Below are 57,671 nucleotides of genomic sequence, written 5' to 3'. Positions count from 1 at the left end.
TTAAATTCCCCTTCACCGGTCGCTTTAGCAGTAATACCACGCAATGTCGTAAAGGCAGTCCAGGCATTACCGTCTTCGTTACCGTGCGCACGACCCGTTACGTTGCCATAAGTTACCCGTAAGGTGCTGTTGGCGTCCGGGTAAACGGCTTTGCCCTGAGACTGCATAAAGGCAATTTTGGCGCGCATATAGCTGGCATAGGCTTGCTGGATTTTACCAGCCAGCTCTTCCTGCTCAGCTTCGCGTTTCAGATCCGCTTTATACAGCGTGACTGCTGCTTTGATAAAGGCATCCTGTTTGCCAGCAAAGTCTTGCGGGCTGGCACTTAACAATGCCAACCGCTCGGCCTGGTCGGTCAGCTTAGTATTGGCATACCAGCTATCGATCAGCGCCACTAAGGCGGCTTCTGTCATATTATCCTGAATGCCCATCGCTTTATCGAAATCAGCATTACGCTGCTTTTTCGGCTGAGCAACATATTTTTTCAGGTTATGCAGGTCCATCGCTTTTTCAACCCGCACGTCAAAGGTGCGGTCCATGCCAGCCATAAAGGCCTGGAAGCGAGGTAAGTCACGTTGCTGGAAACCGGCTTTACGCTCAGCATCTGGCTTGGTGCTCTCGTTGGCCAGCCGGTACAGACTGCGGGCTGTGCCCAGCAAACGCGGTGCTGCATTGGCCAGTAAGAAGTTACTGCGACCTTCTGATTGCTGTTGCTCTAACAGCTTCTCGATCGCGGCTAAATCTTTGGCATAGGCCTGCTTGTTAGCTCGGTCGCTGTTAACCCAGTCTTTTAACGCCTGATGCTCGGCCTGTTTGCGCTGTAAAAAGTCACTTTCGGCATAGCTATCCAGCATACCCTGACGATTTTTCAGCACGTTATTTAATCCGGCGACGCGGCTGGCATATTTCAGCGCCGCATCGCGATCGTTAGCCGTTTCACGGCCAATAATCTCTAGCAGCTCGCCCAGATATTGCACCGTAGTGGGGTAGCTCCAATCGAAGGTATCGGCAACTTCTGACGGTAAACGATGGCGGTTGGTGCGACCGGGGTAGCCCAGCGCCATCACAAAATCACCCTCTTTTAAGCCGTCTTTCGCCAGTTTCAGGTGGAAATCCGGCGTATAAGGTACGTTATCTTTGTGGAAGTCGGCAGACTTACCATCCGGGCTGACATAGGCGCGCAGGAAGCTATAATCGCCGGTGTGGCGTGGCCACATCCAGTTGTCGGTGTCGCCACCGAATTTGCCAACGCCTTCAGCCGGCGCATGCACCAGACGCACATCTTTAATTTCCAGCTGTTTAATCAGGTAGTATTCCAGCGAGCCATAAAACGCGGCTACGGTACAACGGTGACCGGCATCCTGTTCACAGTCGGCAACGATGGCTTTCTGATTCGCTTCAATGGCATCGAGCCGCTTTTTACCGGTTAATTTCGCGGTTTTCGCATCGATAACGCGCTCCGTCACCTTATCTACGGCCTTGGTGACAAAGATCCGGCTACCCGGTGCTGCCGGCACTTCTTCAGCCAGCGTTTTGGCTAAAAAGCCGTTTTTCAGCAGGTCGTTTTCAGCCGTTGAGTTGTGCGCAATGCTGTTATAAACACAGTGGTGGTTAGTGGCAACCAGACCCTGTGGTGAAACAAAAGACGCTGAACAGCCGCCCAGGCTGACAATAGCCGCCATTGGGAATTCGGTGAGTTTGGTCAGGTTAGCCGGATCCAGTTCAAGACCAGCCGCTTTTAATTCCGAGGCAATTTCTGGCAATTGTTGTGGCATCCACATGCCTTCATCAGCCAACGCAAAACCGCTGGTCAAAGCCAGCACGAGCAGGGATTTTTTCATAGGAACTCTTATCAGGATATTGTTATTAGTACGCCAAACAGGCTGTCGCTATAGTCGGTTGGTGCTGTGACCTTGTCAAGGGGCGGACAAACCCTGTTACACTTCTTCCCGGCCAACGCCGGAGTTTATGGGGTGAATGGCGTGGTTGCCAGCGCTGAATCGGGGAGGTTAATGGCGTCACTCCAGCACACCTGAGTACCAGCTAGCTGTTTTGCCTGATACATCGCCTGGTCGGCGCGTTTCAGTAATTCGTCTGCGGTATCAGTCGCACCATGGTAAAGCGAGAGCCCTATGCTGCAATGACAATTGAAGACAGGTTGCTCCGGCGTTTCTAACATAAAGGGTTGAGCCAGCGCGCGGCGAATTTTCTCCAACAGTAGTTCCACTTGCTGTCTGGCCATTGTGGCATCTGGTTCAAGATCAACCAATAGCATAATAAATTCATCGCCGCCCAGGCGCGCGACGGTATCCGTTTGTCGTACCAGCTGCTGTAAACGTGAAGCAAAGGCAGTTAAAAGCGCATCGCCGGTTTTATGGCCGTACACATCATTAACCGGCTTAAAATTATCTAAATCTAAAAATAGCAGGGCGCCAAAGCGGTTGCTGCGGCGGCTGGAAGCCAGCGCTTGTTGCAGGCGTTCATCGAGCAAGCGGCGGTTCGCCAAACCGGTCAGTTCATCATAAAACGCCATGTGACGGATTTTCTCTGCAGAGTTAAAGCGACTAATGGCCAACTCAGCCAGATTACTGAAAACCTGCATTTTTTCAGTAAAGGTCTGATCGGGTTTAGCAGGTTGGCGCTGGTAAATACCAAAGGTGCCCAACACCCGTTGCCCGGCATCTTTAATTGGAATCGACCAACAGGAGCGAATGCTTGCCAAATCGACCAGTTCACGATAAGCCTGCCAGTTGGGGTGGGTGTACAGATCTTCGGCAATTAAAATCTCACCGCTATGCGCTGCAGCACCGCAGGAACCAGCCATCGGGCCGAGTTTTAAACCATCAACTGCTCTGTTATAAGCTTCAGGTAAGGACGGCGCTGCACCATGTTGTAGCCGGCCGGTTTTCTCATCCAACAACAACACCGAGCAAATTAACCCCGGATATTGTTGTTCAATCTGTAGTACCAACTGCTCCAGAATATAGGGTAGGGGCGCGCTCTGACTAATTAAACTGAGGATCTGATTCTGCATCTGCAGCTCAAGAGTGCGGCGTTTGACTTCCTGTTCAACCCGCTCCAATAGTTGCTGGCTTTGCGAATGGTTATAACTGAGTTCAGCTATCTGCTCTGCCATAGTACTGATTAAATCCAGCATGGGCTTAACTTTCTGTGCCGGAATAATCGGTATTCTAGCTATCGCATCCAGATAATCAGCCTGATCAAAGTCATTTTCTGCTGCCTGCTGCCGGAAATACGCCAAATCCGGTGGTTCCTGAAAAAACTGTCCGATAAACACATTCGCCAGATGGCGGCCGTTAATACGAATTGGCGCCGCACAGTCGGTTAAACCATTATGACAGCGGTAGACGGCTTGCTGTTGTTGTTGCAACAGCTGATTTGCTAATACTGTGTCACTTTGCAGACAATTATGCAGGGTGCCTGGTTGTTGGCGATGAAAATTTAAACAAGCATGTTGCCATTCGGAGGAGGCTAAGACTTTGCCCTGTAAATCGATCAGCGCTATGGTGACACCGAGTGCCTGTTGAAAGTTAGCAAAAATCGTATTCAGACGGGGTAAATCGAGCGAGCATGCAAAAGGATAGGAGGCCACAGTGTCTTCACCGGTGCTGAGATTCCACTTCGCAATCAGCGGCGCCGGAACAGCCTGATCTGATGCCTTGGGAGATTCAGAGTGTGACATGTTTTGCTGTGAACTACAGCCTCCGTTAATGACGGCGCTTAGCCTCAAAGCAGTCAGAGACAACCTCTGCGCCAGTTGAACTTTAGGTATAGCACAAAATCATTAGGGCGCCAGTACAGAACCGCGCCCTAACGCCAGTCTTTCTGGCTTGTTGACTTTGTTGCAGACAGTGCTGTGTCTAACGATGCCGTTGCTTTAAAATCGTAATCACATCGGCCAGCTCCAGCTGTTGGCTGCGTAGCAGTACCAGCAGATGGAACAGCAGATCAGCGGCTTCATTTTTCAGCTCTTCGCGATCACCAGCCATCGCTGCCAAAGCCGACTCGACGCCTTCTTCACCGACTTTCTGCGCGATACGTTTGACGCCTTTGGCAAATAAACTGGCGGTATAGCTGCTTTTCGGATCGGCGCCTTCGCGCGCTTTGATGACTTGCTCTAAGTCATATAAAAACGCCAGCTGTGGGCTATTAGCATCATTATCGTGCCAGCAGGTTTCGGTGCCAATGTGGCAGGTTGGCCCTTGCGGCAGGGCCAGTACTAACAGGCTGTCACTGTCACAATCGCTGTCGATGCTGACCAGCTGCAGGGTGTGACCCGAGCTTTCGCCTTTGGTCCACAGTCGCTGCTTGCTGCGGCTAAAGAAGGTGACATTGCCGCTTTGCAGCGTATGCTGCAGCGCATCCTGATTCATATAGCCTTGCATTAGCACCTTGCCGGAGATGGCATGTTGCACTATCGCCGGTAACAGTTGACTATCGGGCCAGCTAAGCTGGTTGATTTGCTCAGGATTCATTTACTTGTCTCGTATAGTTTGCTTATTGCTGAGCTCATAAATAGCTATTTATGAGCTCAGCATAAATGAGTGCTAACTCGCTTTTAAAGGAGCGAAGGCTACATCCAAAGTATCAAGCGACGAGACCTGACTGCTAAGCAGAGCGTCTTTGGCATGGATGCCAAAGAGGAGCCTACAGGGATGTATTCACGGCGTCTCTGCGTGTAGTCAGGTCTCAAAGCCACACAAATGCTCTGCACTCCGTTACCCGCTAAGACTCCGTACATTATGCTCGGGTTTTGCTGCTTCGTTCAAACGCTCAAGGCCGAATACTAATCCCATCCGCAATTAACTTCGCTTTTAGCTCGCTGATCTGAATAATGCCTTTATGAAACACACTGGCCGCCAGGGCGCCATCGACATCTGCGGTGCTAAACACCTCGGTAAAATGCTGCATAGTACCGGCGCCACCACTGGCAATCAGCGGTACCCGGCAGATATCGCGGATACTTTTTAGCTGTGCTAAATCATAACCTTGGCGCACGCCGTCCTGGTTCATACAGTTCAGCACAATTTCACCGGCACCTAAACGCTGTACCTCGGCGACCCAATCACGGGTTAGCCACTGGGTTTTTTGGGTGCGGCTCTCATCACCAGTAAACTGATACACCTGATACTGGCCCGAGGCGACATCAAAAAAACTGTCGATACCGACCACCACGCATTGCTGGCCAAAGGTCGCATTCAGCTCGGCAATCAGCTGTGGGTTGGCCAGGGCCGGGCTATTAATCGACACCTTATCGGCGCCCATTTCCAGAATTTTGCCGGCATCGGCAACCGACTTAATACCGCCTGCGACGCAAAACGGGATATCAATGACCTCGGCTATGCGCCGGACCCAGCTTTTATCGACCACCCGGCCATCACTGGAGGCGGTAATATCATAAAACACCAGCTCATCGGCACCGGCTTCGGCATAGCGCTGCGCCAGCGGCACGATATCGCCGATAATTTCATGGTTACGAAATTGTACGCCTTTGACCACCTTGCCATCGCGTACATCTAAACAGGGAATTAACCGTTTTGCCAGCATGCGATCGCCTCCTGCAGTGTAAATTTACCTTCCAACAGCGAGCGGCCTAAAATCACGCCGGCCACACCCGAACCAATCAGCGCCTGAATATCACTAAGCGCGCCAATACCGCCGGATGCCTGCCACGCCAGTTGCGGGTACTTGCTGCACAGCTCACGATATAAGGCGACATTAGAGCCGCTCAGGGTGCCGTCTTTACTGATGTCAGTGCATAGCACATGTTTAGCGCCGGCTGCGATATAGCCATCTAATACCTGTTCCAGGGTGACACCGGATGCTTCAATCCAGCCATGGCTGGGCAGGGTTTTTTCGCCTTTGGCATTAATGGCGACATCCAGCGCCAGTACGATCCGTTCACCGCCGTAAGTTTTGATCCAGCTTTGCACCAGTGCCGGTTCGCGAATGGCTAAGCTACCAATCACGACGCGGCTGGCACCGGCGGCCAGTAAGTCTTTTACGTCCTGCTCAGTACGCACACCGCCGCCGACCTGAATTTGCAGCGGCGACTGGGTCATCAATTCAGTTAACAAGCCAAGCTGGCGTTTGCTGGCATCTTTGGCACCGGATAAATCCACCACATGTAACAGCGGCGAGCCGGCTGCGGCGTAGCTGTCGCGCAGGCTAATGGGGCTAAACTCGTACTCGGTGGTTTTATCATAAGCGCCCTGATACAGGCGGACGACTTTGCCGTCGATTAAATCTATGGCCGGAATAATCACAGCTGCCACTCCAAAAAGTTTTGTAATAAACGCGCCCCAACTTTGCCCGAGCGCTCGGGGTGAAACTGGGCACCGGCGACATTGTCTTTACCAATTACCGCAGCAAAGTCAGAGCCATAATGACACTGCGCTAAGCTGTATTGGCTGGGTACCACCGCAAAGCTGTGTACAAAATACAGATAATCTTGCGCAGTAAAGCCCTTTAACAGCGGATGCTGGCTAATGCTATGCAAGGTATTCCAGCCCATATGCGGTAAGCGTAAACCGGCGGCGTTAAGCGGTGCCACTTCGCCGGGAATTAAACCCAAACAAGCCACATCGCCTTCCATACTATGGGCGGTCAGCAGTTGCATGCCCAGACAAATGCCCAGTACCGGCTGTTGTAAGCCTTGTAAGGTGCTGATTAAGTCACGCTCAGCCAGATTATGCATCGCCGCTTTAGCGGTACCGACGCCGGGTAAAATCACCCGCTCAGCCTGTTTGATAAGCTTTGCGTCAGCACTGATCACCGGCTCCACGCCAAGGCGTTTTACCGCAAAATACACCGAGCTGATATTGGCACAGCCAGTGTCGACAATAACCAGCTCAGCCATTACAGCACTCCTTTTGAGCTTGGCAGTGCTTCACCGCTAACGGTAATGGCCTGGCGCAGGGCGCGGCCAAAGGCTTTAAATAAGCCTTCCACCATATGGTGCTTATTGCCCGGCGTAATGCTCAGGTGTAGCGACATCGCCATCGCATCGCTCAGTGAGCGGAAAAAGTGCGGTACCATCTCAAGGTTCAAACCACCGACACTGCCTTCGCCCAGTTCGGCGTTAAAGACAAACAGCGGCCGGCCGGATAAATCCATTACGCATTCTGCCCGGCACTCGTCCATTGGCAGCACAAAGCCAAAACGGTTAATGCCACGCTTATTGCCCAGCGCCTGCTTTAATGCCTGACCCAGCGCCAGGGCGGTATCTTCCACGCTGTGATGATCGTCAATATGCAAATCGCCTTTTACCGCAACCTGCAACGAAAAGCCGCCATGAGTGGCAATTTGCTCCAGCATATGGTCAAAAAAGCCCACGCCGGTGTTAAAGCTGTTGTTGCCGCTGTTATCCAAATCAACCTTAACCTTGATATCGGTTTCGCGCGTTACCCGGCTTACCTCAGCTTTGCGGCCACGGCCTAAAATCTGTTTGGTAATGTCGGCCCAGCCCAAAGACTCACGGTTATATTGAAAAGACGGTAGCCCCATATTTTCGGCCAGCTGCACATCAGTTAGCCTATCGCCAATCACATAGGAATTGGTAAAGTCGATTTTGCCTTGCTGCAGATAGTCTTTTACCAGGCCAAGTTTCGGCTTGCGGCAGCTGCAGTTATCGCTGTCAAAGTGCGGGCAAATCAGCACATCGTCAAACTGGATCCCTTGCGAGGTTAATAGCTGCATCATTTTATTGTGCGGCGCGTCGAAGGTGTCGCGCGGAAAGCTGCTGGTACCCAGACCATCCTGATTGGTCACCATCACCAGTCGGTAACCGGCCGCTTGCAATTTTAACAAGGCCGGCACTAAACCTGGCTCATAAGCCAGTTTTTCCAGACTATCCAGTTGCTTGTCAATTGGCGGCTCTTCCACCATGGTGCCATCGCGGTCGATAAATAAAATAGGTTGGCCACTCATGCGCTTACTCTCTTATTCGCTGAAAAATAGTTAAGCATTGCCTGCTTAAGGCGCTGCATCTCATCCGGGTTGCCAATCGATACCCGCACCACCTGGCTTAAACCCAGCTGCGAGGATTGATTGCGGATCAGGATATCCTCGTTAATTAATGCGGCGACGCAGGCCGCGGCATCGGCTACCTGCAACAGCACATAGTTGGCATTGCTGGGCCAGACTTTTTGTACCCCCTCTAAGCCTTGGGCAAACTGGCAAAACTCCTGGCGCAGCTGATTAATGGTCGCCACGCTTTGCTGCATTTGAGCAATACCCGCCGGTGCTAAAGCCTGAGCGGCGATTTGCGCAACCGGCTCGGCGATAGGATAAGGCGCGATCAGCTTTTTCAGGGCATTAATTACCTCAGGGGCGGCCAGGGTAAAGCCACAGCGTAACCCGGCCAGGCCAAAGGCTTTGGACAGGGTACGCAGTATCACCAAATGCGGATAACGGCTTAAGAGTGGCACCACTGAAGCACTGGGCGCAAATTCAATATAGGCTTCATCGACGACAACCAGCGCCTTACCTTGGAACTGTTCCAGTACAGCGATAATTTGCTCGCGCGGGATCAGATCGCCGGTCGGGTTATTCGGGCTACAGATAAATACCAGCTTAGGCGTGGTGGCAAAGATACCGGCCAGATCCAGCTGCTCGTTATTCACCAGCAATACCTTGTTGACGGCGGTCTGGTTACTCTCGGCACTAATCGCATACATGCCATAAGTGGGTGGACAAATGGTAATGCTATCTTGTTTTGGTTCACAAAAGCTGCGGATCAGCAGCTCAATGCCCTCATCGGCACCCCGGCTGACCAGGACCTGCTCTGGCGCGACACCGGCATAGGGGGCATAGGCATCAATGACGGCTTTGGGCTGACAGGACGGATAACGGTTAAAAGTGCCATCCAGCTGATAGGCCGGTGCCAGAGCATTTTCATTGGCATTAAGCCAAACTGCACCGCCACTCATGCTGCTGCGGGCTGAGGCATAAGGCACTAAGTCCTGTACCAGTTGCCGGGCCAGATCGCTGACGCTGTTATTTTTGCTGTCTTTGGTGTTAGTGCTATTGATCGTATTTGTTGTGCTCATCATGCTGCTCTGCCTCAATTCTTGTCTTGTGCTGCGCTTTCTAAAGCCGCTAAGCGCAGCCGTACGGCGTTGGCATGCGCTTCTAAGCTCTCTGCCTCGGCCAGCGTAACAATCGCCGGGCCAATATTGCGCATGCCGGTTGCCGACAAGCGCTGCACTGTGTAGCGGCGGAAAAAATCACTCAGCGACAAGCTCGACACGGTACGGCTATAGCCATAGGTTGGCAGCACATGGTTGGTGCCGCTGGCATAGTCACCGGCCGACTCCGGCGTCCACTGACCGACAAAGATACTGGCGGCGCTGGTAAATTGCGCGGTTAAGGCTTCGGCATTGGCCGTTTGCACAATTAAGTGCTCCGGCGCATAGGCATTGGTCACGGCCACTGCCGTGGCCTGATCCGGCGTTAAAATAGCGCGGCTGTGCGCCAGTGCCTTGGCGGCAATCTCTTTACGTGGTAAGGCCGCCAGCTGTGCTGAGAGCTGCAACTCAACCTGATCGATCAGGCTCTGGCTATCGCTAACTAAAATGACCTGTGAATCCGGGCCATGTTCGGCTTGCGATAACAAGTCGGCGGCAATAAAGGCCGGATTTGCCAGCGCATCGGCCAGCACCAGCACTTCAGACGGGCCGGCAGGCATATCAATCATTGCACCACGCGGATCCTGACTTACCTGCTGCTTGGCTTCTGTCACATAACGATTGCCGGGGCCATAGATTTTATCTACTTTGGCAATCGTCTCAGTGCCATAGGCCAGCGCGGCGATCGCCTGGGCGCCGCCAATAGTATAGATCTCGGTAATACCACAGAGGTTAGCGGCATAGATAATTTCTGGTGCGATATCCGTCGCGGCCGGTTTGCCCGGCGGAGTGACCAGCACCGCACGCGGGCAAGCCGCTAATTGTGCCGGTACACCAAGCATCAGTACCGTGGAAGGTAACGGCGCGCTGCCGCCAGGAATATAGAGGCCAACACTTTGGATCGGCTGATTCTTTAGCTCACAAATCACGCCAGCGCTGGTTTCAACTTCGATGTCGCGCGGCAGCTGGGCGGCGTGAAACTTGCGGATATTGTCGTAGGCCAGTTCAATCGCAGCTTTGCGCTCCTGACTCAGCAGACTTAACAGCCGTTGTTGCTCATCGAGACTGAGCTTAATCGGGTTATTATCCAGTTTGTCAAAGCTGGCACTGTACGCCCGTAAGGCCGCATCACCTTCGCTTTGTACCTTGGCAATAATCTCGCGCACCTGGGGTGCCAGGGTTGCGGCATCCGGCAGCGCCGGGCGTGCTAATGCCTGTTGCTGTGCAGAAGAGTCTAACGTGGCCCAATCGATACGCTGCATGATGTTACTCCATCATCTTCTCAATCGGCAGCACCAGAATAGAGCTGGCGCCAAGCGCTTTTAACTGCTCCATGGTTTCCCAGAACAGGGTTTCGCTACTGACCACGTGAATGGCGACCACATCGTTATTCCCCGCCAGCGGTAACAGTGTTGGGTTTTCGGCGCCAGGTAACAGTGCAATCACTTCATCTAAGCGGGAGCGTGGTGCGTGCAGCATAATGTACTTGCTTTCATTTGCCTGCATCACGCCCTGAATGCGTGGCATCAGTTTTCTAATCAGTTTTAGCTGACCGGCATCTGTCAGACCTTTGCGCTGAATCAATACCGCTTTGCTGCGGTAAATCACTTCGGCCTCTTTTAAACCATTGGCTTCCAGCGTGGCGCCGGTAGAGACCAGGTCACAGATCGCATCGGCCAGGCCAGCACGCGGTGCCACTTCTACTGAGCCGGTGAGCATCACGATGCGGGCATTGACGCCTTGTTGTTTTAAAAAGCGTGCCAGTAAGCGCGGGTAAGTAGTGGCAATCGTTTTGCCATCGAGGCTTTGTACACCCTGGTAGTTTTCCTCTTGCGGTACCGCAATTGATAAGCGGCAGCCGCCGAAATCCAGTCGCGCCAGCACCTCATAGTCGAAGTTTTCCTGATCTAACTGGCGCTGTAGTGATACTTCTTCCAGCACGTTTTCGCCGATAATGCCCAGATCACAGACGCCATCCATCACTAAACCCGGAATATCGTCATCCCGTACCCGCAGAATATCAATCGGCATATTTTCGACATGGGCAATTAGGCGCTGTTCACGTAGGTTAATTTTTAAGCCACAGCTACTAAGCAGGGCTTGCGAGTCCACGGACAGCCGCCCGGATTTTTGCATCGCGATACGTAAACGTTTACTTTCAATGGCCGGACTCATACGTCACTCCTGATAGTCGAAAAATAAAAAACCTGAAAACAAAAAACCCCGTGGCACTGGCCTGCGGGGTTTGATATGACAGTATCCACCGGAGGCCTTAGCAATAGCCCTCCGCCTAAGCCGGAAGGCTAGGTGCTATGATGATGGTGCAGTGATACAGTGAACAGTGTCATGGGTTAATCCTGTACGTTAGATGCTATACAAGTTACTCCTGGCAAGCCTTGGTTGCAACTATTATTTTCAGTGGTAAATACGGCAATGTCTTTTAATTTGTTTATTAATCAGTGCTTTGTGTTTTTTTCGGCTTGTTTCGCATTAAAGTTTATCAGTGTTTAAAGTTCAAGACTGGCAACTAATTGCCTGTTTTGTGGTCAAGTTGTATAGGCAATATTGCTGATTAAAGTTTAGGCTAATGCAGCCGATAACAGTATGGTATTGCAACTTAACGCTTTGCGGCGGCCACGTTTTCAACACAGGCAGGAGGAATGATGGACGTTTTTATGCCCTTTATTCAACGCACCCCGGGAACCCCTGTCGAACAGGATCCACGGCAGGTGCTGCCTGTGTTTAAAGAAGCCCGGCTGGAGCCGCTAAAACGCAATGAGCAAAAGTTTTTAATTCTGCGCCGCTTTGCCAAAAAAGCGCCGTCAGATGACTATCCGCCAGCACCCTACACCACGCCAGAGGAAGAGCAGCACGTCGATAAAGATGGCCATGTGGATATTTTTATCTGATTTTTGGCGCTGACAAGGCATAATAGCCGGCAATTGCTTTGTATTTTGCTTCTTTCTTCGTCTGGTTGAAGCCTTATTACTATTCTGGAGCTGCTGTGCTGCGTTTTTGTGATGCCGTTACCCGAGGTACTGATGTCGGCTAAGGTCAAACATGCCTTTGCCGAACAGGGCACCCTGGCAAAACAGATCCCGGGCTTTAAGCCGCGTGCGGCGCAGCTGGAGATGGCACAGGCCGTAGCAGAAAGTATCTCGGCCAATGGTGTTTTGGTGGTGGAAGCGGGTACCGGTACCGGTAAAACTTACGCCTATCTGGTGCCGGCACTGCTGTCTGGTAAAAAGGTGATTTTATCAACCGGCACCAAAAACCTGCAGGAGCAGCTGTACTTTCGCGATCTGCCAACGGTATTACAGGCGCTGGCCCTGCCGGTAAAGACTGCGCTGTTAAAAGGGCGGTCAAATTATTTATGTCTGTTTCGCTTAGAGCAGCATTATCAACATATCCCTAGTGCTGATCCTGAGCTGATTAATGACCTAAGCCTGATCAAAAAATGGGCCGCGGAAACGCAAAGCGGTGATATCGGTGAGCTCAGTTATATCGCCGAAGACTCGCGGGCGCTGCCTTATGTCACCAGTACCACCGATAACTGCCTGGGTAAAGACTGCCCGGTGTATGAAGACTGCCATCTGCTAAAGGCGCGCAAAGAGGCGCAAGCGGCTGATCTGGTGGTCGTCAATCATCATTTATTTTTTGCCGATCTGGCGCTGAAAGATACCGGCTTTGGTGAGCTGTTACCTGACATGGAAGTGGTGATCTTCGACGAAGCGCATCAGATCCCGGATATCGCCAGCGATTATTTTGGTGAGCATTTCTCCAGCCGGGTGTTGCTGGATCTGTGTAAAGACTTAGAGCAAATCGGCAAAACTGAACTGAAAGATCTGATCCAGCTAAGTAAAGCCGCCGATAAACTCTCCAGCCTGACCCGCGACTGGCGGTTGCAGTTTGCTGCCGATCCGGCGCGTGGCAACTGGCGGCAGGCCTATCAGCAAACTAGCATGCAAACGGCAGTGATCCGTATTAATGATGCGCTGGAGATGCTGTATCAGATTGTAAAAAGCAGTCTTGGACGCTGTCAGGCGCTGGATAACTGCTATGAGCGGCTGGCGCAGCTGAAAAGTCAGTTACCGAAGTTGCTGCAAACCGAACAAAGCGGCGTCAGTCTGTGGTTTGAAACCAGCCGCTTGCACGTGACGCTGCATTTAACGCCGCTGAGTATTGCCGATAAATTTCAAAAACTGGTATTTGCCGCTGAACGCAGCTGGATCTTCACCTCGGCCACGTTGTCAGTAGATGAGGGCTTTGCCCATTATCAACAGCAAATGGGCCTTAATGGTGCCCGTACACTGTTGCTGGAAAGCCCTTTTGACTATGCGCAGCAGGCACTGCTCTGTGTGCCACGGTTTTTACCCGAGCCCCATGAGCCGGCGATGGCGCATGCTTTGCTCAGTTTAGCTGTTCAGCTGATCCAGGCGAATAATGGCCGCTGTTTCTTTCTGTTTACCAGCCATCGAATGTTGCAGTGGATGGCGGGCGCCTTGCCGGAGCAGATCCGCCAGCCGGTGCTGGTGCAGGGCAGCACCGGTAAACGTTTGCTATTAGAGCAGTTTGTGCAGCTGGAAAATGCGGTGTTATTGGGTACCGGCAGTTTCTGGGAAGGGGTGGATGTCCGGGGCGATACCTTAAGCTGTGTCATTATCGATAAGCTGCCCTTCGCTTCGCCGGACGATCCCTTGCTGCAGGCACGCAGTGAAGACTGTACAATGCGCGGCAAAGATCCGTTCGCCGAGGTCCAGTTACCCCAGGCGGTGATTACGTTAAAGCAGGGCGTCGGGCGGCTAATTCGCGATGTCAGCGACCGCGGTGTGCTGGTGATCTGTGATAACCGGCTGGTGACTAAGCCCTATGGCGCTACGTTTTTAAAGAGCCTGCCACCGATGCGCCGCAGCCGCGATCTGGCTGAGGCCTGTCAGTTTTTACATGCTATGCAACAGGATAAATGATGAAGTTTTTAGCCCTGGATACCTCTACCGAAGCCTGCTCAGTCGCTTTAGCTCTGGATGGCCAGATCTTAGCGCTGGATGAAGTTTGCCCGCAGCAACACAGCAAACGCATTTTACCGATGGTACAGCAGCTGTTAGCTGATGCTGGCATCAGCCTTCATCAGTTAGACGGTATTATCTTTGGTCGTGGCCCCGGCAGTTTTACCGGTGTCAGGATTGGCGTGTCCGTCGCCCAGGGCCTGGCTTTTGGCGCAGATTTGCCGGTATTTGGGGTGTCAACCCTGGCTGCGATGGCACAGGCGGCGGCAGTACAGCAAAACGCCACAGAGGTGATTGCCGCTATTGATGCCAGAATGGCGGAAGTGTATATCGCCGCTTTCACTTTAGATGAAGCAGGTTTAATGCAAGCGATAACGCCGGAAATCGCGGCTAAGCCGGCCGCTTTACCTGAGGTTTTGACCTCACTGTCTTTTACCTCACGGGTGTTGGGGGTGGGTACCGGTTGGCAAACTTATTCGCAGGCACTACAGCAGCTGGCGCCAGCGCTGATTGCTGATTCGATTCTGTACCCGTCAGCGCAGTTTATGCTGCCTTTTGCCAGCCGAGCCTGGCAGCAACAGTTATTTGTCAGCGCCGAGCAGGCCGAGCCGGTCTACGTACGCGATGAAGTCACCTGGCAAAAACTTCCCGGCCGCTAACTTATCCACACGTCTCCGGTACCGGACGGACCTCCGAGGTCCTACCGGTACCACGTGAGCAACAATAGTGCTGTGGATAAATATTAGTGGTAACTTTCGCGGTTCCTTGTCTATAATTAGCGCAATTCTTCTAGTTAGCGGCTTATATGAGCATTAACGCCAGCAATAATATCAATGCCAGCAGTTTGCTAAACCCGGCGACGAATCGTCCGCAACCGGTGCGGCAAACTACGCCTGAGCGCCAAGCTGCAGAGGCGCAAAGCACGCAGCAAGCGGCAGGGATCCGCGTGGAGCGGGCAGTGATTGAGCGTTTGGATAATGAACGTGAGGCTGAGCGCAATCGGCAAAACTTTCGCGATAGCAGCGAACCCCGGAATGAACGGGCGATAGCCGCTTACCAAAGCCTGCAAAATGAACAGCGTCGCAGTGAAGTACAAGCGATGCTGGGTGTTGATCTCTACGCCTAACTTTTGTCTTCTGGCTAATTTTTGAAATAGCCATCAATATCCATTTCTTGATGTGGTACGCCGATTACATCAATACAACGGCCACTAATCTGAAATTAGCTGGTCGACGCTAAAGTCCTCAACAAACTGTCCCTCTCTGGCTTGCAAGGCACCCTGAGCTAAATGTGCACGTAAGGCTTCAAGTTTTGCCTTACGTTCTTCAAGCGTTCTCAATGCATCACGCACCACTTCACTGGCCGAACCGTAGCGACCGGTTGCAATTTCCTTCCTGATAAAGGTTTCCCAATGCTCGCCCAAACTCAAACTTGTCGTTGCCATATAAGGCCTCTCGTATTCATAAATGATAATAATGAATATAATCTTGAAGTGTATAAATGACAAGCAGCCTGACTATTTTCAATTGTTTTGCGTTAAAGCCCCACTGAACTGTTCGCTATACTTTACGTATAAGCTCCAACTGCAATGGAGTATTTATGACCTCAACGATTTTAATTACCGGTGCCAGCTCTGGCATTGGCCGCGAAACCGCACTGCATTATGCCCGTAATGGCTGGACGGTATATGCGGTGGCGCGCTCTGCGGATAAGTTAGCAGAACTTTCAGCCGAGGTGCCGCAGCGTATTGTGCCGGTAAGTTTGGATCTGACCGATAGCGCAGCCTTAACCAGCTGGTTTGCCAAGCTGCCGGCTGAGTTGCGTTTCGATGTGGTGCTGCTTAACGCCGGTAACTGCGAATATGTAGAGGCGACTAACCTTGATATCAGCGCTTTTGAGCGGACTTTTGAGCTCAATGTGCTGGCTGTGGTGCGGGCGGTAAAAGAGGCACTGCCACGGCTTAGCGCCGGCAGTACATTAGCCATCGTCAGTTCGATGGCGCATTTCTTCCCGTTTACCCGGGCTGAAGCCTATGGCGCCAGCAAAGCCGCTATTAGCTATTTCGCCGATAGCTTAAGGGTAGATTTGCATGATACCGGAATTAAGGTTTGCTTGATTGAACCGGGCTTTATCGATACGCCACTTACCCAAAAAAATGACTTTGCGATGCCGTTTTTAATGCCGGTCGCTCAGGCTGCAGAGCGCATCTACTCCGGTATAGCTGCGGGCAAACCGCGGCTACGTTTCCCGAGACGTTTAAGCCTGATGCTGAAGCTTTTAAGTGCTTTGCCTTACGGCCTGCGGATTAAATTGGCGAACCGGATGAAACAACAATGAGTGCCGCCGTGTCTAAGCTTAACTGGCGGGCCATTATCGGCTTTGAGTTGTGCTGGTTTTTGCTGGTGTATTTCCAGCAACTGGCGTTTTGGCCGGTACTGGCGTATTTGCTTTATGGTTTGTGGCGTCTTGTTGGCACGCGGCGACGGCTGGCTGTTGTGATTATTGCGCTACTGGGTATCGCGATTGACTCAGCATTGATCCAGCTGGATATTTTAAGTTTTGCCCTGCGCGACAGCTTGCCACTGTGGTTCTGGTTGCTGTGGGGTGTTTTTGCACTGGCAGTGGTGGAGTTGTTAGCCGATTTTCTACAAAAGCCCTGGTTAGCTTTTGTATTGGGCGCTACGGGCGGGCCTTTGTCTTATATCGGCGGTGCAGCCCTGAGTGGCGGAGTGCTCAGTTTCCCGGCGGGTTACGTGTCTTATGGCGTATTAGCACTGATTTGGGGCGGTCTGGCCGTCCTTTATGGTCAAAGCAGGAGGTTTTATGTTTAGAGTATCAGCATTTGCATTATTGCTGGGACTGGCAATGCCGGCTGCGGCCTTACCGGATCTCACTACAGTAGGCGAGGGTAGCTATCGCTACTTATTCTGGCAGCTGTACGATGCGAGGCTGGCGACGGCCGATGGCCGTTTTGTCGATTACCAGCAAAGTACCCCCTTATTACTGGAGCTCACCTATAAGCGCAAAATCAGCCGCGATCAGTTTATTAAAGCCACCGTTGATGAGTGGAAGAAGCTAGGCCAAAGTAGTGCCGAGCAACAGCAAAAGTGGGCAGAACAGTTAAAAAGTCTATGGCAGGATGTCGACAAAGGCGACCGTTTGGCAGCGGTATTGCTGGCAGATAACGGCGTTGAGTTCTATATGAATGGAGAGAGTACCGGCGTATTGGCAGATCCAGAATTTGGGCCGGCATTTTTTAATATCTGGTTGCACCAAAATACCAGTGCGCCCGAATTACGGGCGCAGCTGATTGCCAGCGAGTAAGACTTACTCGCTGGCTTTAGGGGTTTGATTGGTACTGATATAGCGGATCAGTTGTTTGGCGATATCGGTATTATCCATAAAGCCGCGGAAAGCCCCGCTGTATTTACCATAGGCCATTACCGGCACATCGGCGCCGGTGTGGCCGCCGGTAGTCCAGCCGGTATAGGAATATTGGGCTACCAGTCTGACCGCTACGTCACGTAGATCTTTTTGCTCCTTACCACGAGCGGCAAGCAACTGCTGTTGTTCTTCATCGGTAATATTAATACCGGTCAAGGCTTGCCAACGTGCCAGCGCTGCCTGTTCGCTGTCTGCAGCATTCATTTCGTCAGCAATTCGCCGGCCTGTCGCTTTAACACCACGTACCACCTCGGGTAACCACAGATATTTGCCATCCGCACCTAAGGACATACCGCCGGTTTCATGATCGGCCGTAATCACCAGCAAGGTATCCGGGTTGGCATCCACATAGGCTTTTGCTACGGCAATGGCTTTCGCAAAGTCATGCATTTCGGCCATAGCACAGGCGATATCATTATCATGCCCACACCAGTCAATCTGGCTGCCCTCAACCATTAGCACAAAGCCTTTCTCGGCCGGACTTAACAGCTGCAGGGCTTTTTCGGTTAAGGTCGCCAGCTGTGCGGGTTGCTCGCTGTTTAACGCTGCAGGTAAGCCAATTTTATCGAGCAGTGCCAGAGCTGGCTTAGTGGTCAGCTGGTTCAGATCCTGCCAACTACCGGCGTACTGATAGCCTTGCTGCTTAAATTCAGTAACCAGATTACGGTCGTCACGAATAAAGTACGAAGTACCGCCACCTAAAATTACATCAGCCACCGGCTGGCCATTAATCCGGTAATCCAGATACATATCAGCAATAGCGTCGTAATTGCGACGATGCACATTATGGGATACAAAGGCAGCCGGCGTAGCATGGTTAACCTGAGAGCTGGCGACAATACCATTGGCTTTACCCAAGCGCTTGGCCAGCTGCATCATGGTGCCAATCGGAATATGTTGCCGGTTGACCGAAATAGCGCCATTAAAGCTTTTTACGCCGGTGGCCAACGCCGTAGCACCAGCCGCAGAGTCGGTAACCAGGGTGTCATCGTCAGGATAGGTACTGGAGGCGCCAACCAGTAGTTGATCAAAAATCGTCTGTTGCACTGGTCGCTCACCCTGATTCAGGTAATAACGATAGGCAGTCAGATAGGCTGGTCCCATACCATCGCCAATCATATAGATAATGTTTTTTGGCGCTGCCAATACAGGTGTCGTGGCTAAAGCCAGTGCGGAGAGAAAAACAACCTTACGCATCAGTAACCCTTGTTGAATTGTCACGCCGCACAGTGTACGGCATCTGCCAATCGCCACCAAGCTAACTGCGACAGAGTGGCAAAAATCTGTGTTTTGCTGGACTTTTAGGCAAAGGCAACGCTATCTTAAGATAATTGCTGTGTACCAGTAACACAGCCGCTGATGCAACAGGTAATAACTATGAAAAGAACAATAACAAGCATAGTGGCCGCCCTCTGTTTGCTCTCACCCGCGGCGACGGTGGTCGCAACGGATGCTGAACAATGGCGGGAGCGCTTAACCGAGTTGGCTGAAGATCCCGCGCGCGGCGCGGCAAATCTGCAGCGGAACCAATATCGTCATCCGGTTGAAACTCTGCTATTTTTTGGCATCGAGCCGCAGATGTCGGTATTAGAGCTTTGGCCGGTTCGCGGCTGGTACACCGAAATTATTGCGCCCTTCGTGAAAGATCAAGGGCGTTTAACCGTCGCCCATTTCCGGCAGGATGCGGCGAGTAATCAGGATGCGAAAAGCCAATTTTGGGCCAGGCTAAGTAGCCGTCTGGAACAGCGGATCCTGGAACAACACGCGCATTTTGGTGAGGTTGGCCGGGTCGCATTAGATCCGCCAAATTTTATCCCGGCTTTAGCTCCCGACCAGTTTGATATGATTCTGAGCTTTCGCAACGCTCATATTTGGGACCAGCGTGGACATTTATTGGCAACGATGCAAAGCCTGTATCAGGTGTTAAAGCCTGGTGGTACCCTTGGTATGGTAGAACATCGGGCAGCGCGGGTTAGCGAAATCACCAGCTATGCGGTTGAAGGTTATACTGATGAGGCTTATTTGATTCAGGTTGCAGAGCAGGTGGGATTTCAACTGGTCGCCAGCAGTGAGATTAATGCGAATCCACGCGATAGCAAAGATTATCCTAAAGGTGTGTATGCGTTGCCACCGACGCTGGCGATGGGGCTTACCGATCGTGATTATTATCTGGCTATAGGCGAGAGTGATCGGATGACGTTAAAGTTTACCAAGCCTGCCAGAGCTACAGCAGACTAATTGTCTGATTTCGCTATTTGTGGGATGATTAGAGTTAGAGTAAATACTCAGAGTGGGTGAGCAGGTCAAAACTTGGTCTGATAACCTGCCGTAAACGTAAAATTATAAAAAACCCGTCAGACACTTAGAAAAGTGCGCAGGGTTAAGTATAACAACTATTTTTAAGGAGTAGACGGTGGATAGAGTCTGGTTAAAGCGTTACCCTGCAGGCGTGCCGGCACAAATCGATCCTGATCATTATTCTTCATTATTAGATATTTTCGAGCAAAGCATTGCCAAATTTGCCGATAAAATCGCCTTTGTCAATATGGGTAAAAGCATTACCTACCGGCAGTTGGATCAGCAAAGTCAGGCATTCGCGGCCTATTTGCAACACGAGCTGGGGCTGAAAAAAGGCGATGCCGTTGCCATTATGATGCCGAATTTACTGCAATACCCGGTTGCGCTGATGGGCGTGTTACGGGCCGGTTGTAGCGTAGTCAATGTGAACCCGCTCTATACCCCGCGCGAATTACAACACCAGTTAACCGATTCTAAAGCCCGCGCTATTATTATCGTTGAAAACTTTGCCCACACCCTGATGGCAGTTGAGAAAAATATTCAGGTTGAGCACGTTATTCTGACCAAGATGGGCGATATGTTAGGTGCGGTAAAAGGCACACTTGTTAACCTGGTGGTTAAGCATCTGAAAAAGCTGATCCCGGCTTATCAGTTACGCCGTTTTGTGACTTATAAAGACGTGCTACAGCGTGGCGCCGGCTTAAGCTGGCAAAAACCGCAGATGACTGGCGATGATATTGCCTTTTTACAATATACCGGTGGTACGACCGGGGTTTCCAAAGGCGCGATGCTGACGCATCGCAATATGGTCGCGAATCTGGAACAGGCCAGTGGCTTTCTGGACAAATTTCTCGATGAAGGCAAAGAAAATGTGGTTACTGCCTTACCGCTGTATCATATCTTTGCGCTTACCGCGAATTTCTTTGTGTTTTTCAAACACGGTGGTACTAATCTGCTGATTACCAATCCACGCGATATGCCCAACTTTGTAAAAGAGCTGGCCAAATTTCCGTTTACGGCGATCACCGGCGTTAACACCCTGTTTAATGGTCTGTTGAATACCCCTGGCTTTGCAGAACTGGACTTCAGTCGGTTAAAACTGTCTCTGGGTGGCGGTATGGCGGTGCAGCGCCCGGTGGCGGAGCGCTGGAAAAAAGTGACTAAAACCAGGCTGTTGGAAGGTTACGGTTTAACCGAATGCTGTCCGCTGGTGACGTTAAGCCCGTTCGATCTGGATGACTTTAACGGCAGTATCGGTTTACCGGCACCTTCAACCGATATCCGCTTAGTGGATGAAAACGGTAATGATGTCGCAGTCGGTGAAGCGGGTGAAATGATAGTGCAAGGGCCTCAGGTAATGCTGGGATACCTGAACCGGCCGGAAGAAACGGCGAAGACCATTAAAGATGGCTGGTTATATACCGGTGATATCGCCACTATGGACGCCGATGGCTTCTTTTATATTGTCGACCGCAAGAAAGATATGATTCTGGTATCGGGCTTTAATGTGTTCCCGAACGAGATTGAAGAAGTGGTCGCGATGAACGAAAAAGTGCTGGAAGTTGCCGCTGTTGGTGTACCTAATGAAGTAACTGGAGAGGTGGTGAAGGTCTTTGTGGTGAAAAAAGACCAAAGCCTGACCGAGCAGGAAGTGATTGCACACTGTAAGCAACATTTAACCGGCTACAAGGTGCCAAAGCTGGTAGAATTCCGCTCAGAATTGCCCAAAACTAACGTAGGAAAGATCCTACGCCGCGAGCTGCGCGGTTAATAAAAAGCCGGCGATTGCCGGCTTTTTACTTTGAGAGATAAGCATGTCTTTAGTTACCACCAATCAGGCGCTGGCCGATTTTTGCCGCCAGGCTATCGAACAGCCACTACTTGCCCTGGATACCGAGTTTATCCGGCAAAGCACCCTCTACCCAAAATTGGGGCTTATTCAGCTGTATGACGGCAGCCGGCTGGCGTTAGTTGATCCGCTAACTATTACCGACTGGCAGCCGTTACAGGCTTTACTGGCGGCAACAGGCGTGACCAAAATTCTGCATTCTTGCACGGAAGATCTCGAAGCCCTGGCTACCATTGGTATTACGAACATCGCACCATTATTTGATACTCAGCTGGCAGCCGAAATTCTGGGTTGGGGCGGTAGTATGGGTTATGCCAGACTGGTTGAGCAATTAACCGGCGAAGTGCTGGACAAAAGCGAATCGCGCACCGATTGGCTTGCCAGACCACTGGCGCAAAAGCAACTTGATTACGCTGCTAACGACGTTAAGTTTTTACTGCCAGTGTATCAGCGACTTCTGGCCGAATTATCCAACAGCACAAAATTAGCCCTGCTATTAGCCGAGGGACAAACCCTGATGGCGCGGCGGCAACAACAATTGCCGGCTGAATTTAAATATCTGGAGATTAAGAATAGCAGTCAGCTAAATAGCCGGGAATTGGCGATTTTACGTGAGCTGGTAAGCTGGCGCTATCAGTATGCCAGCAGCAAAGATCTGGCCTTGGGCTTGGTGGTAAAAGACGCACAGCTTTTTGAACTGGCGAAGCGCAAACCGGCAACAGCAGAGAGTTTGTTAAACATCCCCGGTATGCCGGTGCGGGAGCTGCGACGACACGCTAAATTGCTGGTTGAGTTAATTAACCATGCTAAAACATTAAATCCGGAGCATTGTCCGCAAAAGTTCTATCATAATGAGAAATTTGCCGGTGAAAAGGTTGTATTGGCTGAAATCGGACAAGCGGTAAAGGATGCCGCTGCCGCAGCAGATATACCGGCATCATTTCTGGCAACCCGTCGTCAGTTGCACGAATATTTTAACTGGTGTTGGCGGGTGAGTGATCAGGAGCGTAACCAGCTGCCGGTACCTGAATTTTTAACCGGATGGCGCGGCGCAGTATTAGCGCCTTTCTTAACACTTCCTGCACACATCGATAATTAAGCTGAAATTTAACGTTAATAAAGTCGAGATGGATCAGTAGAATTTTTGCAATAATAATGTCGGTTTTTTGCACCTGTAGTAGTTGATCTTTGCTCTTTACCGCGGCGTAAGTTTTCGAGCAACTATCAACTGAAGGGTAAGAACAATGAAAAAAATCGTCTCACTTTCAGTCGCCGCAGCGGTAATGGCGACGCTCAGTGCGTGCAATAGCAGCAGTGATCCAGTAGTCGTACCTCCGCCGCCACCACCACCACCACCGGTAGTGGTCGATGCGACCTTAAGAGTGATTCACGCGTCCTCAGATGCACCCAACGTTAATGTCTTAGTAGGTGGCGAGCCGGTAATCGAAAATCTGGCCTTTGGTCAAAGCTCTGAGAACTTTGACCTGGCGCCTGCAACTTACAACGTGGCGGTAGAAGCCTTACTGCCGGGCGATGCAACTGCCACAGTTATCGGGCCAGTAGATTTGGCGCTGGCAGAGGCGACCAACTACAAGGTCTTTGCGGTAGGTTCTGTCGCACAGGATACGTTGGAGCCGCTAGTGGTGACATCAGATGTGGCAGATTTAGCCGCAGGTAACATCCGGTTACAAGTGGTGCATGCGGCATCTGCGGCACCAGCAGTTGATATTCACGTCACTGCGCCAGATGCGGCACTGGGAGCACCGCTGGATACACTTGATTTTAAAGAGTTTACCGGAGCCATCGATGTTGCCGCCGGTAACTACCGTGTACGCATTACATTACCGGGTCAGGATATGGTAGTGTTTGACTCTGGTCCTCTGGAGTTAGCTGCTGGCACCGACTTAGTGGTGGCAGCGATTAATAACCGCTTCTCTGGCGATTCACCGGTTTCCTTACTGGCGGTAACGCCAACGGGTGAAAGTCTGGACATTCTGGATGCAAATACCACAGCCTCAGTGCGGGTGGTGCACAATGTGTCAGATGCGCCAGCGGTAGATGTCATAGCTAACGATGCCATCAAATTGGTCGAAGCCTTGTCCTTCCCGGACTTCACGGGCTATCTGGGTGTCGCGCCCGATACCTACAATGTGAAAGTCGCCGCTAACGCTAACAACGATGTGGTGGTGATTGACGCTGATTTACCGTTAGAAGCCGGAGCATTTTACAGCGTGTTGGCAGTAGGTTCCTTGACTGAAAACACCATTGAGCCCCTGGTACTAGCAGACATGCCACGCCGTATCGCCACTGAAGCTCAAGTGCGTATTGTACACGGCTCGACGTTGGCAGGTCCGGTAGATATCTATGTTACCGCAACCAACGATATCTCAACAGCGACACCCGCTTTCGCGGCTGTGCCATTCAAAGCCGATACCGGCTACGTGTCTCTGGCCGCAGGTGACTATGTGGTAACTGTTACACCGGCAGGCTCAAAAACAGCGGCAATTGGCCCGGTAGCACTTAGCCTCGAGGCTAACAAGATTTACACCGCTATCGCGCGCGATGGTGAGGGGTTAACTGCAGATGTTGGGCTGATTCTGATGGACGATTTTGTTCAGGAATAAACAGCAACGCAACGTATTGTGCAATACATGACAACAGCCGGCACTCGCCGGCTGTTTTTTTTCGACCCAAGATGCCGAGTCCGCGTATAATTGCCGCCTTAATTATTGGAGTCGGTATGGCGTTAACGCGTGAACAAAAATTAGGCGGCCTTTTTGCAGCCAGTGCTTATACATTATGGGGCATAGCGCCACTATATTTTAAACAGATTGACGTTATCCCGGCACCGGAGATCTTGCTGCACCGAATCGTCTGGTCTTTTTTGTTGTTGTTTATCGTATTGTTACTGTTAAAACAGGGGCGCGAGACGCTGGCAGTGCTGGCAAAACCTAAACTGCTGGCTGGCTTTTGTTGTGTGCCGTGTTGCTGGGGGGTAACTGGGGGCTATTTATATGGGCGGTAAATAATAATCATATGCTGGATGCCAGCCTGGGTTATTACATTAATCCGCTGCTGAATGTGCTGCTGGGCATGCTGTTTCTCGGAGAGCGGCTGCGAAAGTTACAGTGGTTAGCGGTTGGCTTGGCTTCGGTAGGTGTACTGTGGCAGATAGTCGGTTACGGCGCTGTACCCTGGATAGCACTGGCACTGGCAAGCTCGTTTGCGGTTTATGGGCTATTGCGTAAAAAGCTGGCCGTAGATGCGATAAAAGGGCTCTTTATCGAATCCTTGTTACTATTACCTTTAGCGCTATGGTACTGGTGGTCTTATGCTGCCAGCCCTGCGGCGAATTTATTCGAAAACAGTGTAGGCCTGAACCTTTATTTGATGGCTGCCGGTCTGGTTACTACGGTTCCTTTGCTGTGTTTTATTGCTGCGGCCCGGCGCCTGAAGTTATCAACAATGGGCTTTTTCCAGTATATCGGGCCGACCATGATGTTTATTTTCGGTGTTTGGTTATATCAGGAACCTTTTGCATTAGAGCGGCTGTTTACCTTCGGTCTGATCTGGCTGGCGTTATTTTGTTACAGTATCGATGCTTGGCGGGCTAATCGCCGGCGTAAGGTATAAAAAAGCCGGATATTATCCGGCTTTGTCTGTTACGCAGCTAGTGTTATTCGCCGACTTTGGCATCAGAGTTAATTACGATACCATGCCGGTCGATAGCAAATGACATGCCCATCTGCATATTGGTTTTTAACATCGACTCCAACTCAGCGGGCAGCGGTTGTCCGGAAAGTTCTGACATCTTCGCCATGGCGCTGAAAAACTGCTGATAGTCCATACCAAAACTAAATAAACCATTTTTACTCAGTGGCTCTTTGGCAATGGTGGCCGCCTGCGTTTTCGCTTTCTCGCCAACATAGAGTAACAGGTGCTTATCGGTAGCTTGTAAACGCACGTCTAAACCCAGCATGGCGACGGGCGGGAATAGCTCTGCAACGGATACCTCTTCACCGGCTGCCGGTAAGGTGATCCCCGCCAGCGGTGGTAGCGTGGCCTGGGCATTGGTCAGCAGAGCTTGTGGATTATCTGCAGATAAGGTTAGCAGTGCATCGGCCTGATTTGGCTGGCCGGTTGCCGGATCCAGACTAAAATCATTAATAGTTACCGATAAACCCTGTAAGCCATTGGCGGCCATACCGGCCATCGCCAACATCATTAGTGGGTTCTGGGCTTTCATCTGCTGTTGCACTGCCACCAGAGGTTCACAGCTTACGCTAAGATCGGTCATGCCAGCCCAGAGCTTGCTCACTGCAGGCGTTAACTGGCTAATTTCGGCGCCTAACCCCATATAAAACATGCTGTCCGGTAAACCACCGTTTAAGCTGGCGGGGATAAAACCTTGCAGGCCTTGTAAGCCTTCCAGTGCAATCTGGCTGGTGGTGGGGAATAACATCTTCGACCGCATATGCAGTTTGCCAGGCGCTTGCTCAACCAGTTCAGCATCCATTACCAGACCAGGCCAGGTTTTACTTAACATCGCCATATCAGCTTGACAGGCCGGGGTGTGCCACACTTGCAGCGCTTCCGGTAAGCCTTCGCTAAAGGTCAGCTGTAAATCGCGTGCCAGCTGGTTACCATCAGTAGTGGTCAGCGCCTGAGCCAATTGTTCGGTGCTCAGATAACCGATACCGTCAGCTTTCAGCTGATATTGCTTTACCATCGCCTGTAACTTACCGCTATTGAGCAGGTTACTGGCGGGTTGCTGTAATGCCAGACTCTCGGCACGGTGGCTCTCTGACAGCGCGCTATGATGTAAGGCTATGGTACCCCAACCGCGTTCTACGCTAACCAGCAACTGCGCACCAGCGAGCTGCTCATCTAAACTATAACTGCGGAAATTGTGGCCATTCAGATTCTGTTGCTCAGAAGCCAGACCACTGTTAGTTGCAGCTTGTTCAAACATCGCCCAAAAGGCCGCTTCGTCCGCCAGTTCAAAGCGGATCACCGGAGCAGCACCGACCATATAGGTCAGAGAGCGGGTTTGCGCGGCGATACCTGTTTTCTGGACAAAGCTTTCTGGCTCACTCAACGCTTGTAAGTAGTTTTGCAGCAAGGCAATACCAAATTTGCCGGCACTAGATGATTCAGCGGCCAACTGGCTATAGACCTCGTTCATTTCCGGATTCAGATACATCTCCGGCGATAATCCCAGACTTTTCAGATAGGACACGATATCCAGTGGGGTCAGTTGTGCAGACATCAGCACCGTATCGGCAGGGATATAAGCCAGCTCTGGAAAATCCAGTTGCGTAGCTGATGAGGGTTTTAAAAAGTAATACCCGGCGACACCGGCTGCAACCACGGCGGCTGCAATTAACGTTTTTTTCATTGTCTGCTCCTTTGACAGATAAGATAAGAAAAGCGCTACTTAGCGCTTTTCATCAGGGAAGGTGATATTAAGTTCCAGTACCGATAACTCATCACCACGTTGCTCCAGTGATACTGCAACCTGGTCGGCCGGAATATCAACATACTTGCGAATCACTTCTAAAATATCGCGTTCCAGCTGCGGCAGGTAGTCAGGGCCGCTGCGGCGCTTGCGCTCATGGGCAACAATAATTTGCAGGCGCTCTTTGGCTGTGCTGGCGGTATTTTTTTTAGTTGAACGAAAATAATCCAGTAACGACATTAGTTAGCCTCCAAACAACCTTTTAATAAATCCTTTTCTCTCCACCGTCAGAAAACGGAACGGCACGGTTTCACCCAGTAAGCGTTTCACCGTATCCAGATAAGCCTGACCGGCATCACTCTCTTCATCCAGGATCACTGGTTGGCCAGAGTTAGATGCATTCAGTACGGCCTGGGATTCCGGGATCACGCCAACCAGTTCGATGGCCAGGATTTCTTTCACATCTTCAACACTGAGCATCTCGCCTTTGAGCACCCGCTCCGGGTTATAGCGCGTGAGCAGTAAATGCTCTTTAATGCCATCCAGACCCTGTTCAGCCCGGCGTGATTTGCTCGATAACATACCCAGAATGCGATCGGAATCGCGTACTGATGACACTTCCGGATTGGTTACTACTACGGCTTCGTCGGCAAAGTACAATGCCATCATGGCACCCGACTCAATACCCGCCGGAGAGTCACAGATAATAAAATCAAAGTCGGCAGACAGTTCATTTAATACCCGCTCCACGCCTTCTTTGGTTAGCGCATCTTTGTCGCGGGTTTGCGACGCCGGCAGAATAAACAGATTCTCGACCCGTTTATCTTTAATCAGCGTTTGTTTCAGATTGGCTTCGCCATTGATCACATTGACAAAGTCGTAAACTACGCGCCGCTCGCAGCCCATAATTAAATCTAAATTCCGTAAACCGATATCAAAATCGACAATCACGGTTTTTTTACCGGCTAATGCCAGGCCTGTACCGATAGCGGCACTGGAGGTGGTTTTACCGACACCACCCTTGCCAGAGGTAACCACAATAATTTTTGCCATAGTGACTTTCCTTACACTAATTCTGAAATGACTAAACTTTCGCCCTGCCAGCGAATGCAGGCCGGTTTACCCCAAAACTCACCTTGCAGGCTATGACTAAGCCAGTAGTTGCCGGCGATTGAGACCAATTCGGCCTGCATGTTGTAACAATAAATTCGCTTGCTGCTGTCGCCGCTGGCGCCGGCAATCGCCTTACCCCGCAGCGAACCATAAATATGAATATTGCCATCGGCAATCACTTCGGCTCCGGCGCCAACTGCACCCTTGATAATTAAATCGGCACCCTTGGCGTAGATTTGTTGGCCGGAGCGGACATTCTGTTCCACAATCTTGCTGTCCATCGGCTGTGGTTGCACCACGACTTGCGTCGGCTTTACCGCAGCCGCTGGCGCTGTCTGCGCTGATGGTTCGGTGGCTTTGGCTGCCGAGGCTTTTCCGGCCTGCAACACCGCCAGGCCCGCTTGTTGGGCTGCAGTCTTTTGCTCTGCATTGGCGCCAGTAACACCTACCAGCACCAGTTTTAACTCAGTAAATAACTGTTTCAACGCCACAAAATCGGGCCTGCTATCATTATCCTGCAGGTTAATGACGATGGGAGCCTGGTAAAAGAATGCTGGTGCCTGAGCCAATTTGGCCGTTAACAGGGATTGCAGACTGCTGATACTAAGATCGGAGCAATGTAACACGGACAAAGGGAATAAACTGCCCTTTAATTCTAAGGAGTGTTCAGACATAAAAGTTCAGCGCTTTTACTATTATTATTAAGCCGCTTGCGCGGGATCTTTGGAATCTGGCGCTGGCTAAAATTAACCAACCTCAGCCCCATAATTTCTGCGCTGCCATTCACGGTGGTCGATGCGCATAACCTGCGGTTCATGTTATAGTCTTGCTATCTGTTAGGCAAGTTGGCGAAGTAGTTTTATTCTATGTTATCTGCTGTATATCGTAGCCCGCGAAAAGAGGGCACCTACCTGTATGTTGAAAAGCGGGATGATTTTAGCAAAGTTCCGCCGGCCTTATTGCAAACCTTTGGCCAACCGTTACTCATTACGGTACTGAATTTAGCCAAACGGGAACATTTGGCTCAGGCTGATATCGAAAAGGTAAAAGCCGCCTTGCTGGAACAGGGCTACTATTTACAATTGCCACCACCGGTTGAAGATTTGCTGGCGACGCATAAAGCGGCGCTGCAGCAAGCTGAAGTCAACAAGGAATAAGTATGAAGATAAAGTTGTTACACCGTCTGTTTTTGGGTAGCGCCTTGCTGCTCAGCTCACAGCTATTCAGCCCATTGGTGTTGGCTAATGACAGTCCGGCAACTAAACCCGATTTTGCCAGCTATACCAGCGCACTGAAACAAGAGGCACTCAGTCGCGGTTACGACGCCAGTTTACTTGACGCTGTGTTCAGTAGTCTGCAGTTCCATGAGCGGGTTGTCAGTGCTGATCGCAGTCAACCGGAAGTGGTTGAAACACTCGATACCTATCTGCCAAAGCGGGTCAGCGAAACGCGGATCCGGATGGCGCGGGAGCGTTATCAGCAATATCAGCCACAATTGGAAGAAATCGGCAAACGCTATGGCGTGCAACCGCGCTTTATTGTGGCGTTATGGGGATTGGAGAGCAGTTTTGGCCGCTTCCAGGGCAACTATTCTATTCCTTCTGCGCTGGCAACCTTAGCCTACGAAGGTCGGCGCGAAACCTTTTTCCGCACCGAGTTTTTCCACGCGCTGGATATTCTGGCGCAGGGCCATATCGATTTAGATAATATGAAAGGCTCCTGGGCCGGTGCCATGGGACAAAGTCAGTTTATGCCAAGCTCTTTTCTGTCTTATGCCCAGGACGGTGATGGTGACGGTAAGAAAGATATCTGGACTAATGAGCTGGATGTGTTTGCCTCTATTGCCAACTATCTCAAGCAGCAAGGCTGGGATTACAGCAAAACCTGGGGGCGCGAAGTGAAGTTGCCGGCCGGTTTTGATACCGGACATGCCATTCAGCGTGGCAGTCTGGCGCGTAATGAATGGCTGGGCCGCTGGAATGCCTCGGCGCGCAGTATGGCAGACTGGCATCAACTTGGCGTACGCCGTTTAAATGGTGAAGTGTTGCCACAGCGTGATATCTCTGCCGCCCTGGTGTTGCCTGACGGCCCGACCGGCCGGGCTTTCCTGGCTTACGATAACTATAAAAGCCTGATGCACTGGAACCGCTCTTACTATTTCGTCACCAGTGTTGGTTATCTGGCTGATCTTATTGTTGCGGAGCAAACTTAATGTACCAGCATCAGGATTGGCGAGGTCAACCTATCAGCTTACCATTGGGTAAAGTGGTGTGTATTGGTCAGAACTATCAGGACCATATTGCCGAAATGCAAAGTAAAACCGCGCCGGAAGCCCTGTTTTTTATCAAACCTGCGACTGCGCTGGTGCCGCTGGCGCCAGCTTTTCGTATTCCGGCAGGACGCGGTGAAGTTCACAATGAGCTGGAGTTGGCAGTATTAATTGCCAAGCCACTGAAAAACGCCAGCTTTGCTGAAGTGAATGAGGCGATTTGGGGTTATGGCCTGGCGCTGGATTTGACCTTACGTGAGGTGCAGGCCAAACTAAAGCAACTTGGCCGGCCGTGGGAAATTGCCAAAGGGTTTGACGGTGCTTGCCCGATGTCGCCGTTGATTCCAAAAGCGCAGGTACAACACCCGCAGCAACTGGATTTTAGTCTGCAGGTTAACAGTGAGCTGCGCCAGCAAGGGAACAGCGCCAATATGATCCGCGGTATTACCCAGCTGATTAGCGAAATGAGCCAACATTTTACTCTGCTACCCGGCGATCTGGTACTCACCGGCACGCCGGCAGGGGTAGGGCCCTTGCAGGCCGGTGATACCCTGACCCTGACGCTGGCTGATTTACTGAAAATTGCTAGCCGGGTAGAGGTTTAAATGAGCCTGAGTGAACGCTTCTGGGAGCAAAAAAGCTTAAGCGAAATGAATGACGCTGAGTGGGAAGCTTTATGTGATGGCTGCGCTAAATGTTGTCTGAATAAATTTATTCATGACGACGAGGAAGAAGGTCCGACCGCTGAGCTTAAACCTGATGAAGAGGTGGTGTTTACTAATATCGCCTGCCGCTATCTGAATAGCCATAAATGCGAATGTACCCAATACAGTCTTCGTACTGTGTTGGTGCCGGATTGCATTAAGCTGACCAAAGACAATCTGAAAGACATCTTCTTTATGCCCAACAGCTGTGCCTATCGGCGCTTACATGAAGGGCGCGGTTTGCCATCCTGGCACCCCTTGCTCAACGGTGGTAAGAAGAGCCTGATGCATAAAAAGCAAATGTCAGTACGTAACAAAACCATCTCAGAGGATATGGTGAATCTGGATGATTTTGAAGACTATATCGTCAGTTGGCCGTTAAATGATCTGGATTAAATGATGAGCGTGGAACAATCGATCATTGCCGACAGTGAGATCCTGAAACAACTCAGCGGTTATATGAGCCCAATGATGGTACAGCTAGGTTTATCGCTGCTGGCGGTACTGGCTTATATCATCGTCAGCCGCCGGCTGGTGCCATTGATCTATGGCTTGCTGGCAGGCGGCCGGATGCGGCCGGAGATGAATAAAAGAGCCATTGTCGTTTTTCATATCCTGCTAATGCTGCTGTTGCTGGTGGTGCTAAGCATTATCTGGGGCGTGGATATCCGTGGCTTGCTGGTGCTGGCATCGTCAATTATTGCGGTAGCCGGTGTCGCCTTATTTGCGTCCTGGTCGCTAATCAGCAACGTGACCGCTTTCTTTATTCTACTGGGGCAGAAAGACTTTGCCGAAGGCAGCAAGGTGCGGATTATTGATGGTAATAATGCGCTGGAGGGTGATATTGCCGAGATCCATTTGTTTAATACGGTGCTGCGTACGAAAGAGCAGGAGCGGGTGATTTACCCGAATAACCTGATTGTGTCACGCCCGGTAGTGATTATCAGCGCGGCACAAGCACCGGTGCGTAAGACTATTGATGTGGTAGCCAAAGCAGAGCGTTGGCGTAAAAAAAATCTGCAAAGTCAGCCCGTTAATCGAATTAGCAAGTGACAGGGTGCGACAAAATGGGTAGATTTGTCGCTATAACTCTAAGCAGAATACAGCAGCCGGATGCGCTTAAAACAGATCAAACTGGCAGGTTTTAAATCCTTTGTTGACCCCACTACAGTGCCGTTTCCGCAAGCGATGACGGCCATAGTGGGGCCAAACGGCTGTGGCAAATCCAATGTCATTGATGCGGTGCGCTGGGTGCTGGGCGAAAGCTCGGCGAAAAACCTGCGCGGTGATGCAATGACCGACGTGATTTTTAACGGCTCGGCGCAGCGCAAACCGGTGTCGCAGGCCTCCGTCGAGCTGGTGTTTGAAAATACTCAGGGCCGGCTGGCCGGCAATCTGGCGGATCGCAGTGAAATTGCGATTAAGCGCGTCGTGACCCGCGATGCCCAGTCGCTGTATTTCTTAAATGGCAGCAAGTGCCGCCGCCGCGATATTACCGATATTTTCCTTGGCACTGGCCTGGGGCCCCGCAGCTATGCCATTATTGAGCAGGGCATGATCTCGCGCCTGATTGAATCTAAACCGCAGGAGCTGAGGGTCTTTATTGAAGAGGCCGCCGGCATTTCCCGCTACAAAGAGCGGCGGCGCGAAACCGAAAACCGCATTAAACATACCCGGGATAATCTGGATCGCCTGACCGACGTGCGCGAAGAGCTGGGTAAAAATATCGATAAACTCAAGCGGCAGGCAGCTACCGCACAGCGCTATAAAGAGCTGAAAGCGCAGGAACGCACACTGCGTGCCCAGCTGACAACGATTAAATGGCTGGGTTTTAATGACACGCTAAACAAGCTGGAACAGCAGCTGCGCGAGCAGGAAACCGAGCTGCAGAAATATCAGGCGGCGCAGGCGGGCGATGAGCGGGTGCTGACCGAATTACGTGAACAAGCCAATACTGCACGGCAACAGCAGGAGCAGTGTCAGCAGCAGTATTATCAGTTGGGTAACAGGATCAGTGCGCTGGAGCAGCAAATTGTCGGCCAGCGTCAGCAACAACAGTTACTTAGTCAGCAGATCCAGCAAAAGCAGCTGAGTCTGGCCGGTTTTCATGAGCAACAGCAGCAGGAGCAGCTGCAACGCGCCGAGCTTGAAGCGCAGTTGGAAGAGCTGATACCGGAACTGCTAGTGTTGACTGAGCAGCAGGAAGAGTTACAGGCTCAATTGCTGGAAGCGACGGAGCAGGCAGCCGAGGCACAGCTTAACTGGCAAGACTGGCAACAACAGCATTATCAGCGCCGCGAGCAACTGCAGCAGTGGCGGCTGCAACTGCAACATTGGGCGCAGCAACAACATCAGTTGGCCGCACAGCAACACAAGTTGACTGAGCAGCTGGCCCGGCTGGAGCCTGAGCAGGCAGAACAAGAGCTGGCGTTGGCAGAAGCCGGGCATCAGGAGCTGGCAGAGCAAGTCGCGGCGTTGCAGCTTGAACAGGCTGAGCTGACTAACACGTTGGCGCAGCAGCAACAGCTGAGCGCGCAGGCAACCCAACAACGTCAACAGTGGCAAAACCAACAGCAAGTGTTGAGAATAGAGCAACAACGTCTTAGCCACAGTCAACAGCAACCCAGCAGCAGCGGACCTTTACTGGCAGAGCAGCTGCAAATTGCCGACGGCTGGGCGCTGGCTGTTACGCTGGCACTGGGCGCACTACAACAGGCTGAGCTGGCTGCTCATGATGAGGGCAAAGCGCTGTATGTCACCGCAGCGGCTGGCGACAACGCGGCGCCGGCTAATACCCTGGCCAGCGTGGTGCGCTCAGGGATGTATCCGGATTATTTCCGGCAGATTTTATTGGCGGCGGATGAAGCGCAGGCGCTAACGATGCTGGCACAGCTTAAGCCCGGACAATCGGTGATCTGTGCACAGGGTAAATGGTTCGGTGCTAACTGGGGCCAGCAAAGCCAGGCGTCGCTGACCGATAGCCGTTTGTTACGCCAAGAGCGGTTACAACAATTAGGGCAGGAGTTAGCTGAGGTTGAGCAGGAGCTTGCAGCCGCTGCGGCAGCCGAGCAACAACAGCTTGAATTGCAACAACAGGCACAGCAGCAACTTAGCCAGCTTAATGCAGCGCTCAGCAGCCAGCAACAAACCTTGCAGCAACAGCATACGGTGGCGCAATTAAAACAGCAGGCGCTGCAGCAAGTAAAGCAACAGAGCACAGAGCTGCAGCAGCAGCTGGCAGAATTACAGTTACAGCAACAGGAGCTGGCGGCAAGTGCAGAACACACTGAACTGCAGCTTGCTGAAGCGGAGCAAGAGTATCAGCAGGCGTTAACGCGGGAACAGCAGTTACAGCAACGGCAGCAACAGGCGAGGGCACAGGAAGAGGCGCTGCGCCAGCAATTGCAACAACAGCAAGGTCAGCAAAGCCAGCTGCAAATGCAGCAACGGCTCTGTCAGCAGCAATTGCAAAGTGTCGAATTGAGTTTAAGCCGCGCAGCCTTGCAACAACAGCAATGGCTGGAACAACTGGCCGAATTGCAGCTACAGCTGAACGAGCAACAGGATCCGGCATTGCAACTGCAAGAGGAATTACAGGCAACCTTGCTGCAGCGCAGCGACGCTGAACAGGCGCTAACCAGTGCCAATCAGCAGCTAGCCACTATCCAACAACAGATCCGTGAGCTGGAGCAGGGACAAAGCGGCATTACCCAGCGTTTAAGCAGCCAGCAAAAAGCGCTGGAAAACCTGCGGCTGGATGCGGAAGGCTACCGGATCCGCGCCAATAATATGCTGGAGTTGTTGCGTGAGCAGCAGGTGAATATGAAACAGGTACTGGCTGAACTGCCGGCCGGTGCTGATGAAGCACAGTGGCAGCAACAGCTGGATAAGACTGTCGAAGCAGTCAGCCGGCTTGGCGCGATAAATCTTGCAGCGATTGAAGAGTATGAGCAACAGGCCGAGCGCAAAGCCTATCTGGATGCCCAGCATCAGGATCTGACTTCGGCGCTGGAGACGCTGGAAACCGCGATCCGCAAAATCGATCGTGAAACGCGACAACGTTTTAAAGACACCTTTGATCAGGTAAACGATGGCTTAAAACAACTGTTCCCGAAAGTCTTCGGCGGTGGCAGTGCCTACCTTGATTTGACTGATGAAGATTTACTGGAAACCGGGGTCAGTATTATGGCGAGGCCGCCGGGTAAAAAAAACAGTACAATTCATTTATTATCGGGTGGTGAAAAAGCCTTAACCGCTTTATCATTAGTGTTTTCAATATTTAGACTAAACCCGGCGCCGTTTTGTATGTTGGATGAGGTTGATGCTCCGTTAGATGATGCTAACGTAGGGCGCTTCTGTAATCTGGTGCGGGAAATGTCGGATACCGTACAATTTATTTATATCAGCCACAATAAAATTGCTATGGAAATGGCTGCGCAATTGATGGGGGTGACGATGCAGGAGCCCGGCGTGTCACGCGTGGTCGCAGTAGATGTGGATGATGCTGTCAAACTGGCAGTAGCCTAAAGAAAAGGTATAACAAATGGCTGACGAGTTGCGTTTGGTATTAATTATTATCGGTGCCCTGGTATTGGGGGCGTTGTTTTTACACGGCTTATGGACGGTGCGCAAAAACAGTAACAAGGTGCAGCATCGCTATCATCCGGAAGAAAATGCGAAAGATGACAGTCCGGGCGAGGGCTTCGATGAGTATGGTATTGGTCAGGTGCGGGTCGTTAAGGGCGCGGGTAAAGGTCAGACGGAACAACGCAGCAAGTTAGTGCCGCCCAGAACGGCGACCAAACCTACCAGCCGGCCCATTGATGTAAAACGACCAGCCGAGCAAACTGACCTGTTTGCTGAGCCGAAAGAGCCGGTACTGAATTTCTCGGCATTGGATGAAAACAGTATTCCTGAGCAGGAAGAGCTGCTGCCGGAAGACGCCGACTATGGTTATGATGACGTTGTTGAAGATGAGCCAGCGCAAGAAACGGATGCAGCACCTTCAGAAGTGCTGATCCTGTATGTGCTGGTGCCTGAGCAGCAACATATTGGTGGGCAGGAACTGTTGTCAGTACTGACCATGCTGGGCTTTAAATACGGCGACATGGATATTTTCCACCGCCATCAGGACAGTGCTGGTACCGGTGAGGTGCTGTTTAGTCTGGCGAATATGTTTAACCCCGGCACCTTTGATATTGAACGCATGGATGAGCTGAGCACTCGGGGCTTGAGCTTGTTTATGACCTTACCCGGACCGGGCGAGCCGCTGCAAAACTTTAACCTGATGAATAACGCAGCGAAAAAACTGGCAGAAGAGTTCGGTGGTCAGGTGTTAGATGGTCAGCGCAGTGTACTGACGGTGCAAACCGTGCGGCATTATGTGGAGCGGATCCGCGAGTTTCAGCGGCAACAACTGATCCGCGGTTGATTGCCAGGCTTTAATCTAACGGCAGGATTATCCTGCCGTTTTTGTGAGTTTGCAAATGATGTCTCCTGAACAGCAAATCGCTCAGCTGCGCCGGCAGCTGGAACACTATAACTATCAATACTATGTGTTAGACGCCCCCAGTGTGCCGGATGCCGAATACGATCGGCTGTACCGTGAGCTGCAACAACTGGAACAGCAGCATCCCAGTCTGATCAGCAGCGATTCACCGACGCAGCGGGTCGGTGGCGCACCTTTAGCAAAATTCTCCCAGGTTAGTCATCAGGTACCGATGTTATCGCTGGATAATGCCTTTGATGACAGCGATTTTCTCGCCTTTGTAAAACGGATGCAGGATCGGCTGGACTTTGCTGGCGACTTTAGCTTTTGCGCTGAGCCTAAGTTAGACGGCCTGGCGGTCAGTATCCGTTACGAACAGGGTGTGTTAGTGCAGGCGGCAACCCGCGGCGATGGCAGCACCGGCGAAGATATTACTGCCAATATCCGCACCATCCGGGCGATCCCGCTGCGTTTAACCGGCGAGGTGCCGCCGGTACTGGAAGTGCGCGGCGAAGTCTTTATGCCGCTCTCTGGCTTTGAGCGGCTGAACAATGATGCCAAGGCACGCGGTGAAAAAGTCTTTGCCAACCCGCGTAACGCCGCTGCGGGCAGTTTACGGCAGTTGGATCCGGCCGTTACCGCGAAAAGACCGCTGATGTTTTATGCCTATGCGGTCGGTCAACTGGATGATCCGAAGGCGCTATTAAATAACCGCTGCCATTATCAGCGGCTGCAACAGCTAAAAGACTGGGGCCTGCCGGTTTGCCCGGAGATCCGTCTGGTTGAAGGTACCGCAGCAGCGCTTAGCTACTATCAGCAGATCCTGGCCAAACGCGCGGCACTGTCTTATGAAATTGATGGTGTGGTGATTAAAGTCAGTAACCTAGCGCAGCAACAGGCGCTGGGCTTTGTCGCCCGCGCGCCGCGCTGGGCCATTGCCTTTAAATTTCCGGCGCAGGAAATGCTAACCACCTTACTGGACGTGGATTTTCAGGTCGGTCGTACCGGCGCTATCACTCCGGTCGCACGGCTGGAGCCGGTTAATGTCGGCGGCGTAATGGTCAGTAATGCCACGCTGCACAATCAGGACGAAATAAACCGGCTGGGCGTAGAAATTGGCGATAAAGTGATAGTGCGCCGCGCCGGTGATGTGATCCCTCAAATTGTTGCCGTCGTTACCGAGCAGCGCCCGGCACAGACGAAGCCGGTAATCTTCCCCGAGGCCTGCCCGGTCTGTGGTTCAGCGGTGGAGCGGGTGAGTGGTGAGGCGGTGGCCCGCTGCAGTGGCGGTTTATATTGCGCGGCACAGCTGAAAGAATCGCTAAAACATTTTGTCTCGCGCAAGGCGCTGGATATTGAAGGTCTGGGCGATAAGCTGGTTGAGCAGTTAGTAGAGCAGCAACTGGTGAAAACACCGGATGCGATCTTTGAGCTGGATATGCCGTCTTTAGTTGGCCTGGAGCGGATGGGCGAGAAGTCGGCATTAAAGCTGTTAAATGCCATTAAAGCCGCGAAAAGTACCACCTTGCCGCGCTTTATTTATGCCTTAGGGATCCGGGAAGTGGGCGAGGCGACGGCGCTGAATCTGGCCAATCATTTTGCCAGCCTGGATGCGCTGATGGCCGCCAGTATCGAGCAACTGTTAGCGGTTAGCGATGTTGGCACTGTCGTTGCTGAGCATCTGTATCATTTTTTCCGCGAGCCGCATAACCAACAGGTGGTCAGCGCCTTACTGGCGCAAGGCCTGCATTGGCCAACGATAGCGCTGCAACAGGTCACTGAGCAGCCGTTAAGCGGCCAGACTATCGTATTAACCGGTACTTTGAGCAGCATGGGCCGTGACGAAGCCAAGGCGTTATTACAGCGGCTGGGCGCCAAAGTCTCCGGTTCGGTGTCAGCGAAAACCCATGCCGTGATTGCCGGTGAAAATGCCGGTTCGAAGCTGGCGAAAGCCAGTGAATTACAGGTACCGGTCTGGGATGAGCAACAGATGTTGGATTTGTTTAAGCAGTATGGAGTCAGCCCGGATGCCTGATTGGTTAGTGAGCTTATTACTGGACTGGGGCGTCTTGTTTCGCCCCTATGTGCGCGATAAAAAAAATAAGCGGCAAGCATGAAAGACTGGCCTCTGCTGGACAAATACGGCCTGATACCGATACCGCAGCGTTTCTATTGGTTATTAGTATTGTTGTTACGGCCCTATTTAAGCTGGGTGATGGTACTGACCTTACCGCCGCAACAAAAAGACTTACTAAAACTGTTCTATCCGCAACAGCAAGACTTTTTGATCGCCTGTATCATCGCCTTGCCGGTATTGCTGGTGGTGGTGGCACTGAGTCAACGCAGCGATAAACGCAGCGCCGCCTGGCGTCCGATCTGGCGTGTTAGCCGTTGGTTACTCTTGGTTAGCTGCATGGCCGATTTGGCTTACAGCCTCTATGAGCTGCCCGCCGATGTGATTCTGGATGCGCCCTGGCGATTGGTTTCGGTGATCGGTTTGGGGCTGGGGGTATTCTGGTTAATCCGCTCGAAAACCTTGCCCCAGATTTTTAGCGAGTGGCCAGAGCCGGTGGTGAAGTAAAGTGCCTTTGCAAGTGAAAGCGTGTTGGCCAGAAACTTATTGCAGGACTGGCTTACAACAATAGCCTCAGCCGTTCATTTGTAACGGCTGTTGCTTGCTTTTTAGCTGCTCATAACGACGTTGCTGTTCCGGTTTCAGGCTGGCGGCTGCAATAACCTGTTCACATTGCTGCTGCAGTTGCAATTTCTCTTGTACCCCACACAAAGGCCGGGGGCTGGTTAACAGCGTTTGCAGCAGGTTTAAGGCGATACCGGCATTTTTCGGCATCACTTTATGTGCCAGGTTAAAGGCTTCGAAGGCTTGTTCCCAGTGGCCACGCTGATACAGTTGCACTGCACTGTTATTGAGCTCACGCGGTCCTTGCTTCATTTGTACCCGTTCGGCTCGTTCCTGCTGCAGATAAGCGGTCAGCACCGGATCAGCCTGCTGCTGTTTACAATAGTCACTAATTTGCTGAAACAGTTGCTCGGCGGCATCTGCTAAGCCGAGTTCATGCAAGGCTTTTGCTTTATCCAGCGCATCTTCCAGAGAGCTAATCGGTTGGTCGTTTTTCAGATCCCGCAGCAGTGCTTTGGCTTTGTCTTTATGGTCCTGCAGATACAATAAACGGGCTTGTAAGATCAGTTGCTGTTCGCTGAGATCCTGTTTACCGAATTGCTTTTGCAGCGCCTGTAAACTGAGGGTCACCTGCCGGTTTAAGCGGCTTTGTTGCTCTTCGTCTTCGCTGGCCAGCGCATAATCAATACTGGCACGTGCCAGGTTCAGATATAAGTCCGGCTGTTCAAACATCGAGTAACGGGCATATTTCACCATATCTTTGGCAGCACGATACTGAGTTTCATAGTCATGATTTAAACGTGATAGCTGCAGTAGCTTTTGCTGGCGCAGCAAATTACGCGGTGCCAGCTCTGCGGCATCAATTAAATGCTGCTGAGCTTGCTGATAGCGCTGCTGTTTAAATTCGAGCTCCGACAGTAAATCCAGCGCAAACAGACGACTTTCCGTTCGCAATAACAAGGGCTCTAACTCATTAAAAGCTTGCTGTTCCCGGCCTTGCTGCACATAGCATCTAACCAGCCCCATGCGTGCCCAGCTAAAGGGTTGGATGCTGAGCATGGCTAAAAAGAAATGTTCGGCATCCTCATAGTCTTGCTGTGCAAGTAAGATATCGCCTTTGAGCTTAAGGAGCAGTGGAAACCACTTGTGCTGGCTGGCATCTGACAGCTGTTCATCAATATGGCGCAACGCTGACGGATATTGCTGGTTATCTAATAACTGATATAAAGGCCGCAGTTGTTGTTTGCGTTTAAGCACGCGCTCAATCCGCAGCTGCAGATCTTTAATCGCGAAGGGTTTGGCCAGAAATTCATCTGGCTGTAACTCAATCACGCTATGCACCAGGGTCGGATCGGTTTCCGCGCTGATAAAAATTAGTGCCGTAGCATGCTTTTGCAACCCACTAAACTTCAACTCAGCAAACAGTTGAAAACCGTCCTTGCCTTCAGCCTGGTTGAAGGAGCAAATAATCAGATCAAACAGGTTGTTACGGCAAAGATTAAGCGCCAGTTGGGCGCGGTCGGCAATGGTAATGTTCTGATAACCGAGTTGCTCCAGCGTGTAACGCAAATAACTTTGCGACAGCTGTTGCTCATCAATGATTAGAATGCGTTCGTCCCGCTTGGGTACATGTTCCATTACTGGCGGTGCCTGAGAGAAAGTACTTTAGTTACTATAGCAATTTTTTGGCTTGAGTTAACGGGGCGAGATCAATAAATGCGATTTTGAGTGGTGCGCGGGCGGTGCTTTCCCAGCTGAGCTAACAATCGAAGGAGATATTGCTGTGTAGAATTGGTGGATTGTACTGGGTTCGAACCAGTGGCAACCGTATTTTTGTAAAAAGCGGGTGGTGCTTTCCCAGCTGAGATAACAATCGAAGGAGATATTGCTGTGCAGAATTTGGTGGATTGTACTGGGTTCGAACCAGTGGCAACCGTATTTTTGTAAAAAGCGGGCGGTGCTCTCCCAGCTGAGCTAAAAATCCATTAGAGTATCGCTGTATAGAATATTGGTGGATTGTACTGGGTTCGAACCAGTGACCCCCGCCTTGTAAGGGCGGTGCTCTCCCAGCTGAGCTAACAATCCATGGGAGTATCGCTGTGTAGAATATTGGTGGATTGTACTGGGTTCGACCCAGTGACAACCGTCTCTTCGTAAAGAGCGGGCGGTGCTCTCAACGATTTTAAAAAATTGGTGGATTGTACTGGGTTCGAACCAGTGACCCCCGCCTTGTAAGGGCGGTGCTCTCCCAGCTGAGCTAACAATCCATGGGAGTATCGCAAATCATAATTAAATTAAAAAATTGGTGGATTGTACTGGGTTCGAACCAGTGACCCCCGCCTTGTAAGGGCGGTGCTCTCCCAGCTGAGCTAACAATCCACGCTGCGATGGCGCACATTATAGGGAGCGTGATTTAGCTGTCAACTTTATTTTCGGGCAAAGTACGCTGTATGCCGCAAAAGTAAACAGTAGAGTGAAAAAAACCAGCTTTTGCCGCTACGCCTCGGGTGCATCTGCCGGCGCGGATTGCTACAATACCGCCCCTTAGTTATTTGCCCGTCAGAAATGGAAAGATTATGTCGTTAGTGACCCGTTTTGCTCCCAGCCCAACTGGCTATTTGCACGTTGGTGGTGCCCGTACTGCTTTATACAGCTGGCTGTTTGCCAGAAAAAATGGCGGTAAATTTATCCTGCGCATCGAAGATACCGATCTGGAACGCTCAACCCAGGAATCGGTAGATGCGATTTTAGAAGGTATGCAGTGGCTGGGACTGGATCACGACGAGGGCCCGTACTATCAAACCAAACGCTTTGACCTGTATAAAGAAGTGGTGGCGCAGCTGTTGGCAGAAGGCAAAGCCTATAAGTGCTTCTGCACGGTGGAAGAACTGGATGCGATGCGCGAAGCACAAATGGCTGCCGGTGAAAAACCAAAGTACAACGGTATGTGGCGCGATCGCACTGATCATCCGGCCGATAAGCCTTATGTCATTCGCTTTAAAAACCCGCTGGATGGCGTGGTTGTGATTGACGATATGATTAAAGGCCGCATCGAAATCGCCAATGCTGAGCTGGATGATCTGGTAATTGCCCGCAGTGACGGCACCCCAACCTATAACCTGACGGTGGTGGTTGATGACTGGAAAATGGGCATTACCCATGTGATCCGTGGTGATGACCACGTTAATAACACCCCACGGCAGATGAATATTCTGGCGGCCTTGGGTGCCGATATTCCTAAGTATGCCCACGTGCCGATGATTCTTGGCGACGATGGTAAGCGGTTATCAAAACGTCACGGCGCTGTTGGTGTGATGCAGTACCGCGATAACGGCTTTTTACCACAGGCACTGATCAACTATTTAGTTCGTCTGGGTTGGTCACACGGTGACCAGGAAATCTTTAGTCTGGACGAGCTGGTACAGCTGTTCGACCTGTCATCTTGTAACCGTGCCCCATCGGCCTTTAATACCGATAAGCTGATCTGGTTAAATCAACACTATATGAAAACCCTGCCGGCACAGGACGTTGCCAGTCATTTAGCCTGGCATGTTGCTGAGCAAAAACTGGATATCAGCACCGGGCCAAGTCTGGCGCAGCTGGTGCAGGTACAAGCCGAGCGGGTAAAAACCTTAAAAGAAATGGTGGAAGTCAGCCGTTATTTCTATGAAGACTTTAGCGAATTTGAAACCAGTGCGGCAGCTAAACATTTAACTGCAGCGGCGGCTGAACCTTTGGCGCTATTACTGGCCAAATTAACCAGTTTGTCGGATTGGTCTGCTGAGCAGATCCAGTCGCAAATCAAAGATACAGCGACTGAACTAAACCTCGGTATGGGCAAAGTCGGGATGCCATTACGGGTAGCTGTAACGGGTGGCGGTAATTCGCCAGCGCTGGATATTACGCTAACCCTGATTGGTAAAGCCCGTTGTCTGGCACGGATTGAAATGGCGCTGGCTTATATCCGGCAACACACTGCGTCGGCCTGAGCAACTTAAGGTTGTCAACGCCAGGTGGCCCTGGCGTTGTTGCAGGCGGCAGTATTATTAATTCTAACTATTCAGATCTGAACATGCCTGTCTTAATTTTTTTACTGGGGTTACTGGCATTTAATGCCGTTGCCAATGAAGAGCCCGAAGAGGCTGAACCGCTGGTACCCGAACTGCGAGATCTCGGAGTTTTAGGGACTATTACCGGCGATATTGAGCTTGGATTTCTGTTTATCGACGGTAATACCGACGCCCGCGGCTGGCGGGTCAATACCGAAATGGTGCACGAAAATGATTTTTTCCGTAACCGCTATAATATTCAGGGCCGGGTACAGAAAAATCAGTTTACCGATACCGCCACCGGTGAGGTACGCAGCGAACCGACCGTAAAGCGTTATGCTTTGTCAGCCCAGAGCAACTATAAGTTTCTGACCGGCACCACCTCGTTCTTTGGTCGCGGTGCCTATGCGTACGATATGTTCGGTTCATTCCGGCAGGTCGGCTCGCTGGCTACTGGTTATGCTAACCGGGTTTATGAAAAGCAATCTAATTACCTGGATTTAGAGACCGGTCCGGGTTTTGCGTATCGTGAAGGTGCCAGCCGCAATACGACTATGGGTTTTATCTGGTTTTTAGCGGCAAACTTTGAGCAGGAAATCTATAAAGGCAGCCGGTTCCGGCAAACCTTTGAAGGTAATGTGTCGCTGGATGGTGAAAACTCGATGTTTACCAGTCGCAGCTCATTAACGTCACAAATTAATGGTCGCTTAGCGATGCGGGTAAGTTTTTCGGTGAATCATAACTCTCGTCCGGAAGGTAACCTGCAAACGACTGATACTGAAACGTCAGCCTCATTAGTCTATTCATTCTGATACTAGCGATAACCTATAAAAAGGGCAGCTTATCGCTGCCCTCGTCATTTTGAGATACTGCGTTTAATGCAGCACCCGCGCTCTTAAGGTACCGGGAATAGCTTTTAGCTCATTCAGTGCCAGCTCGTGATCGGCCGAGTCAATATCAATCACCACATAACCAATGTCCTGCACCGTTTGCAGATACTGGCCGGAGATATTGATATTATGCCGGGCAAAGGCTTCGTTGATCTTGGTCAGCATACCCGGTTGGTTTTTATGGATATGCAGCAGGCGTGAGCGGCCTTTATGCTCTGGCAGCGACACTTCCGGGAAATTCACCGCCGACAGAGTCGAGCCGTTATCACTGTATTTCACCAGCTTACCGGCGACTTCAAAGCCGATATTCTCCTGCGCTTCCTGAGTTGAGCCACCGATATGCGGGGTTAGGATCACGTTATCAAACTGGCGTAGTGGCGAGATAAATTCTTCGTTATTACCTTTTGGCTCTACCGGGAATACGTCAATAGCGGCACCTGCAAGTTTCTTACTTTCAAGCGTTGCTGTTAATGCAGCGATATCTACTACAGTGCCTCGAGAAGCGTTAATTAAGATGGCGCCGTGTTTCATTAATGAAAATTCGGCTTCGCCAATCATATTTTGGGTTTGCGGGGTTTCCGGCACATGTAAGCTAATCACATCTGACGTTTTTAGCACGGTAGCTAAGTCAACCTGAGTGGCATTACCTAACACTAACTTGCTTTCGATATCGTAAAATTGCACGCGCATCCCGAGTTGCTCGGCCATAATGCTAAGTTGAGTACCGATATGACCGTAGCCAATAATACCAAGGGTTTTACCGCGAGCTTCAAAGGATTGGTCGGCAGTTTTTAACCATTCGCCGCGATGCGCCGCCGCATTACGCTGTGGAATACCACGCAGTAACATAATAATTTGGCCCAACACCAGCTCGGCTACCGAACGAGTGTTGGAGAATGGCGCATTAAACACCGGGATGGCGCGTCTTAAGGCTGCGTCCAGATCCACCTGATTGGTACCGATACAGAAGCAGCCGATCGCCACCAGCTTAGATGCCGCTTCTAACACCTTATCGGTAAGCTGGGTGCGCGAGCGAATGCCGATAAAGTGGGCATCTTTAATCCGCTCAATCAACTCGTCTTCCGGCAGCGAGGTTTTCAGATACTCGATATTGCTGTAGCCGTGATCTTTAAAGGTTTGTACGGCACTCTGGTGCAGGCCTTCCAGCAGCAGGATCTTAATTTTGTCTTTTGCCAGCGAAAATTTTTCCATGGTCACTTCTCTTGTGCTTAATATAAATGCTGCCCGGTTGTCTTCACTGCCCCTTAAGCGGGGCTATTGTTATAAAAACAGTTCTATCAAAAGCTTTGCTTAGTCTTAGCGCAGTACCTGAGTACCCTCAGCGCTACCCACCAAGACCAGATCGGCGGCGCGAGCGGCAAAGATGCCATTGGTAACAACACCAACGATATTATTAATCTGCTGCTCCAGCGCTAACGGCTCGCTGATACGTAAACCGTGAACATCAATAATCAGATTACCGTTATCGGTGACCACGCCTTCGCGTACTACCGGTTTACCACCCAGTTTTGCCAGTTCGCGGCTGACATAGCTGCTGGCCATCGGGATCACTTCAACCGGTAGCGGGAACTTGCCCAATACCTCAACCTGCTTGGTGCTATCGACAATACAGATAAAGGTTTTGGCGACAGCGGCGACAATTTTTTCGCGGGTCAGGGCGGCACCACCGCCTTTAATCATTTGTTTAGCGGCGTTAATTTCGTCGGCGCCATCAACATAGACGCCAAAGCCGCTGATGCTGTTTAAATCCAGTACCGGAATGCCCAGTGCCTTTAAGCGGGCGGTAGATTGTTCAGAGCTGGAGACGGCACCGGCGATTTGATCTTTGATCTCGGCCAGGGCGTCAATAAAGTGGTTTACGGTCGAGCCGGTGCCGACACCGACAATGGTCTGTGGCTCGATATAGGCCACGGCGGCGCGGGCCGCGTTGCGTTTCATTTCATCTTGCGTCATGGAGGGTTCGCTTTATGCGTTTAGCCATAAAGATGGATAGTATATCGGCTGCCAGAAAAAAAGACAGTGTTAGTTAGCGCGGATAATTCGCCGTGAAAAGCCGCGATTAATAAAAAGTCGTGACTAAAAGCGCAGCAGCCGGCTGCCGGTCGCTACCGCATGCAGCGGTTGATCCCAGGGCTCGACGGGTAACTGTGGCACTTGTTGGCAATCATGCGCCAAACCGATTAGCCGGCAACGATGATTGGCGGCTAATTGCGACAGGGTTCGGTCATAAAAACCGCCGCCCATGCCAAGGCGTTGCCCGAGGCTATCGAACGCGACTAAAGGGGTAAAAATCAGATCCAGTTGCTGCACCGGCAGTAATTCAGCGCAGTTTAGTTTCGGCTCCGGAATACCAAAGCGATTGGGTACTAATGGCGTAGTCGGCTGATAGTGCTGAAATATCAGATAGCCGGCACAAAACGGATGCAAAATAGGTAGGTAGAGGGTTTTGCCGGCCTGCCATAAGGCCTGGATTAGCGCCGTGGTATCAATCTCGCTGTCATTACTCAGATAGAGCGCGATATGTTGCGCCGCTAATACCTCAGCACAGGGGAGCAGTTGCCGCACTAATCCGATAGCTGCGTCCTGCTGCGCCTGAGCGCTTAGCTGTTGCCGCCGGTTACGGATTTCAATTCGCAGTTGTGCCCGATTTAGCAATGCAAAATCCTTGCTGTCAGGAAGAAGAAAGTGCAGAAGTGTTCTCCGAAGTTGCCGTGCCCTGTATCAGCCCTTGAACCCAAGGTTCAAGGCGGAACGCCAATGGCCACCGTAGGCTTCCCGGTACTAGCCGGGCCTGCACAAAAGCGACGCAGAAACATCCCTTAACAAAACAATTATCGGCTCAGGGACATCGACAAAACACGAACAACCCAGAGAACGCCCTCAGTATAACACCGCTTTAATCGTGATGAGAAACAAAGCCCGGCAAAAAGCGGCCAACTGCTGCTTGTTTAGGCACAGGTTGGCGTAGCTGTTGCGCAGTGGTAGCATAGCCAGGTTTAGTTAATAAAGGGGCACTTTATGCCATTATCACTGGTACAAAGCTATGAACGCTGGAGCGCAGCCCTGGATGCAGCCTATGTGATGGCTTCTGCCGCAGAATTGCATGGTTTAATCAGTGGCCTGCTGTGCGGCGGTATGCCAGCCGATGCCAGCGAGTTTTTGCCGGTGCTGCACGACTTTTTAAATGACGGTCAGGCCTTGCCTCAGGCGCTAAGAACCGACGTGCAGCAGCTGATCAGCAATACCTCACAAAGCCTGAGTGCTGCCGACTATGATTTCGCGTTGTTGCTGCCGCATGACGATGATGCACTGATCGAGCGGCTGGAAGCGATGGTGGAGTGGGCGCAAGCATTTTTAGTCGGATTTTCGGTACAACAAACCGATTTATCGTTATTAAGCGAAGAAGTGCGCGAAGCCGTGAATCAGCTTAGCGAAGTGACTAAGGTTGACCTTAGTACGCAAGACGATGCCAGCGCCGAAGAAAACGAAGAAGCCTATTTCCTGGTACTGGAACATATCCGGCTGATGGTGTTTAGCTGCTATAACGAAGTCGGGCAGCGGCCGGCGGTAAAGGGCCCGTTAAATAAAACCTTACATTAAGGTCTGCTATGCAAATCGAAGTCTATCAGCAGCGGCGTCAGCAACTGCTGGCGCAACTGCCAGAGCGCTCTGTGGTATTACTGAGTGCAGCCGCCGAGCAAACCCGCAGCCGCGATACCGAATATCCGTTTCGCCAGCACAGTGACTTTTGGTATTACACCGGCTTTAACGAGCCTGATGCCTTACTGATTTTAACTAAAATCACTGCGGGCGAGTGTCGCAGCTTGTTGCTCTGTCGCGACAAAGATCCCTTTGCCGAAATGTGGCAGGGCCGGCGGCTGGGGCCAGCTGCGGCGCTGACTACCCTGGGCTTAAATGCCATCAGTCTGAGTGAACGTAGCGCCAGCTTGCAGCAGGCATTAAATGGTATGCAGGCGGTGTATCTGAATTTAGGTGATGAACCGGCATTACAGCAGGAAGTGCTGACCATTATGCAGGGGCTCATACAGCGTGAAAAACGCGGTGAGCAGGCGCCGGTGGCGCTGATGGACCTTAGGCCTTATAGCAGCGAACAACGGCTGATAAAAAGTGCCGATGAAATTGCGATAATGCGTCGCGCCGGCCAAATCAGTACTCAGGCTCATCATCGCGCCATGCGCTTTTGCCATGCCGGTGGCTGGGAATATCAGTTAGAAGCCGAGATCCTGCATGAATTTGCGCTGCATGGTGCCCGTTTCGCTGCCTATAACAGCATAGTCGGCAGTGGCGACAACGGCTGTATTTTGCATTACACCGAAAATAGCAGCCAGCTGACTGACGGTGAGCTGGTATTAATTGATGCCGGCTGTGAGTTACAGGGCTATGCCGCTGATATTAGCCGCACCTTCCCGGTAAATGGCCGTTTTACCCCGGAGCAGGCGGCGCTGTATCAGCTGGTATTAGACGCCCAGCTTTGCTGTATTGCTGCAGTTAAACCCGGTTGCACCTTTGCACAGTTAAATACCATTGCCGAGCAGGTGCTGACCAAAGGGTTGCTGGAATTAGGTATTTTGCACGGCGATTTGACCGAGCTCATAACCAGTAAAGCCTGTAAGCAGTATTTTATGCATGGTATAGGCCATTGGCTGGGGCTGGACGTACATGATGTCGGCGCCTATAAGGTCGCTGGTGACGATCGGCCGTTTCAACCCGGCATGGTGCTGACGATTGAACCCGGCCTGTATATCGCACCGGGTAGCGAGGCGGCCGAAAAATGGTGGGGCCTGGCAATCCGGATCGAAGATAATATTCTGGTGACCGCGGACGGCTATGACAACCTGACTGCTGGCTGTGTCAAAACCCTGGCGGAAGTAGAAGCCCTGATGGCCAATCGTTAGCCTGACGCTCTGACAGTAACCAGTAACAGCACAAATACACAACAAATAAGGTAAGCCGTGCAAGCAACAAGCACTACCACAGTCGATTTTGATCTGGTGATTGCCGGCGGTGGCATGGCCGGCTCGATGCTGGCGATGGCATTATTACGCCAGGCGCCGGCATTAAAGGTTGCCATTATCGAGCAGGCTGAAACGCCGGTATCCAAAGCCAGTTTTGACAGCCGTAGTATTGCGCTGGCGGCGGCCAGTGTCGAATTATTACAACGCTGGCAACTCTGGCCACAACTGGCCCAGCAGGCCTGCCCAATCAAAACCATAGCGGTGTCCGATCGTGGCCATTTTGGCAAAACCTGGCTTAGTGCCGACGAATACCGTTTGCCCGCCCTGGGGCAGGTGATCGAAGTGGAGCATATTGGTGCCGCGCTGTATCAGGCGTTAGCGGAACATCCGAATTTAAGCCGGCTACAGCCGCGCAGCATCGCCGCCATCGACAAACAGCAAGCTTGGCAACAGCTAACCTTAGATGACGGCGAGAGTGTGAGTACCCGCTTACTGGTGATCGCCGAAGGCGGTGCTTCCAATACCCGGCAGCTGGCCGGTTTTAGTTTAACGGAGCAGCCTTATCCGCAATCGGCCATTATCGCCAATCTGGCGCTCAGCAGTGCGCATCAGTACAAGGCGTTCGAGCGCTTTACCGAGCATGGCCCTATTGCTTTATTACCGCTGACCCAAAACCGCTATTCGCTGGTCTGGACGGTACCGCCGGAGCAGGTGCCGCTATTACTGGCACTCAGTGACAGCGAATTTTTAGCGCAAATTCAACAGGCATTTGGTTATCGGGCCGGCGTCTTTACGGCGGTGGGCAGCCGTGCCGCTTACCCGCTGGTGTTAAAGCAAAGCCAACAGGTGGTGAATCACCGCACCGCACTGTTAGGTAACAGCTTACATAACCTGCACCCTATTGCCGGCCAGGGCTTTAATCTGGCACTGCGAGATATTGCCTGTTTAAGCCAACTGCTGTCAGAGCAAGGTTTAGCCGATGCCGGTGGCTATGCGCTGCTGCGTGCCTATCAACAGCAACGCCAGGCCGATATGCAGCAGGTGATTTGGCTGACCGACGCCTTAGTGCGCACCTTTTCTAACCGTTCACGCCTGGTGGCGCTGGCGCGTAATCTTGGCCTGACGGCGATGCTGCTGTGCGATCCGCTTAAGACGCCACTCGCGCGGCAAACTATGGGTTATGGAACTCTTTATGCAAAATCTTGATGTCACCATTGTTGGCGCCGGTAGTGCTGGCTTGACCCTGGCGCTGTTATTGGCAGAGCAAGGCCTAAAGGTGGCGCTGGTGGAAAAGGGCGCCGAGCCACTGCCGGCAAACCCTGCTTATCTGCGGGTAAGCGCCCTTAATCCGGCTTCACAACGGGTGCTGGCCCATTTAGGTGTGTGGGATGGCATAGCCGCGCAGGCCGCTGCTTATCAGCAAATGCAGGTGTGGGATGCCGACAGCTTTGGCCGCATTCATTTTGCCGCCGAGCCACCACAGCCGGCAGATCTAGGCTGGATCTGCGATAACGAAGCGATTCGCCAGCAGCTGTATCAAAAAGTACAGCAACAGCCGGCGATCCGCTGTTATTTCGCTGCCCAAATTCAGCAGTTAGTGCAATCGGAACGTGAGGTGCTGCTGCAACTGAGCAGCGGTGAGATCTTACTCAGCGAATTACTGGTTGGCGCCGATGGCGTGAATTCATATGTACGGCAACAACTACAGTTACCCCTGACACACTGGGACTACCAGCAGGATGCGATAGTGGCGGTGATCCACTGCGACGAGCCACATCAGGCGACGGCACGGCAGGTATTTTTACCGACCGGACCACTGGCGCTACTGCCGCTACCGGATCCTAAGCATTGCTCTATTGTCTGGAGTGCCGAAACGAGCCGTGCCAGCGAACTGATGGCGTTGGATGATGCTGCCTTTGCGCGCGCCCTAACCGCTGCCAGCCAGAGTGTCTTGGGTTGTTTAACGCTGGCAACAGCGCGCAGTGTGCATCCGCTACGGATGCGTTATGCCAGTGACTGGGTGCGTGGCCGTGTGGTGCTGGTGGCCGATGCAGCACATAGTATTCATCCGTTGGCCGGGCAGGGCATGAACCTGGGTTTAATGGATGTGACTGCCTTGGCCGAATTGTTAGGCAAACAACAGCAGGCGGGCAAGCCGCTATTTGCCCCCCGCGTGTTACAGGCGTATCAGCGCTGGCGTAAGGCCGAAGCGCAAAGCATGATCGCGGCGATGGAAGTTTTCAAACGTGGTTTTAGTAATGAGCAGCCGGCATTAAAATTTTTGCGCGGCGCTGGTTTGCTGCTGGCCGATAAACTGCCTTTTGTTAAACAGCAGCTGATGGCACAGGCGCTGGGTAATAGCGGTGATTTACCGGCTTTAGCCAAACCATAGCTGTAGCAATTATTGCTGTCATAAATTTGCCTTAGCTTTTTTGGTAACCCCGGTTGTCGCATTACAAAAAGTAATCCAAATTGGGCTGTTTGCTGGCGGGTTGATCGGGTATAATCGAGCAGTATTTTTTAGTCAGACTGGTAGCAATATTGCGTAATAGGCTGATAACAAAGGTTTATTTGCCAAGCTCAATATTAAGCTGCCGGCCCGCATAATAAACAGGAAAAAATAATGGCTCAAAAAACCGCGTTACACGCCAGCCATCTGGCTGCAGGTGCGAAAATGGTCGATTTCTTCGGCTGGGAAATGCCAATTAACTACGGCTCTCAGATTGAAGAACACCACGCCGTCCGTCAGGATGCCGGCATGTTTGATGTGTCGCATATGACCATTGTTGATTTAACCGGTGCCAATACCCGTAACTTCCTGCGTTATTTATTAGCCAACGACGTTGCCAAACTCACCACCCCCGGCAAAGCCCTGTACAGCGGCATGTTAAACAGCACCGGCGGCGTCATTGACGATTTAATTGTGTACTTCCTGCAAGAAGATTTCTTCCGCTTAGTAGTGAACTCTGCCACCCGCGAAAAAGACTTAGCCCATATCAACGCTGAAGCCAAAGCCTTTAATGTTACGGTAACCGAGCGTCCGGAATTTGCGATGATTGCCGTGCAGGGCCCGAATGCCAAAGCCAAGGTGGCAACCTTATTAACGGCGGAGCAGCAAGCGGCCGTCGCCGGCATGAAGCCATTTTTTGGCGTGCAGGCGGGTAACTTGTTTATCGCTACCACCGGTTATACCGGTGAAGACGGTTACGAAATTGCGCTGCCAAACGAGCAGGCGGCAGACTTCTGGCAACAGCTGGTAACTGCCGGCGTAAAACCCAGTGGTTTAGGCGCCCGCGACACCCTGCGCTTAGAAGCCGGTATGAACCTGTACGGTCAGGATATGGACGAAACGGTATCACCACTGGCCGCCAATATGGGCTGGACCATTGCCTGGGAGCCTGGCGATCGTAACTTTATCGGCCGCACCGCGCTGGAGCAGGCCAAAGCCGCCGGCACCGCTAAGCTGGTGGGTTTGGTGATGGAGCAAAAAGGGGTATTGCGCCATGGTCAGAAAGTGATTACTGCCGCCGGTGAAGGTGAAATTACCTCTGGTACTTTCTCGCCGACACTGGGCTTTAGTATTGCGATGGCGCGGGTACCTGCCGCGACCGGCGATACCGCAGAAGTGGATATTCGCGGTAAACTGGTACCGGTAAAAGTAGTAAAACCGGCCTTTGTGCGCATGGGTAAAAAACTGGTCTAAGCTTTATAGCTGGCCAAGAATAATACAATAACGATGCCGGCCTGCTGCCGGAAAGACCAGAGAGGCTTCACCTGGCTGTGCCTGTGCTAACAGGGCGGCAGGTGGCAAGAACACACAGCTAAGGAACTTACAATGAGCAACATTCCTGCAAACTTAAAATACGCATCCAGTCACGAATGGCTGCGCGCTGAAGGCGATGGCATCTACACCGTAGGTATCACTGAGCACGCTCAGGAATTACTGGGTGATATGGTATTCGTAGAATTACCGGAAGTGGGCGAAACGGTAGGCCAGGGCGACGATTGCGCCGTTGCGGAATCAGTAAAAGCGGCGTCAGATATTTATGCGCCGGTTTCAGGTGAAATTGTTGCCGTAAACGATGCCCTGAGCGACTCGCCAGAGCTGGTAAACAGCAGCCCGTACGAAGATGGCTGGATGTTTAAAATTAAAATCGCAGACGAAGCTGAGCTCGGCGCCCTGTTAGACGCCGCCGGTTATCAGAGCGCGATTGACGAAGCTTAATATTACGGCAGATCCTGCCACCCTAAAGCCCCGTAGATAACGGGGCTTTATGTTAGAAAGCACTACCAGGATAATGAGCATGACCCATACCGCTGTGAAAACCCTGACGCAACTTGCGAAACACGACGAATTTATCCAGCGCCATATTGGCCCGGATGCTGCCGAAACAGCTGCTATGCTGCAGGAACTTGGCGTAGACAGCATCGAGCAGCTGATTGCGCAAACCGTGCCGCAGAGCATTCGCCTGCCAAAACCTTTGGCCATTGGCGACAGCCGCACTGAAGTAGACGCCCTGGCGTATTTAAAGGCTGCTGCGTCAAAAAATAAAATGTATAAGTCTTACATTGGTATGGGTTACCACCCAACACTGACCCCGCATGTTATTTTACGTAACGTGCTGGAAAACCCGGGCTGGTACACCGCGTACACGCCATACCAGCCGGAAATTGCCCAGGGCCGTTTAGAGTCGCTGTTAAACTTCCAACAGTTATCTTTAGACTTAACTGGTATGGAACTGGCCAGCGCCTCGCTGCTGGACGAAGCAACTGCTGCTGCCGAAGCCATGGCCCTGGCCAAGCGCGTCACCAAGAGCAAGTCTAACCTGTACTTTATTGCTGACGACGTGCACCCACAAACTATCGACGTGGTAAAAACCCGCGCCGAAATGTTTGGTTTTGATATTGTGGTGGGTAAAGCCAACGAAGCGGCTGAGCAGGACGTATTCGGTGCCTTATTACAGTACCCAACCACTAACGGTGATATCCGTAACGACAGCGCCTTAATTGCCGCGCTGCAGGCGAAAAAAGCCATTGTTGCGGTAGCAACAGACCCAATGGCGTTAATGCTGTTAAAAGCACCGGGCGAGCTGGGTGCCGATGTCGTATTAGGCTCTATGCAGCGCTTTGGTGTGCCAATGGCCTTTGGTGGCCCACACGCTGCCTTCTTCGCGACCCGCGATGCCTATAAGCGCTCTATGCCGGGCCGCATTATCGGTGTATCAAAAGATCGCCGTGGCAATCAGGCACTGCGGATGGCAATGCAAACCCGTGAGCAGCATATCCGCCGTGAAAAAGCGAACTCGAACATCTGTACTGCTCAGGTATTACTGGCCAATATCGCCTCTTTCTATGCGGTGTACCATGGCCCGCAAGGCTTAAAAGATATCGCCGGGCGCATTCACCGCAGCGCCGATATCTTCGCTGCTGGTTTAAAAGCCAAAGGCGTTGCCCTGGTGAATAGCCACTGGTTTGATACAGTGACCTTTAAAGTTGCCGATCGCGCTGCCGTTGTTGCCCGCGCTTTAGCAGCCGGTGTTAACCTGCGTACGGACGTGGCTGATAGCCTGGCGGTAAGCTTTAGCGAAGCCACGCAGGCTGGGGATATCGCACAGCTGTTTGATATCGTATTAGGTGCCGGCCATGGTTTAGACGTTAACGCCTTAGATGCACAGATCGTTGCTAATGGCTCTACCTCTATCCCGGCCGATTTAGTACGCACCTCTGCCGTATTAAGCCATCCGGTATTTAACCAGTATCACAGCGAAACTGAGATACTGCGTTATATCAAAAAGCTGGAAAACAAAGACTTAGCATTGAACCACTCGATGATTTCGTTAGGTTCATGCACGATGAAACTGAACGCCACCGCCGAGATGATCCCGATCACCTGGCCAGAGTTCGCGTCTCTGCACCCGTTCGTGCCACGTGATCAGGCCGAAGGTTACTACCAGATGATTAACGAGCTTGGCGACTGGCTGGTGAATATCACTGGCTACGACAATATCTCGATGCAGCCAAACTCAGGCGCGCAGGGCGAATACGCCGGTATGGTGGCCATTCGTAAGTACCACGAAAGCCGTGGCGAAGGCCATCGTAATATCTGTTTAATTCCGGTATCGGCGCACGGTACTAACCCGGCTACTGCGGCCATGACCAACTACGAAGTTGTGCTGGTAGACTGCGATAAGTCAGGCAATATCGATATGGCCGACTTAAAAGCCAAAGCAGCCGAAGTCGGTGATCGCTTAGCAGCCATTATGGTGACTTACCCGTCTACGCACGGTGTATTTGAAGAAACCATCGCCGAGCTGTGTGAAGTGATCCACTCCTACGGCGGCCAGGTGTATATGGACGGTGCCAATATGAACGCGCAGGTGGGCTTAACCTCGCCAGGCTTTATCGGCTCAGACGTATCGCACCTAAACCTGCACAAAACCTTCTGTATCCCGCACGGCGGTGGTGGCCCGGGTATGGGCCCAATCGGCGTGAAGAGCCATTTAGCGCCGTTTTTACCTAACCATGCGGTCGTAAAAATCGACGGCACCGGCGCCAGTAATGGCGCAGTATCGGCAGCACCTTTTGGTAGCGCCGGTATTCTGCCAATCAGCTGGATGTATATCGCGATGATGGGTAGCGAAGGCTTAAAACAAGCCACTGAATTCGCGATCCTGAACGCGAACTACGTTGCCAAGAAACTGAACCCGCACTTCCCGGTGCTGTATGTCGGTACCCATGGCCGCGTGGCGCACGAATGTATTATCGATATTCGGCCATTAAAAGAAGCCAGCGGTATTACCGAGATGGATATCGCCAAGCGCTTAATGGACTTTGGTTACCACTCACCAACCATGAGCTTCCCGGTAGCCGGCACGCTAATGATTGAACCAACCGAATCAGAAAGCAAAGCTGAGCTGGATAAGTTTATCGAAGCGATGACGACCATCCGTGCGGAAATTGCCAAGGTAGAAGCCGGCGAGTGGACAGTGGATAACAACCCACTGGCTTATGCACCACATACTATGGCCGACATTCTGGACCCAAGCTGGGATCGCGCCTACGAGCGCACCTACGCCGCCTTCCCGGCGCAGTTTGTGGCAGAAAACAAGTTCTGGCCAACGGTTACCCGTATCGACGACGTGTACGGCGACCGCAACCTGATGTGTTCATGCCCAAGCCCGGAGGCTTACCGGTAAGGTTTACTGCGTAATGTGCAGCGTAATTAACTCTGCGACCAGAATTAATTATGTCTGCGACTGCAATTAACTTTGCGACTGGGAATTGTAACTTTAATAAAAACCGCCTTAGGGCGGTTTTTTATTGTACGTTTATGACATTAAGCCGATGTCGTTTTTGGATCTTCTTTTCCCTAGGGTAAATTCAACTCGATGGACACCGACAATTACGTGCACTTTTTGACTCCCTCAGAAATTAAAAAATTCATCGCTGATGCTTTAGCAAAATATGCCAGCAAGTAGTTACGCTCGGCAGGCTTTAAGCTTTGTGTCCCAATCGCAGATGACCATGAGAGCCAATCAGATTGGCCAGTTTTAAGATATTCCCCTCGAATTTCCTTGAAACCAAAGTCTTGGACAGGGATCTCAAGAATTTTTGCTCTTGCGATCTTCATATTTGCTGTAAGTTCGTAAAGCCTGAGTAATACACTTCCATAGCTGCCATGACCAATCAAATAGTCTTCGACTATCGCTCCAATCCAGAATAACTGGTACTCCAAAAAGTCGTTCGACTCATTCAGATAATCTAGAAGCACATTGGATAGTTCTGCTTTCTCCTTTACTTCTCCACAGACAGAGTGAATATGCTTGATTAGATTTGGGAATCGGCGAAACAAAATTGGTAAGTACTCGATCAAACTATCACTATGAGTTCTCAGAAAGCTTAGGATACGGTCAGCATCTGACTCCTCAAGGGAATCCCTTTGTAGTAGCTCTAGCAAAGCATCAACTTGTTGCGTACTTAATGTATTCTCAATTTCTACATCAAGCTCTTCAACTTCTACGCCTGATGCTGTTGGCACTTCTTCATATTCAGTAATGATTTCCTTTAACGATTCTCTAATTTCTGACAATGTTGCTTTTACGTCACCCACAGAGTGGTCAAAGGCAGTTTTCGATGGATTTACGTTGAGAGCGAACTGTCCTAATAGTCTCTGTATCACATGGAAATCTGCCATCAAGACATTTCTATCATTGTCGAAAAGGGTAATATCGTCCATAAATCTAACGATTTTCTTAGACTTTAGAGGACCATAAAGATCAATGAATTTTAAAAACTCATTTCCAATCATCTTTGCTGGGT

General features: G+C 51.5%; 50 protein-coding genes, 4 tRNA genes, 1 other RNA gene and 1 pseudogene (2 of these 56 cut by a window edge). 30 read left to right on the top strand and 26 right to left on the bottom strand.

The window, feature by feature from the left end; translation table 11 throughout:
* The 10 genes from AGRI_RS06110 to hisG form a co-directional block, all read right to left on the bottom strand.
* Positions 1–1,841, bottom strand: the 5' portion of a protein-coding gene (locus AGRI_RS06110; protein ID WP_008984115.1) for a S46 family peptidase. 316 nt of this gene lie to the left of the window's left edge; the window shows 1,841 of its 2,157 coding nt (coding positions 1–1,841); its start codon is at positions 1,839–1,841; its stop codon lies beyond the left edge, outside the window.
* A 125-nt stretch (positions 1,842–1,966) separates the two neighbouring features.
* Entirely contained in the window at positions 1,967–3,703 is a 1,737-nt protein-coding gene (locus AGRI_RS06105; protein ID WP_008984114.1) for a PocR ligand-binding domain-containing protein, read from the bottom strand.
* Between the two features lie 178 nt (positions 3,704–3,881).
* Complete coding sequence (gene hisIE / locus AGRI_RS06100) at positions 3,882–4,496, bottom strand: bifunctional phosphoribosyl-AMP cyclohydrolase/phosphoribosyl-ATP diphosphatase HisIE (RefSeq protein ID WP_008984113.1); 615 nt, start codon at positions 4,494–4,496, stop codon at positions 3,882–3,884.
* A 298-nt stretch (positions 4,497–4,794) separates the two neighbouring features.
* On the bottom strand, positions 4,795–5,568 hold the full coding sequence (gene hisF / locus AGRI_RS06095) for an imidazole glycerol phosphate synthase subunit HisF (RefSeq protein WP_008951516.1): 774 nt from the start codon (positions 5,566–5,568) through the stop codon (positions 4,795–4,797).
* Positions 5,550–6,287, bottom strand: coding sequence for a 1-(5-phosphoribosyl)-5-[(5-phosphoribosylamino)methylideneamino]imidazole-4-carboxamide isomerase (gene hisA, locus AGRI_RS06090; RefSeq protein ID WP_008984112.1), 738 nt, complete (start codon positions 6,285–6,287; stop codon positions 5,550–5,552). The genes hisF and hisA overlap by 19 nt, the downstream gene beginning before the upstream one ends.
* A complete protein-coding gene (gene hisH / locus AGRI_RS06085) occupies positions 6,284–6,880 on the bottom strand; it encodes an imidazole glycerol phosphate synthase subunit HisH (RefSeq protein ID WP_008984111.1) in 597 nt (198 codons plus the stop codon). The genes hisA and hisH overlap by 4 nt, the downstream gene beginning before the upstream one ends.
* Positions 6,880–7,950: a bifunctional histidinol-phosphatase/imidazoleglycerol-phosphate dehydratase HisB gene (gene hisB, locus AGRI_RS06080; RefSeq protein ID WP_008984110.1), complete on the bottom strand. Its 1,071-nt coding sequence runs from the start codon at positions 7,948–7,950 to the stop codon at positions 6,880–6,882. Before hisB ends, hisH begins: the two co-directional genes overlap by 1 nt.
* Positions 7,947–9,071 carry a histidinol-phosphate transaminase gene (gene hisC, locus AGRI_RS06075; RefSeq protein ID WP_008984109.1) on the bottom strand — a complete coding sequence of 375 codons (1,125 nt, stop codon included), beginning with the start codon at positions 9,069–9,071 and terminating at the stop codon, positions 7,947–7,949. Before hisC ends, hisB begins: the two co-directional genes overlap by 4 nt.
* A 14-nt stretch (positions 9,072–9,085) precedes the next feature.
* Positions 9,086–10,411, bottom strand: a complete 1,326-nt coding sequence (gene hisD, locus AGRI_RS06070) for a histidinol dehydrogenase (RefSeq protein ID WP_008984108.1) — start codon at positions 10,409–10,411, stop codon at positions 9,086–9,088.
* A 4-nt stretch (positions 10,412–10,415) separates the two neighbouring features.
* Positions 10,416–11,324, bottom strand: coding sequence for an ATP phosphoribosyltransferase (gene hisG, locus AGRI_RS06065; RefSeq protein WP_008607636.1), 909 nt, complete (start codon positions 11,322–11,324; stop codon positions 10,416–10,418).
* Positions 11,325–11,812: 488 nt separating this feature from the next.
* Here hisG and AGRI_RS06060 point away from each other — a divergent pair, with 488 nt between their 5' ends.
* From AGRI_RS06060 to AGRI_RS06045, 4 genes are all read left to right on the top strand, one after another.
* The gene (locus tag AGRI_RS06060) at positions 11,813–12,058 is read left to right on the top strand and encodes a hypothetical protein (protein ID WP_008607638.1); all 246 of its coding nucleotides are present in this window, start codon (positions 11,813–11,815) and stop codon (positions 12,056–12,058) included.
* Positions 12,059–12,169: 111 nt separating this feature from the next.
* A complete protein-coding gene (locus tag AGRI_RS06055; protein ID WP_008984107.1) occupies positions 12,170–14,116 on the top strand; it encodes a DNA repair helicase YoaA in 1,947 nt (648 codons plus the stop codon).
* Entirely contained in the window at positions 14,116–14,814 is a 699-nt protein-coding gene (tsaB, locus tag AGRI_RS06050) for a tRNA (adenosine(37)-N6)-threonylcarbamoyltransferase complex dimerization subunit type 1 TsaB (protein WP_008984106.1), read from the top strand. The genes AGRI_RS06055 and tsaB overlap by 1 nt, the downstream gene beginning before the upstream one ends.
* A gap of 146 nt (positions 14,815–14,960) precedes the next feature.
* Positions 14,961–15,281: a hypothetical protein gene (locus AGRI_RS06045; RefSeq protein ID WP_008607646.1), complete on the top strand. Its 321-nt coding sequence runs from the start codon at positions 14,961–14,963 to the stop codon at positions 15,279–15,281.
* A gap of 84 nt (positions 15,282–15,365) precedes the next feature.
* On the opposite strand, the gene AGRI_RS06040 is transcribed toward AGRI_RS06045, so the two are convergent.
* Entirely contained in the window at positions 15,366–15,599 is a 234-nt protein-coding gene (locus tag AGRI_RS06040; protein WP_008984105.1) for a type II toxin-antitoxin system ParD family antitoxin, read from the bottom strand.
* A gap of 155 nt (positions 15,600–15,754) precedes the next feature.
* On the opposite strand from AGRI_RS06040, the gene AGRI_RS06035 reads away from it, so the two are divergent.
* The 3 genes from AGRI_RS06035 to AGRI_RS06025 are packed head-to-tail and all read left to right on the top strand — an operon-like array spanning position 15,755 to position 17,479.
* Positions 15,755–16,492, top strand: coding sequence for an SDR family NAD(P)-dependent oxidoreductase (locus AGRI_RS06035; RefSeq protein WP_008984104.1), 738 nt, complete (start codon positions 15,755–15,757; stop codon positions 16,490–16,492).
* The gene (locus AGRI_RS06030; RefSeq protein WP_008984103.1) at positions 16,489–16,986 is read left to right on the top strand and encodes a DUF2878 domain-containing protein; all 498 of its coding nucleotides are present in this window, start codon (positions 16,489–16,491) and stop codon (positions 16,984–16,986) included. The genes AGRI_RS06035 and AGRI_RS06030 overlap by 4 nt, the downstream gene beginning before the upstream one ends.
* Complete coding sequence (locus tag AGRI_RS06025) at positions 16,979–17,479, top strand: chalcone isomerase family protein (protein WP_008984102.1); 501 nt, start codon at positions 16,979–16,981, stop codon at positions 17,477–17,479. Before AGRI_RS06030 ends, AGRI_RS06025 begins: the two co-directional genes overlap by 8 nt.
* A gap of 3 nt (positions 17,480–17,482) precedes the next feature.
* Here AGRI_RS06025 and AGRI_RS06020 read toward each other — a convergent pair whose 3' ends face one another.
* Positions 17,483–18,796 carry an alkaline phosphatase gene (locus AGRI_RS06020; protein ID WP_008984101.1) on the bottom strand — a complete coding sequence of 438 codons (1,314 nt, stop codon included), beginning with the start codon at positions 18,794–18,796 and terminating at the stop codon, positions 17,483–17,485.
* 180 nt (positions 18,797–18,976) lie between these two features.
* Between AGRI_RS06020 and AGRI_RS06015 the strand changes: the two genes are divergently transcribed.
* From AGRI_RS06015 to rarD, 5 genes and pseudogenes are all read left to right on the top strand, one after another.
* Entirely contained in the window at positions 18,977–19,837 is an 861-nt protein-coding gene (locus AGRI_RS06015) for a class I SAM-dependent methyltransferase (protein ID WP_040291527.1), read from the top strand.
* Positions 19,838–20,012: 175 nt separating this feature from the next.
* A complete protein-coding gene (gene fadD, locus AGRI_RS06010; RefSeq protein ID WP_008984099.1) occupies positions 20,013–21,668 on the top strand; it encodes a long-chain-fatty-acid--CoA ligase FadD in 1,656 nt (551 codons plus the stop codon).
* A gap of 43 nt (positions 21,669–21,711) precedes the next feature.
* Complete coding sequence (rnd, locus tag AGRI_RS06005) at positions 21,712–22,845, top strand: ribonuclease D (protein ID WP_008984098.1); 1,134 nt, start codon at positions 21,712–21,714, stop codon at positions 22,843–22,845.
* A gap of 145 nt (positions 22,846–22,990) precedes the next feature.
* Positions 22,991–24,370, top strand: a complete 1,380-nt coding sequence (locus tag AGRI_RS06000; RefSeq protein ID WP_008984097.1) for a DUF4397 domain-containing protein — start codon at positions 22,991–22,993, stop codon at positions 24,368–24,370.
* Positions 24,371–24,486: 116 nt separating this feature from the next.
* Positions 24,487–25,379: pseudogene (gene rarD, locus AGRI_RS05995) on the top strand (EamA family transporter RarD).
* A gap of 43 nt (positions 25,380–25,422) precedes the next feature.
* Here rarD and AGRI_RS05990 read toward each other — a convergent pair.
* From AGRI_RS05990 to minC, 4 genes are read right to left on the bottom strand one after another with little or no spacing between them, the layout of a single operon-like run.
* Entirely contained in the window at positions 25,423–27,144 is a 1,722-nt protein-coding gene (locus tag AGRI_RS05990; protein ID WP_008984094.1) for a hypothetical protein, read from the bottom strand.
* A 39-nt stretch (positions 27,145–27,183) separates the two neighbouring features.
* On the bottom strand, positions 27,184–27,444 hold the full coding sequence (gene minE / locus AGRI_RS05985) for a cell division topological specificity factor MinE (protein WP_008607670.1): 261 nt from the start codon (positions 27,442–27,444) through the stop codon (positions 27,184–27,186).
* A gap of 3 nt (positions 27,445–27,447) precedes the next feature.
* Positions 27,448–28,257, bottom strand: coding sequence for a septum site-determining protein MinD (minD, locus tag AGRI_RS05980; protein WP_008984093.1), 810 nt, complete (start codon positions 28,255–28,257; stop codon positions 27,448–27,450).
* Positions 28,258–28,268: 11 nt separating this feature from the next.
* Entirely contained in the window at positions 28,269–28,991 is a 723-nt protein-coding gene (gene minC, locus AGRI_RS05975) for a septum site-determining protein MinC (protein ID WP_008984092.1), read from the bottom strand.
* 192 nt (positions 28,992–29,183) lie between these two features.
* Here minC and AGRI_RS05970 point away from each other — a divergent pair, with 192 nt between their 5' ends.
* From AGRI_RS05970 to AGRI_RS05930, 9 genes are all read left to right on the top strand, one after another.
* Complete coding sequence (locus AGRI_RS05970; protein ID WP_008984091.1) at positions 29,184–29,474, top strand: YcgL domain-containing protein; 291 nt, start codon at positions 29,184–29,186, stop codon at positions 29,472–29,474.
* A gap of 2 nt (positions 29,475–29,476) precedes the next feature.
* Positions 29,477–30,529: a lytic murein transglycosylase gene (locus AGRI_RS05965; protein WP_008984090.1), complete on the top strand. Its 1,053-nt coding sequence runs from the start codon at positions 29,477–29,479 to the stop codon at positions 30,527–30,529.
* Positions 30,529–31,191, top strand: coding sequence for a fumarylacetoacetate hydrolase family protein (locus AGRI_RS05960; RefSeq protein ID WP_008984089.1), 663 nt, complete (start codon positions 30,529–30,531; stop codon positions 31,189–31,191). Before AGRI_RS05965 ends, AGRI_RS05960 begins: the two co-directional genes overlap by 1 nt.
* Positions 31,192–31,686 carry a YcgN family cysteine cluster protein gene (locus AGRI_RS05955; RefSeq protein ID WP_008984088.1) on the top strand — a complete coding sequence of 165 codons (495 nt, stop codon included), beginning with the start codon at positions 31,192–31,194 and terminating at the stop codon, positions 31,684–31,686.
* Positions 31,687–32,343: a mechanosensitive ion channel domain-containing protein gene (locus AGRI_RS05950; RefSeq protein ID WP_237713031.1), complete on the top strand. Its 657-nt coding sequence runs from the start codon at positions 31,687–31,689 to the stop codon at positions 32,341–32,343.
* 60 nt (positions 32,344–32,403) lie between these two features.
* Complete coding sequence (gene smc, locus AGRI_RS05945; protein WP_008984087.1) at positions 32,404–35,817, top strand: chromosome segregation protein SMC; 3,414 nt, start codon at positions 32,404–32,406, stop codon at positions 35,815–35,817.
* Between the two features lie 16 nt (positions 35,818–35,833).
* Positions 35,834–36,721 carry a cell division protein ZipA gene (zipA, locus tag AGRI_RS05940; RefSeq protein WP_008984086.1) on the top strand — a complete coding sequence of 296 codons (888 nt, stop codon included), beginning with the start codon at positions 35,834–35,836 and terminating at the stop codon, positions 36,719–36,721.
* Between the two features lie 55 nt (positions 36,722–36,776).
* Positions 36,777–38,813 (top strand): NAD-dependent DNA ligase LigA, encoded by a 2,037-nt coding sequence (gene ligA, locus AGRI_RS05935; protein ID WP_420169863.1) that lies wholly within the window; start codon positions 36,777–36,779, stop codon positions 38,811–38,813.
* A gap of 78 nt (positions 38,814–38,891) precedes the next feature.
* Positions 38,892–39,359 carry a DUF2919 family protein gene (locus tag AGRI_RS05930; RefSeq protein WP_008984084.1) on the top strand — a complete coding sequence of 156 codons (468 nt, stop codon included), beginning with the start codon at positions 38,892–38,894 and terminating at the stop codon, positions 39,357–39,359.
* A gap of 66 nt (positions 39,360–39,425) precedes the next feature.
* Here the strand turns inward: AGRI_RS05930 and AGRI_RS05925 are convergent, their stop codons facing one another.
* The 5 genes from AGRI_RS05925 to AGRI_RS05905 all read right to left on the bottom strand — a co-directional run bounded on the left by AGRI_RS05925 (position 39,426) and on the right by AGRI_RS05905 (position 41,795).
* On the bottom strand, positions 39,426–41,054 hold the full coding sequence (locus AGRI_RS05925) for a response regulator (protein WP_008984083.1): 1,629 nt from the start codon (positions 41,052–41,054) through the stop codon (positions 39,426–39,428).
* Between the two features lie 262 nt (positions 41,055–41,316).
* Positions 41,317–41,400: transfer RNA gene (locus AGRI_RS05920), tRNA-Cys, on the bottom strand.
* A gap of 25 nt (positions 41,401–41,425) precedes the next feature.
* Positions 41,426–41,501: transfer RNA gene (locus AGRI_RS05915), tRNA-Val, on the bottom strand.
* 106 nt (positions 41,502–41,607) lie between these two features.
* A tRNA-Val gene (locus AGRI_RS05910) sits at positions 41,608–41,683 on the bottom strand.
* 36 nt (positions 41,684–41,719) lie between these two features.
* A tRNA-Val gene (locus tag AGRI_RS05905) sits at positions 41,720–41,795 on the bottom strand.
* Between the two features lie 197 nt (positions 41,796–41,992).
* Here AGRI_RS05905 and gltX point away from each other — a divergent pair.
* Positions 41,993–43,405, top strand: coding sequence for a glutamate--tRNA ligase (gene gltX, locus AGRI_RS05900; protein ID WP_008984082.1), 1,413 nt, complete (start codon positions 41,993–41,995; stop codon positions 43,403–43,405).
* Between the two features lie 83 nt (positions 43,406–43,488).
* Positions 43,489–44,277: a DUF481 domain-containing protein gene (locus AGRI_RS05895; protein ID WP_040291580.1), complete on the top strand. Its 789-nt coding sequence runs from the start codon at positions 43,489–43,491 to the stop codon at positions 44,275–44,277.
* Between the two features lie 63 nt (positions 44,278–44,340).
* Here the strand turns inward: AGRI_RS05895 and serA are convergent, their stop codons facing one another.
* The 4 genes from serA to ssrS form a co-directional block, all read right to left on the bottom strand.
* Positions 44,341–45,567, bottom strand: coding sequence for a phosphoglycerate dehydrogenase (serA, locus tag AGRI_RS05890; protein ID WP_008984080.1), 1,227 nt, complete (start codon positions 45,565–45,567; stop codon positions 44,341–44,343).
* A 105-nt stretch (positions 45,568–45,672) separates the two neighbouring features.
* Positions 45,673–46,329: a ribose-5-phosphate isomerase RpiA gene (gene rpiA / locus AGRI_RS05885; protein ID WP_008984079.1), complete on the bottom strand. Its 657-nt coding sequence runs from the start codon at positions 46,327–46,329 to the stop codon at positions 45,673–45,675.
* A 123-nt stretch (positions 46,330–46,452) separates the two neighbouring features.
* Positions 46,453–47,031, bottom strand: a complete 579-nt coding sequence (locus tag AGRI_RS05880; protein ID WP_008984078.1) for a 5-formyltetrahydrofolate cyclo-ligase — start codon at positions 47,029–47,031, stop codon at positions 46,453–46,455.
* Positions 47,032–47,069: 38 nt separating this feature from the next.
* A non-coding RNA gene (gene ssrS / locus AGRI_RS16345) (6S RNA) lies at positions 47,070–47,253 on the bottom strand.
* 141 nt (positions 47,254–47,394) lie between these two features.
* On the opposite strand from ssrS, the gene AGRI_RS05875 reads away from it, so the two are divergent.
* The 7 genes from AGRI_RS05875 to gcvP all read left to right on the top strand — a co-directional run bounded on the left by AGRI_RS05875 (position 47,395) and on the right by gcvP (position 56,548).
* Positions 47,395–47,976: a UPF0149 family protein gene (locus AGRI_RS05875; protein WP_008984077.1), complete on the top strand. Its 582-nt coding sequence runs from the start codon at positions 47,395–47,397 to the stop codon at positions 47,974–47,976.
* A gap of 8 nt (positions 47,977–47,984) precedes the next feature.
* Complete coding sequence (pepP, locus tag AGRI_RS05870) at positions 47,985–49,292, top strand: Xaa-Pro aminopeptidase (protein ID WP_008984076.1); 1,308 nt, start codon at positions 47,985–47,987, stop codon at positions 49,290–49,292.
* Positions 49,293–49,349: 57 nt separating this feature from the next.
* The gene (gene ubiH, locus AGRI_RS05865) at positions 49,350–50,558 is read left to right on the top strand and encodes a 2-octaprenyl-6-methoxyphenyl hydroxylase (protein ID WP_008984075.1); all 1,209 of its coding nucleotides are present in this window, start codon (positions 49,350–49,352) and stop codon (positions 50,556–50,558) included.
* Complete coding sequence (locus AGRI_RS05860; protein WP_008984074.1) at positions 50,545–51,744, top strand: FAD-dependent oxidoreductase; 1,200 nt, start codon at positions 50,545–50,547, stop codon at positions 51,742–51,744. The genes ubiH and AGRI_RS05860 overlap by 14 nt, the downstream gene beginning before the upstream one ends.
* A gap of 231 nt (positions 51,745–51,975) precedes the next feature.
* The gene (gene gcvT / locus AGRI_RS05855) at positions 51,976–53,055 is read left to right on the top strand and encodes a glycine cleavage system aminomethyltransferase GcvT (protein WP_008984073.1); all 1,080 of its coding nucleotides are present in this window, start codon (positions 51,976–51,978) and stop codon (positions 53,053–53,055) included.
* Positions 53,056–53,187: 132 nt separating this feature from the next.
* Positions 53,188–53,577 (top strand): glycine cleavage system protein GcvH, encoded by a 390-nt coding sequence (gene gcvH / locus AGRI_RS05850; RefSeq protein WP_008951563.1) that lies wholly within the window; start codon positions 53,188–53,190, stop codon positions 53,575–53,577.
* Between the two features lie 79 nt (positions 53,578–53,656).
* Positions 53,657–56,548 carry an aminomethyl-transferring glycine dehydrogenase gene (gene gcvP / locus AGRI_RS05845; RefSeq protein WP_008984072.1) on the top strand — a complete coding sequence of 964 codons (2,892 nt, stop codon included), beginning with the start codon at positions 53,657–53,659 and terminating at the stop codon, positions 56,546–56,548.
* Between the two features lie 206 nt (positions 56,549–56,754).
* Here gcvP and drt5 read toward each other — a convergent pair whose 3' ends face one another.
* Positions 56,755–57,671 carry the 3' portion of an antiviral reverse transcriptase Drt5 gene (drt5, locus tag AGRI_RS05840; RefSeq protein ID WP_008984071.1) on the bottom strand. 571 nt of this gene lie beyond the right edge of the window, so the window shows 917 of its 1,488 coding nt (coding positions 572–1,488); the start codon falls outside the window, past its right edge; it ends in the stop codon at positions 56,755–56,757.

This window comes from Alishewanella agri BL06, assembly GCF_000272005.1.
GTDB lineage: Bacteria > Pseudomonadota > Gammaproteobacteria > Enterobacterales > Alteromonadaceae > Alishewanella > Alishewanella agri.
The sequence above is the reverse complement of the archived record's forward strand: the minus strand, read 5'-3'. Positions and strand labels throughout refer to the sequence as shown.

Excerpts from the sequence above, each read along its gene's own strand:
- hisIE (WP_008984113.1), bottom strand. The coding sequence starts at position 4,496 with ATGAATCCTGAGCAAATCAACCAGCTTAGCTGGCCCGATAGTCAACTG.
- AGRI_RS05930 (WP_008984084.1), top strand. The coding sequence starts at position 38,892 with ATGAAAGACTGGCCTCTGCTGGACAAATACGGCCTGATACCGATACCG.
- hisH (WP_008984111.1), bottom strand. The coding sequence starts at position 6,880 with ATGGCTGAGCTGGTTATTGTCGACACTGGCTGTGCCAATATCAGCTCG.
- AGRI_RS06020 (WP_008984101.1), bottom strand. The coding sequence starts at position 18,796 with ATGCGTAAGGTTGTTTTTCTCTCCGCACTGGCTTTAGCCACGACACCT.
- hisB (WP_008984110.1), bottom strand. The coding sequence starts at position 7,950 with ATGAGTGGCCAACCTATTTTATTTATCGACCGCGATGGCACCATGGTG.
- AGRI_RS05895 (WP_040291580.1), top strand. The coding sequence starts at position 43,489 with ATGCCTGTCTTAATTTTTTTACTGGGGTTACTGGCATTTAATGCCGTT.
- AGRI_RS06025 (WP_008984102.1), top strand. The coding sequence starts at position 16,979 with ATGTTTAGAGTATCAGCATTTGCATTATTGCTGGGACTGGCAATGCCG.
- AGRI_RS06055 (WP_008984107.1), top strand. The coding sequence starts at position 12,170 with ATGCCGTTACCCGAGGTACTGATGTCGGCTAAGGTCAAACATGCCTTT.
- AGRI_RS05970 (WP_008984091.1), top strand. The coding sequence starts at position 29,184 with ATGTTATCTGCTGTATATCGTAGCCCGCGAAAAGAGGGCACCTACCTG.
- AGRI_RS06035 (WP_008984104.1), top strand. The coding sequence starts at position 15,755 with ATGACCTCAACGATTTTAATTACCGGTGCCAGCTCTGGCATTGGCCGC.
- AGRI_RS05960 (WP_008984089.1), top strand. The coding sequence starts at position 30,529 with ATGTACCAGCATCAGGATTGGCGAGGTCAACCTATCAGCTTACCATTG.
- AGRI_RS06000 (WP_008984097.1), top strand. The coding sequence starts at position 22,991 with ATGAAAAAAATCGTCTCACTTTCAGTCGCCGCAGCGGTAATGGCGACG.
- gcvP (WP_008984072.1), top strand. The coding sequence starts at position 53,657 with ATGACCCATACCGCTGTGAAAACCCTGACGCAACTTGCGAAACACGAC.
- AGRI_RS05955 (WP_008984088.1), top strand. The coding sequence starts at position 31,192 with ATGAGCCTGAGTGAACGCTTCTGGGAGCAAAAAAGCTTAAGCGAAATG.
- AGRI_RS05860 (WP_008984074.1), top strand. The coding sequence starts at position 50,545 with ATGCAAAATCTTGATGTCACCATTGTTGGCGCCGGTAGTGCTGGCTTG.
- rnd (WP_008984098.1), top strand. The coding sequence starts at position 21,712 with ATGTCTTTAGTTACCACCAATCAGGCGCTGGCCGATTTTTGCCGCCAG.
- AGRI_RS05990 (WP_008984094.1), bottom strand. The coding sequence starts at position 27,144 with ATGAAAAAAACGTTAATTGCAGCCGCCGTGGTTGCAGCCGGTGTCGCC.
- AGRI_RS05875 (WP_008984077.1), top strand. The coding sequence starts at position 47,395 with ATGCCATTATCACTGGTACAAAGCTATGAACGCTGGAGCGCAGCCCTG.
- AGRI_RS06105 (WP_008984114.1), bottom strand. The coding sequence starts at position 3,703 with ATGTCACACTCTGAATCTCCCAAGGCATCAGATCAGGCTGTTCCGGCG.
- minE (WP_008607670.1), bottom strand. The coding sequence starts at position 27,444 with ATGTCGTTACTGGATTATTTTCGTTCAACTAAAAAAAATACCGCCAGC.
- AGRI_RS06015 (WP_040291527.1), top strand. The coding sequence starts at position 18,977 with ATGAAAAGAACAATAACAAGCATAGTGGCCGCCCTCTGTTTGCTCTCA.
- minD (WP_008984093.1), bottom strand. The coding sequence starts at position 28,257 with ATGGCAAAAATTATTGTGGTTACCTCTGGCAAGGGTGGTGTCGGTAAA.
- AGRI_RS06045 (WP_008607646.1), top strand. The coding sequence starts at position 14,961 with ATGAGCATTAACGCCAGCAATAATATCAATGCCAGCAGTTTGCTAAAC.
- hisG (WP_008607636.1), bottom strand. The coding sequence starts at position 11,324 with ATGAGTCCGGCCATTGAAAGTAAACGTTTACGTATCGCGATGCAAAAA.
- hisF (WP_008951516.1), bottom strand. The coding sequence starts at position 5,568 with ATGCTGGCAAAACGGTTAATTCCCTGTTTAGATGTACGCGATGGCAAG.
- AGRI_RS05965 (WP_008984090.1), top strand. The coding sequence starts at position 29,477 with ATGAAGATAAAGTTGTTACACCGTCTGTTTTTGGGTAGCGCCTTGCTG.
- AGRI_RS05925 (WP_008984083.1), bottom strand. The coding sequence starts at position 41,054 with ATGGAACATGTACCCAAGCGGGACGAACGCATTCTAATCATTGATGAG.
- gcvH (WP_008951563.1), top strand. The coding sequence starts at position 53,188 with ATGAGCAACATTCCTGCAAACTTAAAATACGCATCCAGTCACGAATGG.
- hisD (WP_008984108.1), bottom strand. The coding sequence starts at position 10,411 with ATGCAGCGTATCGATTGGGCCACGTTAGACTCTTCTGCACAGCAACAG.
- serA (WP_008984080.1), bottom strand. The coding sequence starts at position 45,567 with ATGGAAAAATTTTCGCTGGCAAAAGACAAAATTAAGATCCTGCTGCTG.
- tsaB (WP_008984106.1), top strand. The coding sequence starts at position 14,116 with ATGAAGTTTTTAGCCCTGGATACCTCTACCGAAGCCTGCTCAGTCGCT.
- minC (WP_008984092.1), bottom strand. The coding sequence starts at position 28,991 with ATGTCTGAACACTCCTTAGAATTAAAGGGCAGTTTATTCCCTTTGTCC.
- gltX (WP_008984082.1), top strand. The coding sequence starts at position 41,993 with ATGTCGTTAGTGACCCGTTTTGCTCCCAGCCCAACTGGCTATTTGCAC.
- pepP (WP_008984076.1), top strand. The coding sequence starts at position 47,985 with ATGCAAATCGAAGTCTATCAGCAGCGGCGTCAGCAACTGCTGGCGCAA.
- zipA (WP_008984086.1), top strand. The coding sequence starts at position 35,834 with ATGGCTGACGAGTTGCGTTTGGTATTAATTATTATCGGTGCCCTGGTA.
- hisC (WP_008984109.1), bottom strand. The coding sequence starts at position 9,071 with ATGAGCACAACAAATACGATCAATAGCACTAACACCAAAGACAGCAAA.
- rpiA (WP_008984079.1), bottom strand. The coding sequence starts at position 46,329 with ATGACGCAAGATGAAATGAAACGCAACGCGGCCCGCGCCGCCGTGGCC.
- AGRI_RS06030 (WP_008984103.1), top strand. The coding sequence starts at position 16,489 with ATGAGTGCCGCCGTGTCTAAGCTTAACTGGCGGGCCATTATCGGCTTT.
- AGRI_RS05950 (WP_237713031.1), top strand. The coding sequence starts at position 31,687 with ATGATGAGCGTGGAACAATCGATCATTGCCGACAGTGAGATCCTGAAA.
- smc (WP_008984087.1), top strand. The coding sequence starts at position 32,404 with ATGCGCTTAAAACAGATCAAACTGGCAGGTTTTAAATCCTTTGTTGAC.
- ligA (WP_420169863.1), top strand. The coding sequence starts at position 36,777 with ATGATGTCTCCTGAACAGCAAATCGCTCAGCTGCGCCGGCAGCTGGAA.
- AGRI_RS06040 (WP_008984105.1), bottom strand. The coding sequence starts at position 15,599 with ATGGCAACGACAAGTTTGAGTTTGGGCGAGCATTGGGAAACCTTTATC.
- AGRI_RS06060 (WP_008607638.1), top strand. The coding sequence starts at position 11,813 with ATGGACGTTTTTATGCCCTTTATTCAACGCACCCCGGGAACCCCTGTC.
- gcvT (WP_008984073.1), top strand. The coding sequence starts at position 51,976 with ATGGCTCAAAAAACCGCGTTACACGCCAGCCATCTGGCTGCAGGTGCG.